The 57,671-nt window shown below is 45.9% G+C and carries 61 protein-coding genes, 4 tRNA genes and 1 pseudogene (2 of these 66 cut by a window edge); 11 read left to right on the top strand and 55 right to left on the bottom strand.

What is annotated here, in order from left to right; all coding sequences use genetic code 11:
• Positions 1-248, bottom strand: the beginning of a protein-coding gene (locus C161_RS30380) for a hypothetical protein (protein WP_235193983.1). 256 nt of this gene lie to the left of the window's left edge; 248 of the gene's 504 nt are visible here — the first part of the coding sequence; the start codon lies at positions 246-248; the stop codon falls past the left edge of the window.
• A gap of 186 nt (positions 249-434) precedes the next feature.
• Here C161_RS30380 and C161_RS30375 point away from each other — a divergent pair, with 186 nt between their 5' ends.
• Positions 435-959, top strand: a complete 525-nt coding sequence (locus tag C161_RS30375) for a type 1 glutamine amidotransferase domain-containing protein (RefSeq protein ID WP_036674874.1) — start codon at positions 435-437, stop codon at positions 957-959.
• Between the two features lie 120 nt (positions 960-1,079).
• On the opposite strand, the gene ptsP is transcribed toward C161_RS30375, so the two are convergent.
• The 4 genes from ptsP to aroA all read right to left on the bottom strand — a co-directional run bounded on the left by ptsP (position 1,080) and on the right by aroA (position 6,705).
• Entirely contained in the window at positions 1,080-2,840 is a 1,761-nt protein-coding gene (gene ptsP, locus C161_RS30370; protein WP_036674873.1) for a phosphoenolpyruvate--protein phosphotransferase, read from the bottom strand.
• Positions 2,837-4,717 carry a glucose PTS transporter subunit IIA gene (locus C161_RS30365; protein WP_036674872.1) on the bottom strand — a complete coding sequence of 627 codons (1,881 nt, stop codon included), beginning with the start codon at positions 4,715-4,717 and terminating at the stop codon, positions 2,837-2,839. The genes ptsP and C161_RS30365 overlap by 4 nt, the downstream gene beginning before the upstream one ends.
• Positions 4,718-4,913: 196 nt before the next feature.
• Entirely contained in the window at positions 4,914-5,348 is a 435-nt protein-coding gene (locus C161_RS30360) for a CoA-binding protein (RefSeq protein ID WP_017687409.1), read from the bottom strand.
• 61 nt (positions 5,349-5,409) lie between these two features.
• Entirely contained in the window at positions 5,410-6,705 is a 1,296-nt protein-coding gene (gene aroA / locus C161_RS30355; RefSeq protein WP_017687408.1) for a 3-phosphoshikimate 1-carboxyvinyltransferase, read from the bottom strand.
• A gap of 105 nt (positions 6,706-6,810) precedes the next feature.
• Between aroA and C161_RS30350 the strand changes: the two genes are divergently transcribed.
• Positions 6,811-7,116, top strand: coding sequence for a rhodanese-like domain-containing protein (locus C161_RS30350; protein ID WP_017687407.1), 306 nt, complete (start codon positions 6,811-6,813; stop codon positions 7,114-7,116).
• 136 nt (positions 7,117-7,252) lie between these two features.
• Here C161_RS30350 and C161_RS30345 read toward each other — a convergent pair whose 3' ends face one another.
• From C161_RS30345 to C161_RS30330, 4 genes are all read right to left on the bottom strand, one after another.
• Positions 7,253-7,762 carry a shikimate kinase gene (locus C161_RS30345; RefSeq protein WP_036614703.1) on the bottom strand — a complete coding sequence of 170 codons (510 nt, stop codon included), beginning with the start codon at positions 7,760-7,762 and terminating at the stop codon, positions 7,253-7,255.
• Between the two features lie 592 nt (positions 7,763-8,354).
• A complete protein-coding gene (gndA, locus tag C161_RS30340; protein ID WP_036614715.1) occupies positions 8,355-9,764 on the bottom strand; it encodes an NADP-dependent phosphogluconate dehydrogenase in 1,410 nt (469 codons plus the stop codon).
• Between the two features lie 172 nt (positions 9,765-9,936).
• Positions 9,937-10,536 (bottom strand): hypothetical protein, encoded by a 600-nt coding sequence (locus C161_RS30335; RefSeq protein WP_036614719.1) that lies wholly within the window; start codon positions 10,534-10,536, stop codon positions 9,937-9,939.
• 253 nt (positions 10,537-10,789) lie between these two features.
• Positions 10,790-12,082: an MFS transporter gene (locus tag C161_RS30330; protein WP_036674871.1), complete on the bottom strand. Its 1,293-nt coding sequence runs from the start codon at positions 12,080-12,082 to the stop codon at positions 10,790-10,792.
• A gap of 176 nt (positions 12,083-12,258) precedes the next feature.
• Between C161_RS30330 and C161_RS30325 the strand changes: the two genes are divergently transcribed.
• Positions 12,259-13,734: an aminotransferase class I/II-fold pyridoxal phosphate-dependent enzyme gene (locus tag C161_RS30325; protein WP_036675042.1), complete on the top strand. Its 1,476-nt coding sequence runs from the start codon at positions 12,259-12,261 to the stop codon at positions 13,732-13,734.
• 207 nt (positions 13,735-13,941) lie between these two features.
• Here the strand turns inward: C161_RS30325 and C161_RS30320 are convergent, their stop codons facing one another.
• From C161_RS30320 to C161_RS33255, 10 genes are all read right to left on the bottom strand, one after another.
• Positions 13,942-14,259, bottom strand: coding sequence for a DUF1292 domain-containing protein (locus tag C161_RS30320; RefSeq protein ID WP_036614722.1), 318 nt, complete (start codon positions 14,257-14,259; stop codon positions 13,942-13,944).
• 97 nt (positions 14,260-14,356) lie between these two features.
• Positions 14,357-14,911 (bottom strand): copper amine oxidase, encoded by a 555-nt coding sequence (locus tag C161_RS30315; RefSeq protein ID WP_036614723.1) that lies wholly within the window; start codon positions 14,909-14,911, stop codon positions 14,357-14,359.
• A 475-nt stretch (positions 14,912-15,386) separates the two neighbouring features.
• Entirely contained in the window at positions 15,387-15,566 is a 180-nt protein-coding gene (locus tag C161_RS30310; RefSeq protein ID WP_036614724.1) for a hypothetical protein, read from the bottom strand.
• Between the two features lie 142 nt (positions 15,567-15,708).
• Complete coding sequence (locus C161_RS30305; RefSeq protein WP_017687397.1) at positions 15,709-16,128, bottom strand: organic hydroperoxide resistance protein; 420 nt, start codon at positions 16,126-16,128, stop codon at positions 15,709-15,711.
• Positions 16,129-16,543: 415 nt separating this feature from the next.
• Positions 16,544-17,230, bottom strand: coding sequence for a hypothetical protein (locus tag C161_RS30300; RefSeq protein WP_036614727.1), 687 nt, complete (start codon positions 17,228-17,230; stop codon positions 16,544-16,546).
• 2 nt (positions 17,231-17,232) lie between these two features.
• Positions 17,233-18,231, bottom strand: a complete 999-nt coding sequence (locus C161_RS30295) for a hypothetical protein (RefSeq protein ID WP_036614730.1) — start codon at positions 18,229-18,231, stop codon at positions 17,233-17,235.
• The gene (locus tag C161_RS30290) at positions 18,218-18,490 is read right to left on the bottom strand and encodes a hypothetical protein (RefSeq protein WP_036614732.1); all 273 of its coding nucleotides are present in this window, start codon (positions 18,488-18,490) and stop codon (positions 18,218-18,220) included. The genes C161_RS30295 and C161_RS30290 overlap by 14 nt, the downstream gene beginning before the upstream one ends.
• 182 nt (positions 18,491-18,672) lie before the next feature.
• A complete protein-coding gene (locus C161_RS30285) occupies positions 18,673-20,883 on the bottom strand; it encodes a M1 family metallopeptidase (RefSeq protein ID WP_036674870.1) in 2,211 nt (736 codons plus the stop codon).
• A 239-nt stretch (positions 20,884-21,122) separates the two neighbouring features.
• Positions 21,123-21,194: transfer RNA gene (locus C161_RS30280), tRNA-Val, on the bottom strand.
• Between the two features lie 298 nt (positions 21,195-21,492).
• Complete coding sequence (locus tag C161_RS33255; protein ID WP_155985130.1) at positions 21,493-21,654, bottom strand: hypothetical protein; 162 nt, start codon at positions 21,652-21,654, stop codon at positions 21,493-21,495.
• Between the two features lie 240 nt (positions 21,655-21,894).
• Between C161_RS33255 and C161_RS30270 the strand changes: the two genes are divergently transcribed.
• The gene (locus tag C161_RS30270) at positions 21,895-22,338 is read left to right on the top strand and encodes a GNAT family N-acetyltransferase (RefSeq protein WP_036614958.1); all 444 of its coding nucleotides are present in this window, start codon (positions 21,895-21,897) and stop codon (positions 22,336-22,338) included.
• 112 nt (positions 22,339-22,450) lie between these two features.
• Complete coding sequence (locus C161_RS30265; protein WP_017687389.1) at positions 22,451-22,687, top strand: DUF3892 domain-containing protein; 237 nt, start codon at positions 22,451-22,453, stop codon at positions 22,685-22,687.
• Positions 22,688-22,762: 75 nt separating this feature from the next.
• Here C161_RS30265 and C161_RS30260 read toward each other — a convergent pair whose 3' ends face one another.
• The 4 genes from C161_RS30260 to C161_RS30245 form a co-directional block, all read right to left on the bottom strand.
• Positions 22,763-23,044, bottom strand: a complete 282-nt coding sequence (locus tag C161_RS30260) for a hypothetical protein (RefSeq protein ID WP_036614741.1) — start codon at positions 23,042-23,044, stop codon at positions 22,763-22,765.
• Complete coding sequence (locus C161_RS30255; protein WP_017687387.1) at positions 23,028-23,249, bottom strand: hypothetical protein; 222 nt, start codon at positions 23,247-23,249, stop codon at positions 23,028-23,030. Before C161_RS30255 ends, C161_RS30260 begins: the two co-directional genes overlap by 17 nt.
• A 146-nt stretch (positions 23,250-23,395) precedes the next feature.
• Entirely contained in the window at positions 23,396-23,716 is a 321-nt protein-coding gene (locus C161_RS30250; protein WP_036614744.1) for a DUF3889 domain-containing protein, read from the bottom strand.
• Between the two features lie 185 nt (positions 23,717-23,901).
• Positions 23,902-24,081 carry a hypothetical protein gene (locus tag C161_RS30245; protein ID WP_036674869.1) on the bottom strand — a complete coding sequence of 60 codons (180 nt, stop codon included), beginning with the start codon at positions 24,079-24,081 and terminating at the stop codon, positions 23,902-23,904.
• 261 nt (positions 24,082-24,342) lie between these two features.
• On the opposite strand from C161_RS30245, the gene C161_RS30240 reads away from it, so the two are divergent.
• Complete coding sequence (locus C161_RS30240; RefSeq protein ID WP_036674868.1) at positions 24,343-25,245, top strand: manganese catalase family protein; 903 nt, start codon at positions 24,343-24,345, stop codon at positions 25,243-25,245.
• Positions 25,246-25,468: 223 nt separating this feature from the next.
• On the opposite strand, the gene C161_RS30235 is transcribed toward C161_RS30240, so the two are convergent.
• The 8 genes and pseudogenes from C161_RS30235 to C161_RS30200 form a co-directional block, all read right to left on the bottom strand.
• On the bottom strand, positions 25,469-25,762 hold the full coding sequence (locus C161_RS30235) for a DUF6809 family protein (RefSeq protein WP_036674867.1): 294 nt from the start codon (positions 25,760-25,762) through the stop codon (positions 25,469-25,471).
• A 142-nt stretch (positions 25,763-25,904) separates the two neighbouring features.
• A complete protein-coding gene (locus tag C161_RS30230) occupies positions 25,905-26,084 on the bottom strand; it encodes a ribbon-helix-helix domain-containing protein (protein WP_017687382.1) in 180 nt (59 codons plus the stop codon).
• 188 nt (positions 26,085-26,272) lie between these two features.
• A pseudogene (locus C161_RS30225) lies at positions 26,273-26,536 on the bottom strand (DUF3626 domain-containing protein); the annotation flags it as partial.
• A gap of 52 nt (positions 26,537-26,588) precedes the next feature.
• Positions 26,589-26,918, bottom strand: coding sequence for a hypothetical protein (locus C161_RS30220; RefSeq protein WP_036674865.1), 330 nt, complete (start codon positions 26,916-26,918; stop codon positions 26,589-26,591).
• Positions 26,919-27,149: 231 nt separating this feature from the next.
• Positions 27,150-28,865, bottom strand: a complete 1,716-nt coding sequence (locus C161_RS30215) for an ABC transporter ATP-binding protein (protein ID WP_036674864.1) — start codon at positions 28,863-28,865, stop codon at positions 27,150-27,152.
• 44 nt (positions 28,866-28,909) lie between these two features.
• Complete coding sequence (locus C161_RS30210) at positions 28,910-29,941, bottom strand: FecCD family ABC transporter permease (RefSeq protein WP_036674863.1); 1,032 nt, start codon at positions 29,939-29,941, stop codon at positions 28,910-28,912.
• A 2-nt stretch (positions 29,942-29,943) separates the two neighbouring features.
• Positions 29,944-30,999: a FecCD family ABC transporter permease gene (locus tag C161_RS30205; RefSeq protein ID WP_036614761.1), complete on the bottom strand. Its 1,056-nt coding sequence runs from the start codon at positions 30,997-30,999 to the stop codon at positions 29,944-29,946.
• Positions 31,000-31,271: 272 nt separating this feature from the next.
• The gene (locus C161_RS30200) at positions 31,272-32,009 is read right to left on the bottom strand and encodes a glycerophosphodiester phosphodiesterase (RefSeq protein WP_036674862.1); all 738 of its coding nucleotides are present in this window, start codon (positions 32,007-32,009) and stop codon (positions 31,272-31,274) included.
• Between the two features lie 231 nt (positions 32,010-32,240).
• Here C161_RS30200 and C161_RS30195 point away from each other — a divergent pair, with 231 nt between their 5' ends.
• Positions 32,241-32,507 carry a hypothetical protein gene (locus C161_RS30195; RefSeq protein ID WP_036674861.1) on the top strand — a complete coding sequence of 89 codons (267 nt, stop codon included), beginning with the start codon at positions 32,241-32,243 and terminating at the stop codon, positions 32,505-32,507.
• Positions 32,508-32,724: 217 nt separating this feature from the next.
• Here C161_RS30195 and C161_RS33400 read toward each other — a convergent pair whose 3' ends face one another.
• The 5 genes from C161_RS33400 to C161_RS30175 all read right to left on the bottom strand — a co-directional run bounded on the left by C161_RS33400 (position 32,725) and on the right by C161_RS30175 (position 36,359).
• Entirely contained in the window at positions 32,725-32,853 is a 129-nt protein-coding gene (locus tag C161_RS33400) for a hypothetical protein (RefSeq protein ID WP_255319930.1), read from the bottom strand.
• Positions 32,854-32,973: 120 nt separating this feature from the next.
• On the bottom strand, positions 32,974-33,558 hold the full coding sequence (locus C161_RS30190; protein ID WP_017687370.1) for a TIGR00730 family Rossman fold protein: 585 nt from the start codon (positions 33,556-33,558) through the stop codon (positions 32,974-32,976).
• 231 nt (positions 33,559-33,789) lie between these two features.
• Complete coding sequence (locus C161_RS30185) at positions 33,790-34,209, bottom strand: hypothetical protein (protein ID WP_017687369.1); 420 nt, start codon at positions 34,207-34,209, stop codon at positions 33,790-33,792.
• 19 nt (positions 34,210-34,228) lie between these two features.
• Positions 34,229-34,897: a uracil-DNA glycosylase gene (ung, locus tag C161_RS30180; RefSeq protein WP_036674860.1), complete on the bottom strand. Its 669-nt coding sequence runs from the start codon at positions 34,895-34,897 to the stop codon at positions 34,229-34,231.
• A 241-nt stretch (positions 34,898-35,138) separates the two neighbouring features.
• A complete protein-coding gene (locus C161_RS30175; RefSeq protein ID WP_036674859.1) occupies positions 35,139-36,359 on the bottom strand; it encodes a MalY/PatB family protein in 1,221 nt (406 codons plus the stop codon).
• 250 nt (positions 36,360-36,609) lie between these two features.
• On the opposite strand from C161_RS30175, the gene C161_RS30170 reads away from it, so the two are divergent.
• Entirely contained in the window at positions 36,610-37,317 is a 708-nt protein-coding gene (locus C161_RS30170; protein WP_017687366.1) for a helix-turn-helix domain-containing protein, read from the top strand.
• 146 nt (positions 37,318-37,463) lie between these two features.
• On the opposite strand, the gene C161_RS30165 is transcribed toward C161_RS30170, so the two are convergent.
• From C161_RS30165 to C161_RS30155, 3 genes are all read right to left on the bottom strand, one after another.
• Complete coding sequence (locus C161_RS30165; protein ID WP_036674858.1) at positions 37,464-40,385, bottom strand: insulinase family protein; 2,922 nt, start codon at positions 40,383-40,385, stop codon at positions 37,464-37,466.
• 371 nt (positions 40,386-40,756) lie between these two features.
• Positions 40,757-40,842, bottom strand: a tRNA-Leu gene (locus C161_RS30160).
• A 464-nt stretch (positions 40,843-41,306) separates the two neighbouring features.
• Complete coding sequence (locus C161_RS30155) at positions 41,307-41,756, bottom strand: general stress protein (RefSeq protein ID WP_036674857.1); 450 nt, start codon at positions 41,754-41,756, stop codon at positions 41,307-41,309.
• Positions 41,757-41,963: 207 nt separating this feature from the next.
• Between C161_RS30155 and C161_RS30150 the strand changes: the two genes are divergently transcribed.
• Positions 41,964-42,188 (top strand): hypothetical protein, encoded by a 225-nt coding sequence (locus C161_RS30150; RefSeq protein WP_036614778.1) that lies wholly within the window; start codon positions 41,964-41,966, stop codon positions 42,186-42,188.
• Positions 42,189-42,382: 194 nt separating this feature from the next.
• Here C161_RS30150 and C161_RS30145 read toward each other — a convergent pair whose 3' ends face one another.
• Positions 42,383-42,865, bottom strand: coding sequence for a NucA/NucB deoxyribonuclease domain-containing protein (locus C161_RS30145; protein WP_051450038.1), 483 nt, complete (start codon positions 42,863-42,865; stop codon positions 42,383-42,385).
• A 109-nt stretch (positions 42,866-42,974) separates the two neighbouring features.
• Entirely contained in the window at positions 42,975-44,123 is a 1,149-nt protein-coding gene (locus C161_RS30140) for a sensor histidine kinase (RefSeq protein ID WP_051450037.1), read from the bottom strand.
• Positions 44,124-44,436: 313 nt separating this feature from the next.
• On the opposite strand from C161_RS30140, the gene C161_RS32685 reads away from it, so the two are divergent.
• Both C161_RS32685 and C161_RS30130 read left to right on the top strand, forming a co-directional pair.
• Positions 44,437-44,625: a DUF6199 family natural product biosynthesis protein gene (locus tag C161_RS32685; RefSeq protein WP_051447369.1), complete on the top strand. Its 189-nt coding sequence runs from the start codon at positions 44,437-44,439 to the stop codon at positions 44,623-44,625.
• Positions 44,626-44,765: 140 nt separating this feature from the next.
• Positions 44,766-45,989: an MFS transporter gene (locus tag C161_RS30130; protein WP_036674856.1), complete on the top strand. Its 1,224-nt coding sequence runs from the start codon at positions 44,766-44,768 to the stop codon at positions 45,987-45,989.
• Positions 45,990-46,030: 41 nt separating this feature from the next.
• Here the strand turns inward: C161_RS30130 and C161_RS30125 are convergent, their stop codons facing one another.
• From C161_RS30125 to C161_RS30070, 14 genes are all read right to left on the bottom strand, one after another.
• Positions 46,031-46,360, bottom strand: a complete 330-nt coding sequence (locus tag C161_RS30125; RefSeq protein WP_036614785.1) for a DUF1904 family protein — start codon at positions 46,358-46,360, stop codon at positions 46,031-46,033.
• A gap of 159 nt (positions 46,361-46,519) precedes the next feature.
• Positions 46,520-46,633 (bottom strand): YjcZ family sporulation protein, encoded by a 114-nt coding sequence (locus C161_RS32235; RefSeq protein ID WP_081746033.1) that lies wholly within the window; start codon positions 46,631-46,633, stop codon positions 46,520-46,522.
• A gap of 91 nt (positions 46,634-46,724) precedes the next feature.
• The gene (locus tag C161_RS30120) at positions 46,725-47,423 is read right to left on the bottom strand and encodes a hypothetical protein (RefSeq protein ID WP_051450036.1); all 699 of its coding nucleotides are present in this window, start codon (positions 47,421-47,423) and stop codon (positions 46,725-46,727) included.
• A 171-nt stretch (positions 47,424-47,594) separates the two neighbouring features.
• Positions 47,595-47,774 carry a hypothetical protein gene (locus C161_RS30115; protein ID WP_036674855.1) on the bottom strand — a complete coding sequence of 60 codons (180 nt, stop codon included), beginning with the start codon at positions 47,772-47,774 and terminating at the stop codon, positions 47,595-47,597.
• A 138-nt stretch (positions 47,775-47,912) separates the two neighbouring features.
• Positions 47,913-49,469: a hypothetical protein gene (locus tag C161_RS30110; RefSeq protein ID WP_036674854.1), complete on the bottom strand. Its 1,557-nt coding sequence runs from the start codon at positions 49,467-49,469 to the stop codon at positions 47,913-47,915.
• 236 nt (positions 49,470-49,705) lie between these two features.
• Positions 49,706-50,128: a hypothetical protein gene (locus C161_RS30105; RefSeq protein WP_036674853.1), complete on the bottom strand. Its 423-nt coding sequence runs from the start codon at positions 50,126-50,128 to the stop codon at positions 49,706-49,708.
• 181 nt (positions 50,129-50,309) lie between these two features.
• Positions 50,310-50,383, bottom strand: a tRNA-Ile gene (locus C161_RS30100).
• Positions 50,384-50,439: 56 nt separating this feature from the next.
• Positions 50,440-50,513, bottom strand: a tRNA-Met gene (locus tag C161_RS30095).
• A gap of 71 nt (positions 50,514-50,584) precedes the next feature.
• On the bottom strand, positions 50,585-50,776 hold the full coding sequence (locus tag C161_RS32550; RefSeq protein WP_047843730.1) for a hypothetical protein: 192 nt from the start codon (positions 50,774-50,776) through the stop codon (positions 50,585-50,587).
• 106 nt (positions 50,777-50,882) lie between these two features.
• A complete protein-coding gene (locus tag C161_RS30090; RefSeq protein ID WP_036674852.1) occupies positions 50,883-52,334 on the bottom strand; it encodes an ABC transporter substrate-binding protein in 1,452 nt (483 codons plus the stop codon).
• 20 nt (positions 52,335-52,354) lie between these two features.
• Positions 52,355-53,218, bottom strand: a complete 864-nt coding sequence (locus C161_RS30085; RefSeq protein ID WP_036614799.1) for an ABC transporter ATP-binding protein — start codon at positions 53,216-53,218, stop codon at positions 52,355-52,357.
• A 2-nt stretch (positions 53,219-53,220) separates the two neighbouring features.
• Positions 53,221-56,097: an ABC transporter permease gene (locus C161_RS30080; RefSeq protein WP_036674851.1), complete on the bottom strand. Its 2,877-nt coding sequence runs from the start codon at positions 56,095-56,097 to the stop codon at positions 53,221-53,223.
• Positions 56,097-57,206 carry an efflux RND transporter periplasmic adaptor subunit gene (locus C161_RS30075; RefSeq protein WP_036614803.1) on the bottom strand — a complete coding sequence of 370 codons (1,110 nt, stop codon included), beginning with the start codon at positions 57,204-57,206 and terminating at the stop codon, positions 56,097-56,099. Before C161_RS30075 ends, C161_RS30080 begins: the two co-directional genes overlap by 1 nt.
• Positions 57,169-57,671 carry the 3' portion of an ABC transporter ATP-binding protein gene (locus C161_RS30070; protein WP_076328075.1) on the bottom strand. 445 nt of this gene lie beyond the right edge of the window, so only the last 503 of its 948 coding nucleotides appear in the window; its start codon lies beyond the right edge, outside the window — the gene reads right to left on this strand; its stop codon occupies positions 57,169-57,171. The genes C161_RS30075 and C161_RS30070 overlap by 38 nt, the downstream gene beginning before the upstream one ends.

Raw genomic sequence — 57,671 nt, 5'->3', positions numbered from 1 at the left:
TTCACGGGCTGTTCACCCAATGTGTTTATGCATTCTGTTAAGTCCGGCTTGACCGGCGGAAGCACTTCATATGATACACAGTCTGTACACGCAAATACGGGTACGTTTCGAATCTCCACTTTTTTGGCGTACACCACTGTTCTTAATTCCAACTCCATTACATGTCCACATCTGCACGACTTGCGCACCACCATCACCTCATTCGTTCTATACTCTATATAAGTACCATTCGACCTATTTCGGCTCAAATCCTGCTATAAACGAAAGGTTGCACAAATTACCACTCCCTCCAGATGAAGGTTGTCGAATGCAGGCAGTTACTGACTTGTAATCGCTTCCTCCAAACTGAATATGCACTTCCATGAAGTCCCTTGGAGAATCTGTTACAATTAAAGACGCAACAGACCTAATCACCACAAAAAGGAGAGATGGACATGAGATTAACCGGCAAAAAAGTCATCGCTCTGGTCGATGAAGAATTCGAGGATTTAGAATTGTGGTACCCTGTACATCGGGTTCGTGAAGAAGGTGCAGAAGTACATCTTGCTGGAGAGAAAAAAGGAAAAACCTATATTGGCAAATATGGTGTGCCTGCTGAAGCCGAATACAGTTTCGATGAACTCGACAGTTCAGATTACGATGGCATTCTCGTGCCAGGCGGCTGGGCACCAGACAAGCTGCGTCGTTATCCCAAAGTACTGGAGCTTGTAAAGGAAATGAATGCAGACCGGAAACCGATTGGACAGATCTGTCATGCCGGCTGGGTGCTGATTTCTGCCAAAATTCTGGACGGAGTTACAGTAACCTCTACACCAGGCATTCGGGATGACATGGAAAATGCAGGTGCCATCTGGAAAGATGAAGCCGTTGTTGTTGATGGACATATCATCTCAGCACGTCGTCCGCCTGACCTTCCCCCTTATGGCAAGGCATTCTGTGATGCACTCGCTGACAAGTAAAAATAACCCCATTGTGCTCTCATGCACAGTGGGGTTATTTTATATAACAAGGTTTCCGACAAATAATTATCACAAATGTAAATATATTAACTTAAAGGTATTTATATCCATTTTCCCTAATTACGATGCGTTCGAACCACTTTGTTCATCTGGACTTCCCGTAGAGTCATTAAAGACTTGTAGTCGCTCCTCAATATCTCCGCTGGTCCGTAAGGCGAAGCACTTTCGCGCTTCTTCTTTGGCGGTCGATGCTGTTGTGTTCAGCACTCTGTGCTTCACACGTAACAAGGATTGTGGAGACATACTCAAGTGGCGAATGCCAAGCTCCAACCAAAGCGGAATGGCACGTTCGTCCCCTGCCATCTCTCCGCACACACTGACATCAATTCCAGCCGTATGAGCCGCATCTGCTGTCGCACGAAGCATCCGCAGAACAGCCGGATGATAGGGGTGATACATATGAGCAATCTGCTCATTCATTCGATCTACTGCAAGTACATATTGAACCAGGTCGTTCGTACCAATACTGAAGAAATCAGCTTCCTCTGCGAGCAGATCAGCAATCATCACCGCTGCAGGAACTTCGATCATAATTCCCACCTGAATGTGAGGGTCGTATGATAATCCCCGCTCGTCCAGATCGGACATCGCCTCACGAAGAATCTCATTGGCCTGCTGAAGTTCTTCCACCGAAGAGATCATAGGGTACATAATTTTGACATTTCCGGCCGCGCTGGCACGCAGAATGGCTGTAAGCTGTGTTTTGAACAGATCCTTGCGGTCGAGACTAATCCGAATGGCACGGTAACCCAGAAACGGATTGTCTTCCTCCGGCAATTCAAAGTAATCGAGTTGCTTGTCACCACCGATATCCAGTGTACGAATAACAACGGATTGTCCTGCTGTTTTCTCTGCCACAAGACGGTACACCTCATACTGTTCTTGCTCACCCGGGAAAGTAGCACGGTCCATATACAAGAATTCTGTTCGGAACAAGCCCACACCTTTGGCACCTTGTTTCAAAGCAAGGTCCAATTCCTTCACCGAACTGATATTGGAAGCCAAGTGCAAAACGGCCCCATCTTTGGTTACGGCATCCACGGTAGCAAGGACTTGAAGTTGTTCCTTTTTCTTCAGTTGTTTGCTGCGAAGCATGGTATACCGTTCAATTGTCTTGCGATCCGGGTCCGTAAATACCAAGCCATTGTCACCATCCACCACAAGCATATCCCCTGTCTCTACTGGCATGCCAAGACTCGCTTCCAGACCGGAAACGAGAGGAATGCCAAGGGCACGAGCCATAATCGCGGAATGTGATGTTTTCCCTCCAATCAAGGTCACAATACCTAGCACATGGGTGGGATTCAGATGCGCCAGTTGAGATGGCGACAGTTCTTTGGCAACAAGTACATACGGCTGGGTATCGGAAGGAAGTGTAATCTCCGGTGCACCGAGCAAATGCTTGAGCAGACGGTTACCCACATCCTTGATGTCAATGGCCCGCTCCTTCATATACTCGTCTTCCAGCAAGTCAAACATCGTGACAAAATGGTCTATGGCTTCTTTGACCGCCACTTCTGCTGCCTTATATTGACGCTCAATAATGCCGCGAATTTCGTTCATGAATACCGGATCTTCTAGGATTGCCAGATGTGCATCAAAGATACTGGACTCCTCTGGACCAACAACTTCCTTGAACTCATTTTTGATATATTCGATCTCATCCTTTGATGTCCGTATGCCCTCATACAGCCGTTCGAACTCTTGGGCGAGATCCACCGAATCCATCTTCTGATCCGGCAGATCCCATTCCCAACTGGGCAGGACAAATGCTTTGCCGATGGCTATGCCTGCAGCTCCGTTGATGCCTTGTATCTTCATTCTACCCCTCCAACGTTCCTGTCATAGAGCACCACGGACATAACGGATGCCTGACCTTTCTTAACTTGCTTAAATGGAGCAAAACTCCATGATTTTACACGATCTGGATTCGTAATTACCATTGGTGTTGTTAGTGACGCCGCTTGCTCGCGGAGTACTGCCAGATCAAACTTGATCAACAACTGCCCCGGCTCCACCGTATCGCCCTCCTGAACAAAAGCTTCAAAATGGCCTTTCAACTGAGAGGTATCGATGCCGATATGCAGTAACACTTCAAGCCCCTCACGGGTAGATATACCCAAGGCATGCATGGTCGGGTACAAGTGCATAATCGTTCCGTACACGGGTGAGACCAGCTCTCCCTTTTCCGGAACAAAGGCTACACCATCACCGACAAGCTTGGCTGCAAAGATCTGATCCGGCACCTCTTCAATCGGGAGCATTTTGCCCTGAACGGGGGCACAGAACAGAACCTGTTGCAGATCTCTTTCCAGCAGCTTCGCGATTTCTTCCCGAATCAATTCCGAGTAGGTACCGAATACCACCTGTACGTTACCGCCACCCAGCTTGATCAGTCCAGCAGACCCCATACTCTTCATGGCACCCGTGTCGATCAGGCGGTCATCATGCACAGTCAGGCGAAGACGTGTAATACATGCTTCAACCTGTACAATGTTACTCTTCCCACCCAATGCCTCGAGGATTAAAGGTGCCTGATAAGGAATGTTACCTACCCAATCTTCCAGCATGGAGCCCTCTTCACGTCCTGGTGTTGGAATCTTGAACGTACGAATCGCCCATCGGAACAGGAAGTAGTAAACCAGCCCATATAGTATGCCAATCGGAATGAGCTTCCAAGCATTCTCCGATAGATGGAAATTGAGTATGTAATCAATAATACCTGCGGAGTAAGAAAATCCATGCCGGATATCAAGCCAGTAACTAATCCACATGGCAACGCCGGACATCACTGCATGCACGATGAACAGATAAGGTGCTGCGAACAAAAAAGCAAACTCAATCTGTTCCGATACCCCGGTTAGAAAACAAACGAGTGCCGATGTCAGAAAAGTTTTCTTGATTTTTGGTTTCAGATCTTCCCTGGCTTCCTGAATAATAGCAAAGGCTATTGCCGGAATGGCAAACATCATGATGGGAAACAAACCCGCCATAAAGAATCCTGCTGTTGGATCACCTGCAAAAAATCGGGGCAAATCCCCTTGCACAATGTTACCATCAGGCGTTTCAAACGTCCCTAACTGGAACCAAAACACATTGTTAAGCAGGTGATGAAGCCCAAAAGCAACCAGCACCCTGTATAACACTCCGTAGATGAATAGTCCAAAACCCCCGAGACTGTATTCCCAGGTAGCAATGCCGTTCAGTCCATGCTGTAGGATCGGAGCGAGCCATAACATAAAACAGGAGAACAATGCCGAACAGAGTCCGACAATGAGCAAAACAAACCTTGAACCTCCAAAAAATTGTAAAATTTCAGGCAGTTTAATGCTTTTAAACCGATTATGCATCCCACCGGCAAGCGCGCCGAGTATGATTCCGATTAAGGAAGCGGGCTGAACGGTGCCATCCCCGAAGTTCCGAGTCACCTGATCATATATCACGATACCAGCCAGAGCAGCAAGTCCCGCTTGTCCGGCCTGGTTGGAGAGTCCCAGTGCTACACCGACAGCGAACAGATACGGTAAGAAATAAAAAATACCGTGTCCGGCCACGGTAGACACTTCACCGACAATATCCAATCCCCAGGCGTCCCAAGGCAGACTGCCAACACTGAGCAAAATTGCGGCGGCGGGCAGGACCATTGTAGGCAGCATTACCGCTCGTCCGAGCTGCTGCAAGGATCCGAGCCAATTCATGGCGACCTCTCCTTTCTATCCTAGATGGTAAGCTTTACGCAACGTTTTGTCAAAGCAAAACAGTAACCAATTGGTAATTAATACGTCAAAAATAGAACAGAAAAAATCCCGTCAACTTCAAGTTAACGGGATTCATCCTATGTTCATTCAATTGGGACAGATCAGGAGATCATCCGATCACAGGTGAACGAGCCTCTCAGCCGCGTCCAGCGCCGCGCAGAACGATGGAATCCTCTACCTTGATACAACGATTCGTTACCGCTGTCATGCCGTTCTCTGCAGCAATCTGGACCGCTTCATCACTATGGATGCCAAGCTGCAACCATAGAACATTTGCTTTGATGGCAGCGGCGTCACGAGCGACATCCGCGCAAAACTCTTCGCGACGAAACACATTGACAATGTCTACCGGCTCTGGGATATCCGCGAGTGTAGCATATACCGTCTCTCCCAGGATTTCACCTTGCACCTGTGGATTAACCGGGATGATGCGATAACCTCTGCTCTGCATGGCTTCTGCCACCATATAGGAAGTGCGATCTGATTTGTCTGATAAGCCGACGACTGCGATGTTGCCTGCCTTGCGCAAAAGTTGTCCAATTTCTTCACGAGTAGGGTTGTTAAATTCCATGTTCAAGCACCATCCTTTTCTGATTAAAGTGCGTGTTCAAAAAAAACAGGTTTTCAGTTATTTACTCTTTTACCCATTGAACCGAGGCGCCAAGCGCCTGCAAATGATCGAAATATTGCGGATAAGACTTGGCTACATGGTGTGCATCCCGAATACGAAGCGGCTCCTTGGAACGCAGACCAACAACAGTGAGCGCCATAATTACGCGATGATCGTAGTGAGCGTTAATCTCAACGCCGCCTTCAACGCCTTCTGGACGTCCATGAACGATAATCTCAGCTTGACGCTCTTCAACGTTCGCTCCTGCCTTCCGCAGTTCGTTCAAATAATCGGTGATTCGGTCACATTCCTTGTAACGCAGGTTCTCTACATTATAGAACCGTGACGTGCCTTCCGCAAACACAGCTGCGGCTACCATAGCCAAAACGGCATCCGTCGCGGCATCCCCGTCGAATTCGATCGCTTTCAGTCTGCCATTACCTTGAACATGTACAACATCGTTCTCATGTGTCAATGGCACTTCCATCATGCGCAGCACGTCAACGATGGCACGTTCACCCTGTTTGCTCTGCTCCATCAGGCGCAGAATTTTCACATCGGACTGTGTAACCGCTGCTGCGGCAAGAACCGCTGCTGAGCCGGGATAATCCCCTTGAACTGTGTAGGTCGTTGGTTGGTAAGCCTGTCCACCTGGTACACGGAAGGACATATAATCATCACTTGCATGGATAACGATACCTGCCTGCTCCAGCACTTCCAGCGTCTGTCCGATAACGACCTTGGACTTCAGGTCATTCAGTACTTCAATGGTGCTGTCTTCTGCAAGCAACGGAGTTACAAACAACAACGCACTCAGATATTGGGAGCTGACGGAGCCGGATACACGAATGTGTCCACCCTTGGCATTGCCACCCTTGATTGTAATCGGCAGGCGTCCTTGTTCATGCTGTACATCTACACCCAATTGACCAAGCGCATCGATCAGGTCATCATGTGGACGTTTGCCCAGCGAATCCGGGTACGTATTCACAAAAGTAACTTCAGGGCAGAGCGCTGTAACGCCCATCAGGAAACGAAGTACAGCACCCGCATTCCCAACATTTAATTCACGCACATCACGGGGATGACTGCCAAAACCCTGGATCACAATCTTGCTGTCGTCTTCTTCAAGTACTGCCCCCAGATCGCGAATACATCTGCGCATGGCGTCACTGTCTTCACTGTGTGCCGGGAAATGAATAGTACTTGTGCCTTCTGCCAGCGCAGCAGCCAGCAAATAGCGAGTCGTGTAGTTTTTAGAGGACAGAGCCCCGATTTCCCCGTTCAGAGTGGGGGTTGGTTTAACAATAACGTCCATGGATGAAATTCTCCTTCATTGATTATATTGTGGCCAAATTGACATTCCGTGCATCGCTTGGGTATCATTATAGCGTTAAGTCCATACAGAAAAGAGGACCTGAATATGACACAAATAGCTGAAATTGAAACGTCTGAGCTGCGCCGCCGTTTACAGGCGGGAGAGAAGCTGCAGATGATAGACGTCCGCGAGGACGATGAAGTCGCGCAAGGCATGATCGAAGGAGCCAAGCATATTCCGCTTGGACAGATTCCGGACCGACTGTCTGAGATTGAGAAATCAGGCGAGATCGTGATCATCTGTCGTAGCGGTTACCGCAGTGAGCGTGCATGTGAATATCTGCAGCAACTGGGATATGAAGGCTGTACAAACATGGTCGGCGGTATGCTTCAGTGGCAACAGGAAGACTAGAGAAACCCGGAGCGAAGTGAAGTCATTTGTAACCTTGTGACCTCTGCTCTGCTCCACTCCTAGAAACGGGCCTATATGGCCCGTTTTGTTATATCCGCCACCACCTATCAACCATCAAACTTCGATGATAACAAGCTTAGACGCGGTAATGCGCTAAAATTAAACGAGTCACTTCAGCAGCGGATAACTCCGTTGTATCCACCGTATAATGTGCGAACCGGTATGCGTCTTTCCGTTCTTCCATAATTGCCTGAATGCGTTCCTCTGCATTACCCGCGAGGAGTGGGCGATTGTCACAGCCACTAACACGCTCTACAATCACTGCCGGATCAGCAGTCAAGGCAACAACCCAACCATTTTTCAACATCACGTCACAATTATCCGAACGCAGCACCACGCCACCTCCGGTCGCTATGACCTGTGACTTCTTCTCCAGCACCGAGCATAACATGCGGCTCTCGGCATCACGGAAATACGTCTCTCCCTTGCCAGTGAACAATTCCGGAATCGTACAGCCTTCCTCTTTTTCCACCGCGGCGTCTACATCAATCAATCGATAACCAAGCTCGCGTGCAAGCATGTCAGCGACGGTTGATTTGCCGGTTCCCATCATACCAATGAGAATAATATTGTTAGACTTGCTCAAGGTGTACACTCCTTTAATTCAAGCAATTCGTGAGCACTTTTGTCCTATCATAACACAGCCCTGCGGACTGGGAAAGACCATCTCCTTACCGACTTCCTTTCGACCATCCGCAAGTACTTCCAAGACAGATTAAGTAACTCCCGGCGTCTGAGCCTACGTCAGATCACCCTCAAGCAGTTTTGAGCACCCAAACGTCTAAAATAGTAACCATCCAGCAACCTAACGAACTCCTATGAGCTTTTTTACCTAAAATAGGAGCAGTTAAACTTCTAACGAATCTCAGTAAACTTATTTCAAAAAATCACCGTCAAAACCTCGACATCTCGCTACGAATTATCTGAATAGGCCTTCTGAGTTCGTTAAAAAATAGAACCGGCTCATTTTGCCAAAATAGAGTGTCTCCTGTTCATTAGGTCTAGAACCAGCTACATATCTTCTCCATAAACACTATTACTGTATAACACAGTAAAAAAGAGGCCTAGCGTTAACCGGCAATCACCGGAACGCCAAACCTCTTTTGAGCCCCTTAGCAGGCCAAACCTGCCACTTAAAGGGGCACTAGCCAAATCATAATAGAATTGTATATGTGGTACTACTCCATCCAATTGTGGTGGAAGCTGCCTTCTTTGTCCACACGTTTGAACGTGTGAGCACCGAAGTAGTCACGTTGAGCTTGCAGCAAGTTTGCTGGCAAACGCTCTGTACGGTAGCTGTCGTAGTAAGAAAGAGCGCTGGAGAAGCCAGGTACCGGAACACCTTGTTTTACAGCAGCCGCTACAACTTCACGCCATGCGCCTTGATAAGACTCAACGATGTTTTGGAAGTAAGGATCCAAGAGCAGGTTTTTCAGAGCTGCATCTTTATCATAAGCTTCTTTAATGTTTTGCAGGAACTGCGAACGGATGATGCAGCCACCGCGGAAGATCATGGCAATGTTGCCGTATTTCAGATCCCAGCCATACTCGTCGGAAGCTGCACGCATTTGTGCAAATCCTTGTGCGTAGGATACGATTTTACTTGCAAACAATGCTTTACGAACGCTCTCGATGAACGCTTTTTTGTCGCCGGAGAACGCTTCAGTCGCTGGTCCATTCAGGATTTTGCTAGCTGCTACACGCTCGTCCTTCATGGCAGACAGGAAACGGGAGAATACGGATTCTGTAATCATGGACAATGGAACGCCGAGATCCAGCGCACTTTGGCTTGTCCATTTACCTGTTCCTTTTTGTCCAGCAGCGTCCAGAATAACGTCAACCATTGGTTTGCCGGTTTCCGGATCGTATTTAGAGAAGATATCTGCCGTGATTTCGATCAGGTAGCTATCCAGCTCTCCTTGATTCCATTCCGTAAAGATCGCATGCAGCTCTTCAACGGAAACGTTCAATACGGATTTGAGCAAGTGGTACGCTTCACCAATCAACTGCATATCTCCGTACTCGATACCGTTATGCACCATTTTCACATAGTGTCCGGCACCGTCTGGTCCAATATATGTACAACATGGATCGTCACCGACTTTGGCCGAGATTGCCGTCAGGATCGGTTCAACCAGTTTATAAGCACTTTCCTGTCCACCTGGCATGATGGAAGGGCCTTTCAGTGCGCCTTCTTCACCACCGGATACACCTGTACCGATGAAACGAATGCCTTTGTCTTCCAACTCTTTGCTGCGACGTTGCGTGTCAGGGAAGTATGCGTTCCCTCCATCAATGATGATGTCGCCCTCATCCAGGTGAGGAAGCAGTTGTTCAATGGTAGCGTCGGTCGCTTTACCAGCTTGTACCATGATCAAAATTTTGCGCGGGGATTCCAGGGATGCTACGAACTCTTCAATGGAGAATGAGCCTGTCAGGTTTTTACCTTCAGCTTCTTTCAGAAGATCATTGGTTTTCTCGGGGGAACGGTTAAATACCGATACTGAGAAACCTTTGCTTTCAATGTTAAGGGCCAAATTTTTGCCCATGACAGCCAGGCCAATTACGCCAATTTGTTGTTTTGTCATCTGGTCCTCCATCCTTTGCTCCAATTAATTTTATTGAAATAAATTCTCAACAATACTCCCATTTTAACGGTTTTATGTATAGAAGTGAACCCCGTGGCACAGCTACGCAACGAGAAAACACCCCAATCTGCTGAGGTGTTCATCGTATTTTCATAAATACGGCCGTATCTTGTCATCCTTCCAACATTAACAGATGTCCAGACAACTGTTTTAAGACTTGACGGCAAGCATTTGCTTTTTCGATATTATCCATCTGCATGGCCGTGTAGAGGCGCTCCAGTTCATCGTCTACTTCCATGCGCAACAACATGAGCCTTTCCTCGCCTTCACGCGAGAGGAACATTTCTTCCATCTCTTCCGCCGTCGGCGCAGGTTCCTTTTGAAAAATGACACGCTGTTTGAACCCAGACACTTCCACGAGCCGAATGACTTCACCGAATAAAATGTTCTCCACAGTCATCTGCTGATCCTTAAACCGCTTCACAACTGCATGCCCGCGTGTATCTCCAATCAGCTTCTCCAGCCACTCTGCAAGTTTTGCATCCTTAATGATATAATCCCCAGTCATCTTGTAGTTCCCCGTGCGTGTCTGTTGAAAGCGGAGCTTTACCAGCTTGCGGCCGGTCCGGACTGACAGGATAAAAAAGGATTCGTCCTCGCTCCAATATAGTGAATATCCCTCACGAATAAGGTCTCTGATCAAATTTTGGATATGCCGACGGTTGAACCGCAGCTCCAGATTGCAATATTCAACTTCATAACTCTTATTCACGGCACTCCCTCCATCTGTACCGGATCAACTCCGGCCCTCGTCTTCAATCGCTTCTACTCAATCGGCTTACCCTATTTTATACTTCATTTTATGTAAGGGTACTTGGTTATTTGACTATTTTTCACCGAAAGGACCGCCGGATTGCAGCTTTCCGCAGACGCACAGGGGCAAGCCCCCGATTATCGTGATATATTGGACGCGAAAAAGGGAGCCCCACAACCAAGACGGTTGGTGGGACTCCCTTTTCTTTTGCTTATTTGGCCGGAGCAGTGCGAAACGGATTGCGGGATAACACAAAGTGCACAACGGCAAGTCCTGCCATGACGATGGCACTGCCGATGAATGGAGCCGGATGGCTCACGTGGTCCCACAGCAGTCCAGAAACAATAGGTCCTACAACCATGCCTGATCCCTGCAATGTAAGGAAAAATCCCCAGATCGCTCCCCGCTCTCCTTTGGGAATCAGTGTGGCTACAAAAGCATTCCAGGCGGGCAAAATCATGGCATAACTGATGCCCACCAGCATGACAACACCAAACACCACCGGAATGGATGTTATGGAGGAGAATGCAAACAGACTGGCCGCCGCCATCAAAAAACCAATGTTCAGGAACGGTTTCGTGCCAAACCTGTCTACCATTTTACCTACAGGCAGTAAGGCAATAACAGTTATTCCACCACCCGCAATCAGCAACAAACTGTAAAGGTTCGGCGAGATGTGCAGATCTGTGCGTGTATATAGCGTGATTACTGGACTGAGCAGCCCGATGACAAACGACTGCATAAACAGTGCAGGATACACCAGTGGATTGACATTAAGCGTGCTGCGCACTCGTTGCAGTGTACCCTTCACACTCTTTTGCAGCCGGATGAACGGTGTGAGCAAATTCGGTTTGGCTGGATATTTCACATCACTATTCTTCGCTGCTTGCTCGGCATGCTCGCCTTCAACAATGACACGTCCAGGAAGAATCATGGCCACCAGAATAACGAGAATGGCACACCCCATTAATACAAGAAAAATGGTGCGATAATCATGATGCGTGCGCTCCAGCAGCCAGTTCATGCCTATAGGTCCAAGCCCCGTTCCGCCGAGAGCAGCCATCTCCAGCGCCCCCATTGCTGTACCATTCTTGTTCTGTGGGCCTGACATCGCCGTCACCCCTGTCATGGCGCAAGGCCAGAGCGGTGACGTACCAATGCCAAGAATCAGACAGGCCATGGCCAGTCCAACGGCACTTTTGAGAAAAAGGATCATAATAACAGCGATTAAGGTACAGATTAATGCTGTAACCATCGTTGCGCGGAACCCGATCCGTTCTGCTGCCCAGCCGGAAGGCGCCCGAAACAGATTATCTCCCAAATATTGAAGAGCAAATGCCACACCAATGACGCCTGCAGACAGACCCAGTATATTGTCCATATACACCGGCAGAACTGCTACCAACAGGGCCCCTTTGATAATTTCAACTAGAAAAAGTGTCAGCCACATCGCGATAAAAAATGGTGATCGCAAAATTTTGGCTGGTTTTGTATCGGTTTGCATTCTTTTTCCCCTTTCGGCGTTCATTTGCCTATTCCCTATCCTTAGTGTAACCGTGGGGAATGTGTCCAAATCTCGGCAATTCAAAAAATTGTCGATTATACTGTTGCATTCGGTTCTTAATTTGCTATACTCATCTTTGTTTACCAATTTTATTAGGAAGGGTTGTGACAGCACTGATGAATCACCACCGTACGCCGCTGTTTACCGCTTTAAAAAATCATGCGGCACTCAATCCGGTACAGTTTCATATTCCGGGCCATAAAAAAGGATTGGGAGCGGATACCGAATTCCGTGAATTTATTGGCGATAATGCCTTCTCCATAGATTTGATTAACATCGCACCGTTGGATGACCTGCATCAGCCAACCGGTGTCATTCAGGAAGCACAGATTTTGGCAGCAGATGCCTTCGGAGCCGATTATACCTATTTTAGTGTACAAGGCACAAGCAGTGCCATTATGACCATGATTCTGTCTGTATGCTCACCGGGTGACAAAATTATTGTGCCCCGTAATGTGCATAAATCGGTTCTGTCCGCGATTATTTTCTCAGGCGCCAAACCCGTATTTGTTTCTCCTTCACAAGATCCCAATCTGGGCATTGACCACGGAGTGACCACACAGTCTATCCGTCGCGCACTGGAGCGTCATCCGGATGCCAAGGCATTGCTTGTAATTAACCCGACTTATTACGGCGTGGTTACCGATCTGAAAGAGATTGTTGAGCTGGCACACAGTTATCAAGTCCCTGTGCTTGTTGATGAAGCCCATGGCGTACTCATTCATTTCCATGAGGATCTGCCACTGTCTGCGATGGCAGCAGGTGCCGATATGGCTGCAACCAGTGTTCACAAGCTTGGTGGCTCCATGACACAGAGTTCCGTACTCAACCTGAATACCAAGAATGGGTTCGTAAATCCACAGCGTGTACAGACGATCCTGAGTCTGCTCACCTCAACATCAACTTCATACATTTTGCTTGCTTCACTCGATACATCAAGACGTAACCTGGCACTCCACGGTCGTGAGATTGCACAGAAGGCGATTGAACTAGCTGAGTTTGCCAGACGTTCGATTAACGATATGGATGGCCTGTATTGCTTCGGTAGAGAGCTGCTGGGTACAGAAGCGACCTTCAACTATGATCCAACCAAGGTAACGATCCATGTTCGCCATCTGGGTATTACAGGGTATGAGACAGAGAACTGGCTGCGTGAACATTACAACATTGAGGTCGAACTTAGTGATATGTACAATATTCTGTGTCTCATTACGCCAGGAGATACGGATAATAGTGTGGATATCTTGCTGAACGCTTTGCAGGATCTCTCCCGTACCTATTATCAAGTGAACCCGGCCCATGAACTGGTCGTAAAAGTTCCGGATATTCCACAGTTGATGCTGACTCCACGTGATGCATTCTACGGTGATACCGAAGTGATTCCGTTTAAGGAATCCGCAGGACGTATTATCTCGGAATTCATCTATGTCTATCCGCCAGGAATTCCGATCCTGTTACCGGGTGAGGTTATCACCCAGGAAAACATCGACTACATCATCGATCATGTCGAAGTTGGATTACCCGTCAAAGGACCCGAAGATCGCAGCGTAACCAACGTTAAAGTGATCGTGGAAGCCGATGCCATTTTCTAGAACAACCTCCTTGCGCTGTGCAGGGGATAAACTTAAAGGACCAAGCCCTAGCTTGGTCCGTTTTTATTTTATGGGACAAGCGAGTTTGCATTTTCCCGTCTATTTCGTAGTTCAAACCGGTGGTGTAAATGCTCGTATACCTCTTGAAAAACAAACAAAAGGCCCCCTGAGATCAAGGAGCCTTCATGTTATGTTCCAAAAGAATGACTATTCTTGTGATGCAACGAGTTCGTTGTAAGCCGCTTCAACGCGGTTCCACTCTTCTTCGTCTTCAATATTGTAGAGCACCATTTCCTCGTCTTCTTCTTCCATACGCAGGATGATGCCGTCAGCTTCAGGATTGTTACGTTCCAGCAGGAGCGCATAAACATGCTTCTCCACGTCAAACGTCTCCACCAAAACCATCTCCACGTCTTGGCCGTTCTCGTCTGTTAATGTGAGAAGGACTTCTTCATGCTCGTGGTCGTGGTCGTGGTCTTGCCCGCATCCGCAGCCATCGCCGTGTTCATGTGTGTGATCGCTCATTGAAATACCTCGCTTTATAAATAGAAATTGTGTAACCTTGCATATCGTAACATGTTCAATGACACAGGTCAATTTAACTCACAGGGTTATTTTCGCTTCAATCGTTCAGCGCTGTAATGATTTTCTCCGCTACCAGGACGTAGCTGCTGTTTGCATTTTCTTTAATATGAAAGCCGACCTGATACTTGCCGGCACGACTGAAATCATACGTAAAATCATATGTGCGGAACCAGAAGTTATCCTTCTGGGTCGTAAGCTCCTGTGACTGGATATCCTTCACCTGACCGCTTGGATTGGTAATCGTTACTTTCACCGCAGCTACATCTGCTGTCAGACTGTCCACTTGTGAAAATACATTGAATTTCAGCTTACCTACGTTAACGTTGCCAAATACAGTGTCTCCCTTGAAGAGAAAAATATGTACATTCGGTTTGATCACCGTTACTCTCTTGTTACTGCTGTCCCATTTGACGACGCCTCCGGCTTCCCTGACAGGTACATAGGTCGTTCCATCAATGAGATAACCTCCATCAGCTGCTTCCTTGCCGTTAATGAGAACACGAATCTTCTCGTTCACCGAATCTGCAAACAATAAAGACCCGCCGAGCAAGGAGAATACCGTGACACAAAGCAATATTCGTTTCCATTTCATCCCGTCAATATTCCCTCCCCTGCTGCTAGCTGTTGTACATTTATACTGCAGATTCATCCACAAAGTTGCGCTGTTTTTCATCATTTTTCATTTTTTATCCAGAATTTTTTCCACCCCTTGGAATGCACAAAAAGAGGCGATCCTCATTAAAGGATGCCCCTGATCTATAATTGTTATATATACGGGATTATACGAAGAGTTTATGAAGAAGTATGGCGGGTCAATATACAGGGAACGCCCTTGCCTAAAGCCCCTTCAATTCTCATACGTGCAGCGTAATCCATACCTCGTGTACATGGTGTCTTACATCTCTCGCATACATCCGATGTGACCAACTTCATGGATACACGTATTTTATCACTCTTTAATGCGGGAGCTTTCTTACCTTTTGCCTTTGCCATCCCGGATTCCCCATTTCCCCAAGTGCTTACTGATGTAATGCATCATATGGGGATTCGCCCGGTTGTGTGTCTATTTAGAAAACGTATTTAAATAATAAAAATATGACAAGGAGGATACCTCCGAGAATGAGCCAGTTGCTGATTTCATACCAAATACCCTTGCCTCCGGACAGGTATTTCTGTTCATTCTCCTGATGACGCTGACGGTGGGTATCGGTCTCAGAGCCATGGGGTGGTTTGCTAAAATCCATCATAAGTACATTCCCCTTTCAGCAGTTTTGTGTAAACTTACTACCATTATAACCCACAATTGAGTGCGAAATTGATTTTTATGCATAAAAAACCAAAAAACCTCCGATTTCTCGGAGGCTTCTTATCAACAAATAGTATCAGTGATTACGCGAGTTCCACGTTAACATTCACGTTCCCTTTGATTCCTTTGGAATATGGGCAGTAGTCATGGGCAAGTTTCACAAACTTCTGTGCTGTTTCTTCATCTAGACCAAGGATTTTAACTTCCAAATCGACTTGAAGCTTCACGCCGTTATCCTCAGAGTCCGTCACCAACATTACGGTTGCAGCTACCGTACTTCTTTCAATCTCAACTTTGTGTTTCTTCAATTGAAACTCCAGTGCGGAGTTAAAACAAGCACTATATCCTGCTGCAAACAACTGCTCCGGATTGGTAGCTGTCGTCACTTGTCCTCCGAGTTCAGGCGGTGCAGCAACATCCAACATAAACACGTTATCTGGGGATTGTACGATGCCTTGACGTCCACCTGTATTGATTACTGTAGTTTCATATAATGTTTTCATGTGTAAGACTCCTTTAGTTGATTAGATTTATTTTGACTAAATTTTGATCTCTCTTGTATCGCTAACAATTACATTGTACACAATTAAATTGTGTATGTAAATAGTTAATATAAAAAATAATATAGTTTAAAACACGTTTGGAGAATAATTCTTTTCTAACCCCGGACAAGCCCAAGCCTAAAGTCAGTGCACTTTCTGAGTTGTTCGCTGTATCCACCAAACTTGGCCTGACTTCATTCTCTAAATAAAAATGGTACCCAAACACTGCACTTCATTTTCAAAGCGTCCGTGTTTAGGTACCAAATTACTGCACGTATATCTTTTTACCGATCCATACAGATAATCTATTTATTCTCATAGTCATTCCAATTCAAATCATGCACCTTGTTCATCTTCAGATGTCTTCCCAGTTTGATTAATTACTCCAGATATCCACTTTCATCTGTGCACATTTGAAATACTTGGCCTCGGCCTTACTTGTAGTCAGCTTCAAAAGACATTGCAGTTCTCCATGTTGGAACAACCCACCTCTAAGGTCAGCAGCAACACCACCATATTGATCATCCGCACCAAGCCATACCGACGGTCTCTCGAACCCAGCTGAGAACTGTAATCCGGTACAGAGCAACACAGTGAGATTCTTACGGTTCTGTGCTTCATCTCCTGCTACGCCATGTGTGGTGAAGAACACCATGTTTTGATTAAAATCCGTGTACGTTCCATCTGCTTTATAGGCACGGACCATACCATATTTCTGATTTACGTTTTGAAAAAAAGTGATTCCGGCCTTGCTATCCTTCGATTTAATGCCAACCTGAACTGAGATTCCAATGTTCCCGTTTAATTGTAGCGCTTCCAAAGTGATTGCAATTGCTGTTACTTTCGAGCTGTCAATCAGATGTTTCATTTTTAACTCTGCCGTGGCTCCTGCCGTTGTCGGAGTTGTAACAGTAATGGTCCCTCTGTCGGGCAAAGGCTCAAACGTAGGGGTGCCCACCACCTCCACCCAATCCGGTAACGTTCCGTAAAGAAAATCAGCCACAAGCTGTTTGTGAACCTTTCCAAAGGGCACAATCTGACCCGCTGCATCACGTATAACCATCTCTACACCCCCACCGAATAGGCTACACCGATATTATGATCGGTATTGTAATACACGTACACTACACCGTCCATAACGGACACCATCAAGGACTGCATGTTGGTCGTTTCCCAATCCAATGCCGGAAAATATATATCTGTAGGTTTGTCCAGCAGTTGACGAAAGTCTGCACTGATCTTGGCAATGGCAGGCCGAGCTACCGTCGTAACCCCACCGGAAGCATAAGCTGATAACATACCCAGCCACCACATGCTCCCTTTGTACATAAATACACCAGCATTGGGTCTCGAAATGTTTTCTCCTGCACTTAAAGTGGCATCATTCCCACCCATTAATGGTCTTGGATCAGCTAACCAGCTACGTCCGTCATGTGAATGCCAGATACATTTACGACCAAAGTCCCCACCGCCCATCACTGAGAAACCGATCCATTTGCCACCATTTCTGAAACACGAGAAATATCCGGTATGACCATCACCTGGGAACCCGGGAGGTTTGTCCAAAATCAAACCCACTCTTGTCCAGTTGATCATGTCTACAGAGGTCGCAAGTGCCGTTGATTGATTGATCCCCAGTCCGTTTTGTTGATAATACATAAAGAACAATTGTTCTTCATCGTTCCAGATCACAAATGGAGTTTCCGTCGAATTCCCAACCACAGTATCGAGATACACCTGTCCGTGTTTGGTCCATGGCCCTGTAGGGCTGTTCGAGTAGGCTAGTCCAATTCCTCCGATGTGATTATGGTTGGTAGAATACGTAGCATAATAATCTGCTTTTGCATCAGGGATAAGCCCCTTTACCTTGATCGCCCGAAACCAATAGATCGATTGAAGACCCGCCATTGCAGCGGTATACATAGGATTGTCCATTTTTTTATCAAATTGAGGCGTGTACATCCGTCTGGTTTCTGCATCGCAATAATCATAAGGCGCAACGGCCCTGTTTGCCTTCATCGCTGCATCGAGTGCTGCCTGAGCAATATTTTCAGTCATAGACATGGGAACTCAACTCCTTCGTGAGCAGGGTATTACCATGTACCGGTCGCGAATATAAAACATCCGAAGTGTCCTTTAATAGGATTGAAAAATCAACAACATTACCCTCATTCGCAGCGGGCTCCAGAGTAATACAAATGATAGGACAAATTCTAGCATTATATGAATACGCTTTCATATTGTTCATTCCTTTATTTCCTTTACAGTTGTAATCAGCAACTGTCCCTTTCATTGGTACGCCCGGATAATGTTGATCCTTCATATTAATCCCTCCTATTGTTTTCTCCCGATAAGTATATTCATGAAGTTGCCTTTGTGTTAAAGCATTATGCCCATCTTGCAGCCTATTATTCTAAGACTGGTTCTCATATAAAACATAAACAGGCTAACCAATACAAATTGGCTAACCTGTTTGAACGAAAAAACTGCAAAACCAACTCCTTATTACTCTGCAAAAAGTGAAGATATGGGATTCGCAACTTTTTTATTGGATTTCTCCTTGCCTTGGTTATCCAATACATAGTACTGGTAAAAGTCGTTAGCGAATCCGATAGACTCCTGTATTTTCAGCTTAAAAGCTTCAAATGCCACATCACTCAGATGATCGTCATTCCAGAAATAATGAAGCATCAATCGATTCTGGTTATAGGGATGTTTGATAACATATGCACCCGCGGCGAGAGGTTGATTCATGGTATTTTTCCAAGTAAAACCCGTCTGTTTCGTTCGATCAATAATGTTAAGTTTTAAAGCCTGCACCAATCCGTTTGACTTGGCATTGCCAATGACAATAAGGTTGCTGTTGCCGATCTCTTTTTTCATCTTTTGCTTCAGTTCCTTGCGATCCCGTATAACGTCGTATTTCACACCAGTCATATCAAGGAATCCGGTCAACTGATTAACCATATCTTCCTGCTGTTTAGTTGCAAGCTTACTTACCTGATCGCTGAGCACAATGGTTAATTCCTCGCCTTGAAGGGCTTTGTACATCAATCGATTCATCACTTCATAAGGCAGATTAGGAACCATACCCATGACAGCCTGATATTGCACTTGTAAGACATCATGCACATAGGCGGCGGTCTCTTCTTGTGATAGTTGGTATTCCGGGTTTAAGACAAAATCAGGCTGATATAGGGCCATCTGCATTTCTGAACGTATTTCTTTACCAAGCACATCTTCAATGGTTTGAAGCAGCCCCTCTACCGTTGCATTTTGGTACACGTAGCGTTTGAAATATGTCCTCATCAACTCGTCAAATTTCTCTTCACCGACGGAACGGTAAAGCTGATAGATCGCTTGTCGCCCCTTCTGATAATATACCAAACTTGCCAAATCCCCAGCTTCATCGTTTGTTGACGCAATCGCCATATCTACGGGCGCAGTATCAAACTGTATGGATCTGAATCCATTTAGCTTGTCTCCCTGTTTCTCGGCAAAATACACCATGGAGAAATCAGCAAAGCCTTCATCCAGGAAGGATTCTGTCTCCGAATTATTACCGATCAATGCATGGAACCACTGATGCGCTATTTCATGAACAAATGTTGTGTCTTCTTCTGGAACCGCACCATTTTGAATCTGTCCCATCTGAATGAGCCTCGCATACTCCACGGCAACGCCTTGTACATACGTCTCGACAATTCGGAACTCTGGATAGGGATACTTGCCATATTTCTCACTATAGAAATCGATGACCTTGAATGCCTGATTAATGTACCGGTCAACTATCTTTTTCTTGTATGGATCATCGTTGTAATAATAGTATTCCACCGTCAGACCGTTACGAGTAGCGCGTTCCACTTGAAGATTAGGACTTGCAAAGAAAACAAACTCCCTTGTATTCTCGGCCACAGCAGAAACAACTTTACGACCATGTTCTGTACTGTTTTGAGTAGTGATCGTACCCGGCATAGCTACCTGATACTCATCGGGAACATTGAATTGAACTTCAAAGTCCGATGAGGTGTAATAATCGCTCTCAAATGTTCGACTATACGGTGCCTTGTTCCATTGATGCTTAACCTCGTCGTATACAGACATCACCGGGAACCAGTGTGCACCATTGATCATGTCCTTGTAGTAGGAAACTCGCTGTGAGCCATAGGGTATATTCAACTGAAACTCCAGTTGGAATGATACCGATTCACCTGGTTGTACGGGCTTCTTCAACTGTACGGTCAACGCCTGGTTTTCCTTATGGAAATCCAACGATTGGCTATCTGCGCTTACAGCCTGAATATCGATGCCACCCAGAAAGTCCGCCGCTGTCTTCTCCGGATGATCTTCACTAATCTTTTCATTATGCTGTTGGTACATGCTCGCCTGTGTAGACTTGGAGAGGTTTGCGTCAGCATATGTATGAAGGACCAGCTGCTGGAGGGTATCCTTGCTTGTGTTGTGATACGTTACCTTCTCGCTCCCCTGGATCGTCATGTCCTTCTCATTTAATCGAGCCTGAATCTGGTATTGAATCGGGGTCTGCTCTAAAGAGTCTTTCTGTGTGTTATATATCTTCGTAGATACAGATGCTGGGCCTGCTTCCGCGGCAACAACCCCCATGTTGGCAAGTGGGCTTGTTGCCAGTATTAAAGCCAGTGTACCCGCGATCCCTACTCTGGCTAACTTTGATGTAAATGGACTTGAATAATTCATTAGTTCTCTCCTTCTCCTGTTCTATGTTGACCTCATGACCAAGTATAGAAGACGAACCTTACGCTGAATTTATGTTTTATTTAAGTTTTGTTTAAAAAGAGGAAGAGAAACTGTGCCATTAAATTTATTATCAACAAAAACCACCTACACATATTATTGGAGGTAGCCATATTATTATATAAAAAAAACAACTCCTCTTGAGATATAATTCTCAAAAGAAGTTGTTTTAATTTTTCATATAGGACGAGTGGGGATCGAACCCACGACCCTTACCCTGTCAAGATAATGCTCTCCCGCTGAGCTATCGCCCTGTAATAATTATGATGTATCAATCACGGTCGTACTACTAAATTTAACTGAGCTAACAGATCATGATATATAATTGTTTCCCAATCAAGTAACAGTATCATATCAAGTAACCGTGTTCATTGTCAATGATTTATTTGGTTATAATTCACCCGAAATGGTGCACAATAAAGGAAAGATTACCATTTCTATAGCGAGGTGAATTCTCTATGAGAAACATAACAAAACGGTCAAAATCCAATAAACATACATTCGCCAAATGCTTCTTTCTCTTTGCTGGGCTTATGATTCTCATTACAACCGTTACTGGTTGCGGCTTAGAGAGGGATGAACATACAGTTCAATTCCAACAATTACAACAGCCCAATGAAAATGGTGAATCTCTGCCCGTTTGGCTGGACGTATACTCCAAATCTGTAATTCAAGATGTGTATTCTCCGCGAGGAAGCAGTGAAGTCTTGCCATGAAGGTTAACAGGTGAATTACTCATCTTCATCCCACTTGCGTGAGTATGCTTTCTTCGTAACGTAATACAACAGAGTAATCATTCCCGCCGACATTAGCAATGTAATTACCATGATGCCTGTCATGCCCATCACTACCCCCTCCTCTCCCAATATGTGTCAGACTTCACTATACAGGAAAAACATTTTTTTGTATAATTCAGTCTGATATGTCGCGCAAGAGCAGAAAGAAGGAATGGAATTGGCAGCTGAGATTAGTTATGTATCGACAGAAGAACAACTGGAGCAAGCCCTGGGAATTCGCCATCACGTTTTTGTGATCGAGCAACAGGTGCCTGCCGAGATTGAGATTGATCAATATGATGTCATCAGTCCGGATGTGCATCATGTATTGTTAAGTACGGATGGCCAAGCTGTAGCCACAGGACGTCTGATCTATTACAGCAAGGATACGGCCAAAATGCAGCGGATCGCAGTGCTTGAATCTCATCGTTCATTTGGTTATGGACGTGTGCTTCTGCTCGCGATGGAGGAGCTGGCACGTGAACTCGGCTTATCCTATTCTGTACTGGATGCGCAATGTCAGGCACAGAAATTCTATGAAAAACTGGGTTATGAAGTGATTTCGGAAGAACCTTTTTATGATGCAGATATTCTGCATGTTCGTATGAGAAAGAGCTTGTAAAACCTCGTCGTTGGAAGGTCTCATCAGCATATGGTGCATACTTCCGATGATTTCGGATAGGCTAATCAGGTAAGCAGATTCCTATCTCGTCATATAAGGAGAGTGTGACATCATGGATCAAACGACACGCGAGAGTTTCACAGCAGTACAGAAAAATGGTGACGGTGACCTGACAGCTTTTCAGACTTCAGCAGGACGCGTACTGGATTATCAGCAGGCACTTGCAGAAGTAAAAGCTGGCGCTATTGCCGGTGTGAATGTATTTAAAGGCAAGGATGGCGAAATGTACATTCGCGGCGATGCCGACGGTGACCCAACCAACAACCTGGACCAACTCCCCCATTTCTAAAATAGATGCACATGTCGTACATGTGACACAATAAGCGCCGATCCGGTTACCCGGGTTGGCGTTTTCTTATTATGATTAGTAGTCCGTAAAATATTTTACGGAATCACCGGAAGGTTGGCTTTTGCGAATCGGCTGTTGTACCTGTTCCCATGCCTGCAAAATCTGTATCCCTTCGAGAGTAGACCGATTCTCCCACGCGATGTGCCCGGTTCGTTCCAGCTCCTGCAGTGACTCATGAATGTATGCTCTGCTTCGTCCCGTCTTGTTCTCCAGTTCATCCATACGCGGCAGCCTGCGCCGTTGTCCTGCATAGTTCACCATAATACGCAAAATCTTGCGTTCAAAGTCGTTCAGCATACTTTACCTCCCCATTCAGATCGGTAACAGGACGCCATGCCAGAATACCTTGCTCCAGAAATGTTCGGGGTGAGCCTTCTTTTCCCGCTGATGCTCTAATCATCCCACCACGTACACTGTTAATTCGAATCTGTCGCTGCGTAATCTGCCCTGCACGATCCATGTAGACAAGCTCCACCATCTGGCCAATATATTTCCCTAGCATAATCATCCCTCCGATAAGAACGTTTGTTTGTATTTCATATTATATGCGAACATAAGTTCTTTATTCAATAGTAAAAAAAGGATTTTGTAAAATAAAAAAAACCAGACTTTCACCTTAATGATTAAGGCAGTCTGGTTCATAACGGATCAGTGTCGATCCGATTCGGAAAATTGTACTTTCTTCAACTGCTGTGTAGATGGATTAAAATCAACATTTACATAGACTGCGAATTGCTTGCCGTCTTTCGCACGAACCCACAGCTTGAACTGTTCCCGTGATTGATCCGCTGTTAGAGAGGTGCGACCGATATGCTTATAGTCCAAAATATCCACATTATACTTGGTCTGTGTTTCTTTGACCGCAATAATTCCCCACTTCGCATAATCAGGGATGGCGGCGCCTGTGCCTGATGTAATTCCGGCTAAACTCAGGACTACCGACATGACGGTAACGATGAGCATTCTCATTTCACTCACTCCTTGGGACAATATGTTTCTGTTATATTGCCCGTCCGGGTTTCATTTTACACGAATAAACGAAAGATCCAGGCCAGTGGCCGTAGGGAAAAAGGAACCACATGAACAAGTCGGTCAAACGAATCAGGAGGCTCTGTCCGGAAACTTATCCCCCAGTCACCCGAGAAAAAGTGTTGTTATGTCTTCGGCTCCTCAGGACGTTCCAACCCGTATTTCTTTTCAAGCCTTTGCCTCGTTTGTTCATCCACCTGAACCTCATTCGTAACGACATATGCTGTGGCAGGCTCGCTGCTTATGTACATCTGAATCATTAGAAACATCACAATCCCAACTATTTGTATCCAACGCTTGTTCATCTCTTACTCCTTTATGGATTCATGACTCTCTTCTCTTGTACGTGAAGACTCGTTTGAATGTTTGATTATACATAAATTTGACCGTATTGGAAATAACAAATGGGAGAAGAGTAGGGGCATGCGTTATGCGATGATTAAGTCCCATTTGGTTGATTTTTTGTTTAAAAAACCCAATAGACGTGTAATAGGCCATGACAGAGTGACTCCACGATCTGAAACCCTACACGATCTGCAATACCAATATGAGGAGGTTACACCCGAATGTTCAAACGCTTGGATGAAATCCTGATTGAGATTCCCAATGTCGAGAAGCCAGATCCGAATGCTGCGGCAGCTATACAAGAATTACTCGGCGGCAAATTCGGAGAAATGTCAACGTTGAACAACTACCTCTATCAATCGTTTAATTTTCGATCCAAAGAAAAGCTGAAGCCCTTCTATGACCTCGTCATGAGCATTACGGCCGAAGAATTGGGTCATGTTGAGCTCGTGTCTCATGGCATTAACAAGTGCCTCCGAGGTTCAACCGAGTACAAAGAACCGGACGATACACCGCTAGGTTCCGTGAAAGATGCTCGTCTGTCGTATCACTACCTGGCAGGTGCACAAGGCGCAATGCCTTTTGACTCTATGGGTAATCCATGGACGGGAGCAAACGTCTTCAACAGTGGTAACCTGGTCGAGGACCTGCTGCATAACTTCTTCCTAGAATGTGGCGCTCGTACCCATAAGATGAAAGTATATGAGATGACGGATCACCCGGCAGCCCGGGAAGTGGTTGGTTTCCTGCTGGTACGTGGCGGCGTGCATGTTGTCGCATATGCCAAAGCACTCGAGATTGCAACTGGCGTAAATGTGACCAAGCTGGTTCCTATTCCCTCACTGAACAACAAAGCCTTCAACGAGGCTCGCAAATATGAAGAAAAAGGGGTACACACCAAGCTGTATACCTATAGTGATAAAGATTTCAATACGATTGGACAGATCTGGAAAGGAACTCACCCCGAAGATGGACAACCTCTTGAAGTCATCCAAGGGATACCTGAAGGATTCCCGATTCCAGAAGCTCCTGCGGCCGAGGAAGAATTTGCACCGGGCATATCGCAAGAAGACTTCAAGGAAATTGCACGTCGTCTGAAGATGGCAGGGAATATTGCGGATTAAGAAACAATTTGTTTAACAATTTCTTTCCCTATATATAGATTTTTTAACTCTATGTTTAAGTGAAGCCCTCGAACCCTGCTGCTGAATGCAGAGAGGATTTGAGGGCTTTGTTCTAATCAATTTTTGATACCATTTTATGATGCAAAATAAGTATTTTGTATGCCGTCATTTTCTGAGAATTTAGCTGTAAAAGTAAACCGGATCTCTGCTCACATCGTTAAACTTAGTTAAACTCCAACACCGATTCCTCCCGCTGACTCATGACTTCAATTAACATGTTGGCACCCAGACGAAAACCTTGTGCAAACGCTGCTTCCGTATGCATGCCCTCAGATCTGCCACACAAGTCAAATAACTGTTCAAGCTCACGGAATTCTTCCTCGCTCAATCGATTCTTCCATTGCTCTGTCAGAGCTGCAATCTGCCGCCCCAACGCTTGGTATTCAGGATGTGTCGGCATCATCATCTCATCCGGTCGAAGTCGTCCATTATATAATGCTTCTAATATCGAATTCATGTGCATCCTCCTGTATATCAATTCGCACCTCACTTGAATGAACGTTCTGCACATGGTAGGATATTTATGCAGTCGCTCATTTAAGTGATTGCGGGATAGGAAGCAGCGGTGTTCTTCGTGGGACTTACGCTGCTTCCTTTTTTCATTTTTGGAGTTCGTCGTAAATCTTCTCTATCCCTTTGCGAACGATGTCTGATCGGTTCGTATTCAGCTTCTCAGCCGAAATATCGAGCTTGTTCATAATTTCCTCGTCAACACGTATCTCAATCGTTCTGCTTTTGGGTTTGTCAGATTTAGGCCGCCCCATCTTTTTGGCGGACATTTGCTTCACCTCTTTTTTTGTCCTGACAATAATATATTATTGTCAGGACAAAAAGTCAATGCATTTGTAAAACATACGTTCGTTTTTGTGACAGCAGATTCATAGATAAATGTATAGTCTGTAATCCGTTTGAATGATAAAAAAACAACCTTGAACGGCTAGGCGCTCAAGGTCGTTAGAGTACTATTTCACTCTTCCATTGGCTTTCCATATCTCACTAAGACATGCCAGAGTAATTTTAACTCTTGTAGAACTTCTGTGTAGGTTCCTCTATCGCTCCAATGGCTTGGGTTTCGTTTCAAGTCCATAGCTGCAGAACCAATGATATCTGCATCAATCAAATCACTTTTTGCAATTCTTTTGGCTAGTGAAGGCATTGAAGGACCTCGAAAATCCATAGGAACGTCATTAACTAATAGTGTAAAGCCCATGTGCCAATGGAGATCAACAGCTGTCAGCTCACCCTTAACTTTCTGACGGGCTCAACACGATCAACCCAAATATTCACTTCTTCATATCCCTTTTGTACACGTACCTTCCCCATACCACCAACGCCGCACACAACAAGATCACACAATAAGCCCATACAAAAAACATGGCAAGCCCCAACCCGATGTTGGCATCCAGGCGCTTATCAAAGATCTCTGTGTATAGCGAAAAACCGAGTGGCACGGCGCCAACAACGAAAAGTCCAATGGACCATCCACCCCCTAGTCGGAAACCGGACCCTGCACGAGTACTGGAAAGTTTGCGAATCCCTTGAGTCAGTAGCCACCAAATCAGAATAAATAATAGACAGGTTATAAGAATTTTCAGCATATCGTTCAACTGCATATCGTGTACCTCCTATATCTTGCAAGATGATGAACATATCTTACACGTTAAGTGTTCTCTTTACTATATTACCCGTTTCCATATCCATGATCACAGGCAGATATGAGCACAGTACCCCTGACCCACAATTGATTATGAAAAAGAAAAAAACGCCGCCGTCCTGACCCCTTCCAAGTCAAGAACGATGGCGTTACTTCTCGTATTTACATTGTTACATCCACATCGAATAGGTTACGCGCCAAACTGCGCATAGTGAAGGCGGCTGTACACCCCACCTGCTGCGAGTAATTCTTCATGACGCCCCTGCTCCGTAATGCCTTGTTCAGCAACGACAACAATGCGGTCTGCATTTTTGATCGTAGCCAATCGGTGAGCAATAACCAGTGTGGTCCGGCCCTCGGACAGCTCAGCAAGGGATTGCTGAATGGCTGCTTCCGTTTCTGTATCCAGCGCGGATGTGGCTTCGTCCAGGATCAGAATTGGTGGGTTTTTCAGGAACATACGGGCAATAGACAAACGCTGTTTCTGTCCACCGGACAGCTTCACGCCGCGTTCACCAATTAACGTATCCAGCCCTTCCGGCATGGACTGAATCAAAGGTTCCATCTGTGCACGTCTGGCGGCCATCCAGATTTCTTCTTCGGATGCATCCAGCTTGCCGTAGGCAATATTCTCCCGAATGCTTCCATCGAAGAGGAACACGTCCTGTTGTACAATTCCGATATGACTACGCAAGGAGTCCAGTGTCATATCCTGTATCTCCTGCCCATCGATCGTGATGCGACCTTCCAACACATCATAGAATCGTGGCAGCAGACTGCACAACGTTGTTTTTCCTGCACCCGATGGACCGACAAGCGCTACGGTTTCACCTGCACGTACGTTTAGATCAATACCTTTGAGCACAGGCTCCTGATCTGAATAACCAAAGGTCACTTGCTCATAACGGATATCTCCACGCAAATGGGATACCGTAACGGCTCCTGGACGATCTTCCACATCCGGTTCCATATCAAGCAACTCCGTATAACGTTTGAAGCCTGCAATCCCTTTTGGATACGTCTCAATAACCGAGTTGATCTTCTGGATCGGTGTCAAGAACACATTGGATAACATAATAAATGCAATGAACTGACCGTAGGTCATACTGCCTTGAATGACAAACCACGTTCCACATACCAGGACAAAGAGGGATACCAGCTTCATCAGCATATAACTGACAGAGGAGTTCCAGGCCATGATTTTGTATGCGATTAGTTTGGTCTGACGGAAACGACCGTTGTTCACAGCGAATTGTGCTTTTTCATGCTCTTCATTAGCAAAAGCCTGAACAACACGGATACCTGTAATATTGTTCTCTACACGAGCGTTGAAGTCCGCGATATCACCGAACATTCGGCTGAATGCCTTGGACATTTTGCTACCAAAGTAGAGCGACAGATAAATAATCAGCGGTACGATGATAAAGGTTAACACCGCCAGATTCCCGTTAATGCTCATCATGATGCTAAATGCACCAATCAGTGTCATCACCGCAATAAATACATCCTCTGGACCATGATGGGCAATCTCACCGATATCCATCAGATCGTTAGTCATACGGGACACGAGGTGTCCTGTTTTTGTATTATCGAAGAAACGGAACGATAACTTCTGCACATGATTGAACAGACTTTTACGCATATCCGTCTCAATGTTAATACCCAGCTTGTGTCCCCAATAGGTAACCACGAAGTTCAAAAATGAATTCAATAAGTAGATACCCAGCAATGCCAGACACGCCCATAGAATCCAGTCCCAGCGGCCGCCTGGCAGCAGATCATCGACTACCCGGTTGACTGCCAGTGGAAATGCCAGCTCCAGCAGAGCGACTAAAATCGCACAACTGAAGTCAAGAATAAAGAGCTTTTTGTAAGGCCTATAATAGGCAAAGAAACGGCGAAGCATGGACTGAAGTCCTCCTTATGCAATCACACAATGGTGATTACGTTCTATTTCGTCTTGCTTAAGAGGTACAGGAAGTATGGCGCACCAATAATGGCAACCAGGATCCCCGCAGGAATCTCCGAAGGCTGCAGGATGACACGACCCAGCGTATCTGCAACCAGTACAAGCAATGAACCGATCAGTGCAGATGCGGGTAACAGGAATTGATGTTTTGGACCCACCAGACGACGTGCCAAATGCGGTCCGATTAGACCAACAAAACCGATCCCCCCACTCACAGATACACATGAGCCGGCAAGTCCTACAGCAGCCGCAAGCAAAATCAGTCGCTCACGCTCAACCGGAGTCCCGAGTCCACTTGCAGTCTGGTCACCCAGATTCAACACGTTCAGTACACGCGCCTTATACAGGACAAGCGGTACAAGAATGATCAGAAACGGTAGCAATGCCGTTACAAATTTCCAGTTCGAACCCCAGATGCTGCCTGCCATCCAGGTAGCTACAAATTGATACTTTTCCGGACTAAGCCGTAACGTAAGCACGATCATGGCAGAACTGATTCCCGCCGCTACCCCGATCCCCGTAAGTAACATACGAGTAGGCATAATGCCCTCTCCTTTTTTGTAAGAGAGAACGTAGATCAGAAATGCAGCAAAACCCGAACCGATCAGGGCCAGAATTGGCAAAAGAAATACCGGCGCTGCTGTCGTTGTCGGGAAAAAGGAAACAAATAACATGACGACCAGACCAGCACCTGCATTAATCCCCAGGATCCCCGGATCTGCCAACGCATTCCGAGATACTCCCTGCAAAATACAACCAGATAACGCAAGTCCGGCCCCGACCAGCACCGAAATCACAATACGTGGCAGACGGAATTCAAACAGGATCAATTCCTGTTTCGCCGTGCCTCCACCAAACAGGGTTCGCAACACCTCAAGCGGCGAAAGCTTGGTAAAACCTGTGTTCATGCTCACCACAAAAGCCGTAATAATTAATAGGGCAAGCACAATGAGGACAATCGTACTCTTGGTTCTCTTCTTGCGCTCTGCTCCAACTATTGTTGAGGATTCCATCGTTACAGAGTCCTCCTTTCTTTACGCGCCAGATACAGGAAGAATGGTACCCCGATGAGGGCAACCAAAGCGCCAATTGGCGTCTCGTACGGCGGGTTAATCATACGTGCAGCCAGATCCGCAAATACAAGCAACAGACTGCCCATCACAGCGGAACATGGAATAATCCAGCGATAATCGACCCCAACCAGCTTCCGCGTGAGATGGGGAATAATGAGTCCGACAAAACCGACCGCACCCACCACGGACACAGCTGTACCCGCGAGAATCAGTACAACAATCAGGCCTATGAGCTTGATCAGCCCAGTACGTTGCCCCAAGCCCACCGCAATATCTTCTCCGAGACTAAGCAGAGTAATGGAACGGGAGATGAGAAGACCTGCAATCAGTGCCGCGAGTACCCAGGGGAACATGACCTCAAGTTGAGACCACTTCGTTCCGGCTACACCACCAGCTGTCCAGAAAGCCAAATCTTGTCCAATCCTGAAATACAATGCAATCCCTTCACTGAGTGCCGACAACATCGCTGATACAGCCGCACCTGCAAGAACAAGGCGTAGTGGCGTAAGACCCGATTTGGAAGCTGCACCAAAACCATACACCAACAGGACACCAAGCCCTGCACCAAGGAAGGAATACATGATGATATACATAAATGGCAAGCCAGGGAAGAAGGCAAAACAAACTGCAAGCGCAAATCCAGCTCCCGCATTTAACCCAAGCAGACCTGAATCGGCCAGCGGGTTACGAGTCATGCCCTGCATGATCGCACCAGCTACAGCGAAACATGCACCTACCATCGCTCCTCCAAGGATACGTGGTAACCGAATCTCCCATATGATCTGATGTGGAGTCAGCTCAGGATTGAAATCAAAGATGGCCTTCCAGACTACACTAAGCTTAATATCAGCAGCGCCAAAAGAAATGGACAACGCCATACCCAGAGCGAGTAGCAAAACTCCCCCTGTAAGAATAAGTGTTGCCGCCCACGGACGAGTGTGTATCTTCGCTGTGGGTGAATCCGGATTATGTTTTTCTGGTGAAGCTTGTGAACTCATACGCTCCCACCCTCGTTATGAGTAGAGCTGCTCAAACCTATGTACATAACAATCACCTCTCTATAAATACCGAACTTTAATGATATTGATTCTCATTCCCATAGACCATTGTAAGTGAATCCACCGGCTCTGGCAATGGACAAATAGGACATGTTTATTGCATATATGAAGATTTGCACACAATTTTACCCGCAAAAAGGCTGCGCAAGAGCCAAAAAGCTCGAACACAGCCTTATCATTGCATATGTAGAACATGTAAAATACAGACTCGATTAACGGGCATGTACCGTAAGTAAGGATGCCAAGACATCTGGAACATCGGTAATGATCCCTTGCACACCCATATCAATCATGGCCTGCATCTCGGCAGGATCATTCACCGTAAATGGATAGGTAACAACGCCATGTGCCAGTGCAGCAGCAACATCTTCTTGTGTGACTGCCAGCTTGTAGGGATGAAGGCCTGAAGCTTCGAGTTTGGCGGCATAATCATAGGGACGATATAACTTTTCCATATATAGAAGTGCTGTACGAATCTCCGGGGCAAGACGTTTACATCTCACGAGCGAAGCATGATTGAAGCTCGACAGCACAACCTGTTGCTCCAGATTCCAGTCCCGGATCGCCTGTATAACCTTCTCTTCCATCCCTTTATAACTCACAATACCATTTTTCAATTCCAGATTAAGCAGTGTTCCTTTCCCCTGTACCAGCTTGAATAACTCCTCCAGAGAAGGAATACGTTCCCCGGTAAAATCAGCATGGAACCAAGACCCGGCATCCCGTGTGCGCAATTGATCGTAAGTCGTATCTTTAACCCAGCCTTCTGCGCCGCCAGTTCGGCTTAACGTCTCATCATGAATCAGTACCAGTCTGCCATCACTCGTCATCTGCACGTCGGTTTCAATGCCTGTCGCTCCAAGCTCCAGACTCCGTTCAAAAGCGCTCATCGTATTCTCCGGGCATACGGCAGATGCACCGCGGTGGGCAATAATCTCCAAGTTCCTCATTCCAGCGCCTCCTGTGTTCAAGCTTCACTCTATGATCCTTACTATAAACACCGTTTGTTAGACCTGTATTAACAGAGCGTATAATGGGTTACCTGCTTCGCTGATACTAGCGAACGGGTTCAACATCTAACGGGCTGGGGATTCACTCATTTTTGCGAACTCAATCTGAAAATCGACATAACATAGTATGAACGATGGAAGCACTGAACTCCGTTATAAGGAGGTTGACTATTGAATCCCTCAAAGAAAAAATCGATACCTACGCGTCCTCACACATCCCAGTTACAGTCGGCTTCCAGGCTTTCCAGAACATCTGTCCATATCAAAAACAAATCCGGTAAGACGGCTAATCAGCGTTCTCTTAACTCCAGTTCACCCAACACACTGGATCAGCTGGCTATTGTTGCAGCAATACTCTCCTTAATTGCAGCCGCCATCGGGCTATATATCGCCTGGAAATCGTTAAGTAATCCGGATCAAACTGCTGTTGTGGTGTAAGCTGCTTGTTGTGCAGCTAATGGCTCAGGAGGCTCTCTCCTGCTTCTGACCTTATTCAGGGGCAGGTTTTTGCTTTTTCAATTACTCAACGTATGCTGGAAACGTCAAAAAACCGTTCCCCTGAAACGCCGGCATATACCGGCGTCTCTTTGGAAAGGTCATTTTTTATTCGGGCGCTGCCTCTGCAGCATGATCCCCGTCCCGGGATTTGACCGAATTACAGAATGAATGTGCGAGAGATAATAACCAACAGAATGAACAATACCAGAATTGCACCTGTTGATGTCCATGCTCCACCACCGAAGCCTCCGCAATATCCGTAACCTGTACCTTTGAGTTCGCTCATCAGTGACACTCCCCTCTTCATCGAAGTACACTATAGACTATGTCCGATAGCGCAACTTGCTTGGGCAGATCAAAAATTCTCCCGAGGAACGAGTAGGTTCAGGCCCGTCTTCTTATGCACTCATTTCCCGTTGAGTTGTGACCACTTCTGAGTCAGCTCTGCAGGAATATAGGATGACATTTGTTTGATCAGCTCAGCCGGATCAGCTTCCAGACTCCATAGACTGAGATGCGAAGTGTTGGAGAATCCTTCCTGTACGCTATGTTCTACCATCTTCATTAACGGTCCATAATATCCGTTGACATTTAATAAGCCAACAGGCTTACGATGAATACCGATCTGTGCCCAGCATAGTACCTCGAATAGTTCTTCAAATGTACCCATACCTCCGGGAAGTGCAATGAATCCATCGGATAATTCAGCCATCGTAGCCTTCCGTTCATGCATGGTTCCCACTTCAATCAGTTGTGTGAGTCCTCCATGAACAACCTCGCCTCGGAACAATCCGGTAGGCATAACCCCGATTACCTCTCCCCCTTGCTCAAGAGCAGCATCGGCTACTGCACCCATCAAGCCCATGCAAGAACCACCATAGACCAGTGCATAACCACTATCAGCAATCTGTTTGCCCAGTTGAACAGCCTTCTCTGTATAATCGGGGTGATTTCCCGGATTGGAGCCTGCAAAAACAGCTATACGTTTCATTGGGTCTCACTCCTTCTCATGATCTATTTTAATAATATATAACATGAATGTTATGGGTATGTACAACAGGTTAACAGAACCAATGGACAAAAAAAACCCGACCGTTTGCAGCCGGTCAGGCTCCCATTTCAATACACATCAATTTAGAAGGGGTTGTTATTACCTAATATACAGACCAAATATTAAATCCGTATGATCTTTGCATGAAATGATTATTAAATCTTCGTATAACTAACGTATGCCACGGCGTGAACGTACGACAAACATATGCTTGTCTTTACGAAGAACCCGACCATCTGCAAGTTCAACCTGATCCTCGTCATGACGCAGAATCGTCGTGGATAACGCTACAATTTTGGCCCGGCGCCAGATCATCACCTGTGACTTGAAATAGATCGCATTTTCGAACTGAATCGCCTTTTTCATCACATATCCAACCTTGTGCACTTCAGAACGTGCTTTCTTTAAGGGAAGACTCTCTTCGGGAAGAGGTCTGATCATTGCGATGTTGTCAAACGATACCTTAATCCGTTTCGGTCCGATCCGTACACATTCCGCTTCTTCATCCCACTCGACCAGCGTTCCCTTTAATGGCTCCCGTATGCCTGTTGCACGATATACCGCTACTTTTCGTCCTATCCAATGTCGCAATGTTCTCACCTCCATCTGTCTAGTTTTCAGGTATCTTCCAATCGATCGGTTCAATACCTTTGGAGGTCAAGAAATCATTGGCTTTGGAAAAGGGACGACTGCCGAGGAATCCGCGATGCGCAGCCAGCGGACTGGGATGTGTAGACTCCAGTACCAGGTGCTTGTCCCTGTTAATAAAAGCACCTTTCTTCTGGGCATGACTGCCCCATAGCATATATACCATTGGCTCTGAACGTTCATTCAGCGCACGAATGACAGCATCCGTAAACGTCTGCCAGCCCAATGCCTGATGGGAGTTCGGCTGACCTTCACGGACCGTCAGAACGGCATTTAATAGCAAGACTCCCTGCTGCGCCCAATGAACTAGAGATCCATGATTCGGAATGGGCAGCTCCAGATCGGCCTGAAGTTCCTTATATATATTTTTCAGAGAAGGCGGTACACGTACCCCCGGTCTAACCGAAAAACTTAATCCATGAGCTTGTCCCGCTCCGTGATAAGGGTCCTGTCCAATAATAACGGCCTTAACCTGATGATATGGCGTCAGCTTCAGTGCGGAGAACAAGTCTTCTTTGGGCGGAAAGACCGTCTGCGTTTTGTACTCGGCGGCGAGAGTGTAACGAATCTTGTTAAAATATTCGGCTTCCGTCTCTTCCTGAAGCACCTTGTCCCAATCGTTTCCAAACATATGTATAGGCTCCTTTCCCCTGATGAATACAGTTTCGTTCAGCCCAACTACTGGGCTCTTCCTTCTGAGAGCCGCATGTCATGCAACTCATAGACTATCCACCATTTTAACATAACCGGGGACAGCAGACCAGAATTGCACATCAGGGTATACGTTCACCTCAAAATAAATCGTATTCTCGCTACATTCCGTATACTCATCCAAAAAAGTCACCTCGCTATTGCGTGGTGACTTGATGACTTTATACTTGAACGGGCACCTCTTCGACTTCTTTCACAAGCACACTGCTGATTCTCCGTAATCCTTCCTGAAGAACAGAACGCGGACAAGCCAGATTCAACCGAATACAACCCTCGCCATTCGCTACAAACATATGTCCATCTTCGAGTAGCACACCCGCTTGCTCCGCGAAGAATAAAGGTAGACTTACATTCTTGGGAGCATATGCCGAGATATCAATCCAGGCCAGATACGTGGCATCCGGAATGTGAAAGACAGCCAGTGGCAGATGCTGCTTCACATACTGTTCTACGCAGGCGAAATTGGCGTCGAGATAACCTTTTAATTGTTCCAGCCATTCATCACCCGTTTCGTAAGCCGCTTGAGTGGCAGCGATGCTCAGTGGATTTTTGAAACCATAATGGCGTGCCTGCCAGATGTCTCGAAGTGCCTTATTCGGAATGATGACATTGGAGAACATCAGACCAGCCATGTTGAATGTTTTGCTCGGAGACATGCATGTAATGATTCGATCCGTATCCGGGAACAGCTTTGCAAGTGGCGTATGTCTTTTGCCTGTCCGCAGCAGATCACAGTGAATTTCATCTGAAATGACCCATACATTGTTCCTCAGGCAGATTTCACCCACACGCTGTAACTCTTCGGTTGTCCAGACACGTCCAGACGGATTATGGGGGTTACAGAAAATACATACCCTTACCTTCTCATCCTTGGCCTTGGCTTGAAAATCCTCAAAATCAATCGAGTAACGCCCCTGCTCGTTGATCATATCCGAACACACCAGTTCAAGATTGTTATGCTCCGCTGCTGACTTGAAGAAACCATAAGACGGGGTCACGATCAGTACTTTCTCATCCGATTGACAGATATATTCCACCAATTCATACAAAGCGGGGATGATCCCGTTCGAGGTCTCCAAATGCTCCTTGGGGAAGGACCAATCATAGTATCTCTTCATCCAATTCGAGACAGCTTCATAGTATGCCGGATCAAATACCTGAGAGTAACCCATGATTCTACGGTCCAGACGCTCCTTAACTGCATCCAGAATCTCGGGAGGTGTGGCAAATTCCATATCTGCAATCCACATGCGAATAAATTCTTCATCTTTGAATGGAAAAGTCATGTCTTCAGTGGCGTTAAAAATATATTGACGGAAACCATCCGTATTCATCGCATTTGTTCCTGTGCGGTCGATAATCTCATCAAAGTTATATTTCATAGCTTCTGCTCCTCTATCTGCTTTACTTTTTCATTGTCGTTTCATGTCGTATTACATCTATTATTTCATGACGCAGGAATTGCATCAAATGCAATACAATCTATTCTGAAGAAACAAATGAAGTTTATTGTTTCTCCAAAATAGGTATTTCCGTGAAAAAGTGATATATTTCTCATATAACATCATTTTTATGAATGAATTTCATCATTTTCACGTACTCTCAAGAAACATTGCATAAGGAGAACCGGTTATGAACAATATCAATCAGGAAGTTGGCAAAAAAATACGAAACTTTCGGAAGTGGCGGGGACTGACCATTCAACAGCTTGCGGATCAGATCTTCAAAAGCAAGGGTACGCTGTCCAAATATGAGAGCGGAGATATTACACTTGATCTGGTCACGTTACATCATATTGCGAACGCGCTCAACATTCAGGTGGAGCAACTCTTGTACCAAGAACCAAGGCATGCATCTCCCCTGATGAATGCGGTCCCGTCCAGCTTTTTCAAGAACTCCACCCGTTTCTATTCTTACTTCTATGACGGGCGTAACAACAGTCTCATTCGTTGTGTCATTGACATGATGGCTCAATCGGATGCCAACCGTTATCGCACCGTGATGTATATGAATGTGAAGGATTTTGAGAACTACCAGGAGTGCGAGAATATGTATTGGGGCCACACCGAGCATTATGATACACTCACCACGCTGATTTTGAAAAATCAGGCCACGCCGCTGGAGAACCTATATATTAATATTTTGGCGTCTTTTCAGGAATCGGAGAAAAAATGGGGACTGATGGCTGGTGTCTCCTTCAGACCTTTCATGCCTATCGCGCTCAAAATGTTATTCTCCAGAACCCCGCTGCCCGAGAATCAGGAGTTATATAATGAATTAAAAATCTCAAAGGAAGATCTGCGGACCCTGAAAATATACAACATGCTCGCTGTCACCTGAACAACGCAGCGTGTCACACATTCTCATATGGGATGGAGACAGTCCCTCCCCATTAGAAAAGGCACTTCTATAAGCTGTTGAAACCAGCTCATAAAAGTGCCTTTCGCTTTGCTGCCTATTCGATCGGAGATAAGTGTGACTAGCGCTTAGTTTTTAATTAAATCCAGCGTTTCGTCAAACATTTGTTTCTGTTCCTCAATCTTGTTCTCATTACCGATCACGCAGCGCTGTTGCTGTTCAAGTATGGCCGATAAAAGCTCAGCAAAACCGATAATGTCGCTTTCCTTCGTGCTTAACACTTCGTCACGTTCCTGTTGCAGATCCGCTTCAGTCACATTCGACAGATAACACTCCAAAGAGAAAGCTCCTTCGCCATAAGGCGTTCTCGGCGTATCGAGATCCTGAATGGCACCAATGATATAACGCGTCATTTCCCGCTCGTCTGCCCGGAAATCTTTCAAATATTGCGGTATTTCTTCATATACTTTGTACGTTTTATCGAGGTTCGGATCACGATACGATGCAACGTAGCTGTCTCCGTTTCGTCTGAAGCCTGACATACAGCCATAGGCTCCGCCTTTGGCGCGGATATTGGTCCACAAGTAATCCAGAGACAGGATTCCCTGCAAGACCCGTAGTGAGCCGGTGTATTGATATCCTTTGTCGATATAATTGCCCGTTTGCACCACGTACTGCACCTCCGAAGGAGAACGGAATCCTTCCTTATGAATAGCCGGTGTGAATGTAAATTCTTCCTTGGCAACTTCATGTGTGAACAGCTTCGCTTTCAGGTCGGATACCTGTTGTTCCAGTCCTTCATATCCCTGCTCATCGGCAGTGTAACTAACAAGCAAATTCTCCGGTCTGAAAATATACCCCGTCAACTCTTGCAGACTGGAAGATAACTCTTCTTTTCTCGCCTCAAAGTTCGCCTGAAGATCCTCAAGCCACTGGTAAAAGGCAATGCCACTTACAGCTTCTCTGTAATCCGCGACCGCTGAATGTTTGGACGAAGACCGACCAATTCCCGCAGAGTGTCCGCTATTGATCAGATTACGTTGCAGGTTACCTTTCATCTGAGAGATGATCTCATATAACCGCTTCGAATTATCAAATTGGGAAGTGAACACGATTTCTTTGATCATATCAAAGGCAAATCCAAGCTTGTCATACAACACTTTTGCGTTGAACTCATAGGTCGCCTTGAATTCATTGTGCTTATGCGCGTTAGCATAAGATCCTATCCCGCTATGAATACCACCCGAATGGATATGGATTTCATTGGACAGTTCATTGAACGAGTAGTTTTGAGTATCCACGTAACCCAGTACATTTTTCAGCAACCCTGCATACGGCAGGAGATGACGTGGCACTTCTTTGATATCAAACAACAGTCTCAGATAACCAATTCCATTGGTATAAAGGTTATGATGGAGAATGGTTGTGCCGTCGACCTGTTTCACCGTTTGATACAACGTAGAGGCCTTTGGTTCAATATCTTCAATCGATAACGTTGGAATGACCTGCTGCTGCTCTTTAGTTGAAGGTGTATTCTGATACTCGGCGAGTGCCTCCGTTTTCTGAATCAACGTCTGAACTTCTTCCTCACTAAGACCAGCCTGAATAGTTTTCAGACGTTCTTTCAACGCTTCTTCTTTGCGTGAGTTCAGCCCCTTATCCGGGGTAAGCGCCACAAAGGAAGTATGTGTGTTTTGCAAAATATATTTCTCAATCAGTTGCTCGAAGTAACCTTCGTTCATTTTTGTCCGCAGTTCAGCAAATACGTCATTGGCTTCCAAATGAGTGAAAGGTGCATCTTCATCGTACAACCAGCTTTGCAGGGAGGAGAATCCGTAGATCAGACCCTTCGGCATTCTGCCATAGTCCGCTTCTCTATGATTGAACTCATACGAGTTAATTCCAGCAAGCAGCGCTTTTGGATCAAAACCTTCTTTTACCACACGCTCAAGCACTTCTTTGACCGTTCCCAGGAAATCCTCTTTGCTCTCCAGGTTGCTCTTCTTCAGTCCAACGGTGAATACAGGCTGATATAGACTATCATCATACGAACCGTAGACGTCCTTCGCAATGCCTTTATCCAGCAAAGCCTGTTTCAATACCGCTCCCGGAGCGTTCAGCAGTGCGTATAACAAAATTTGGAACGAAATGTTCAGTTCCTTGTCCAGACTTGTGCCGATCACCGCATTGTAGGTCAAGAAGCTGTTATCCACTTCCGATTCCGTACTTCCCGCAGAGTAAGTCTTAACTGTGTCTACCCGTTCTGCAAAAGCAGGTTGAAGTTGAATGGCCGAATCAATCTCGATTCGATCATATGCACTCAGATAGTTTTCATCCAGCCATTGCAGCTTCTCTTCCATATCCATATCCCCGTAGAGATAGATGTAACTGTTGGAAGGATGGTAGTATCTCGTGTGGAAATCCAGCAGCCCCTGATACGTTAGATCCAGAATAGCTTCCGGGAATCCACCAGACTCGGAGGAGTATGTGGTATCCGGGAAAAGGGAGTTCAGCACTTCTCTACGCACCATTCGTTCCGGTGAAGAAAAGGCACCCTTCATCTCGTTATATACAACTCCGTTGTAGGTTAACTCATCGTCAGCAGAGGTCAGGTTGTAGTTCCAGCCCTCTTGTAGAAATATCTTTTCATTCTCATAAATATTTGTATTCAATACTGCATCCAGGTAAATATCCATCAGGTTATGGAAGTCATGATCATTACGACTCGCGATCGGATAGATCGTCTTATCGGGATACGTCATGGCGTTAAGGAATGTATTTAATGAACCTTTCAGCAACTCAACAAAAGAATCCTTGGCCGGAAATTTCTTGGACCCACAGAGCACGGAGTGTTCGAGAATATGGGCTACCCCTGTATCATCTTCCGGAGGTGTGCGGAAACCGATACTGAATACTTTGTTATCATCCTGATTGGATAAGAGTACAATTTTGGCTCCGGATTTCTGATGTTCCAACAGATACGCATCCGATTTCAGTTCTTCGATTCTGCGCTCCTGTAACACCTTGTATGGCTTAAGCTGTTTCAACATAAACTTGAGTCCTCCGTCCATAAGATTGTTTTATTGGTTTTGTGACTCTACATAAGTTCAAATATGTTTATTTACACGGGCACTCCGATGACAGAACAACATCTGTCCTCTCCGTTATCGTGTACATGTGTAGTTGAACCTATATCGTTCAGCAAGGTAAAGGTAATATATGCCTACGGATAGTATACACCATTGTTCTCTCTCTTCATAAAAGTCAGGTAAATGTCCCTTCTGATATGTATTATGCAGGGTTTATGTTTATGAGCTGCATGGTGATGTGGTCTGCAATGAAGTGACGATCATATTAAAGAACACAAAAAAAGATCGCATGCAGCTTGGTTAACAAGCGTCATACGATCTTCTTTTTAAGATGCCGAGGACCGGGATCGAACCGGTACGGTAGTCACCTACCGCAGGATTTTAAGTCCTGTGCGTCTGCCAATTCCGCCACCCCGGCAGGATTATGTATTTCTTGGCGACAAGAAATATCTTACCATGAACTAATTAACTTTGCAACACTTTTTTATAAAATAATCTAACTATATAAGTTTAACTAATGATTTACACGATAACGGAGAGGACAGAAAAAACTGAAAAAGCGAAGCGTTCGCCTAAAAGCTTTCTGAAAGAAAGCTACATCGGAAGCATACGCTATCACCAGATTTTCCCTTGAGAAGAGGGAATCGAAAAAATCTGGGGATAACAGCGATTAGAAGGTTATTCTGTCATCGGAGTGTCAGTGTAAATAATCTTTAGTTCAACTTATATAAATGAAACAGGCACTGCAAGCGTCAGCTCACAGTGCCTAGAAAGTCCGAGTTGCGGTCCCGGACTTCCGGTAAACCAATCTATATTAAGGGAGGTGTGAGATAAGAATACCTCCCCAACATTAAAGAAACCTAAAATCAGCCTTAAATTAAACTAAAAAAGTAAAATAGGTCGAACACGAGCCGCTTCTTCCTCACTGCACTCCACGATAACCAAGATATGGTCCTTTAAGAGCCACTCTTCGTAATACCGCGCATCCTCCTCCGAGATTCCCGCTTCAGTCAGTGTAAGCACCAAATCATCGGTCTCACTCCCAATCTCATTACCAGCGAGTCTACGCACTGCATTTCCGATCGACATCGTCTGATCCATTCGCTTCCCCAGACCAGCCAATATGCCTTTCAGAGCGCCAAAGGCACCATCTGTTCCGGCACCCTTCAAAGGTTTGGGCAGCCCCGTCTTTTCGCTCACCAGCTCCAGATTAAGCTGCTCCTTCGCCACCGCTCCCAAATATTTATCCTTGATGCCTTCCTCTTTGACCTTATTCAGCATAATTATAGCCTCGTTCTCGGTACGGGCCAGCCCAATAATCAATTGTGTCATTCCGTTCCCCTCCTTTTACCCTAATATAACCCCGTAATCCCCATTCAAAAACGGATCGTCCACAGCTAAGACAAATCACCTAGAAGAATGTTGATTTCTCTTCTGGAAATCTATACCTAGTTCTGATAGACTAGATAAAGAAGACAAATTAACCATTGAAAACATTGACATATGGATTTAACATCTCATAATCAGGAGCAATGACTTATGAAAAAAGAGGTAGAAATTGCCATCCGGCGCAAGCAACAGATCATGGTTCGTAATACAAGCGGTCAGACGGTAACCGGATTTCCCGAGCGTACCGCTGATTCATCCATTCTCTCCTTACGTACGGTTCACGGCAGTCTGTGGATACCGTTTGATGAGGTTGAACATGTTACGCGTCTGTTAAGCATCCGGTCTCATCATTTAAGCGGAATGCAACTCGTTTAGTCGGCTCTGCAATCCTTGAAACTCCAGTTCCCGTATAGATACGTTAACTAGATCTATTTATGCCAGCACTTTACACCAAAAAACCAGACGCATGCACGTCTGGTTTTTCTCTTCTACTTATCCTGTACCACGCTGCCACTAACCTCACAACAAAGGCCTTACTATCCTTGTTTCTGCCCAACCATATGCTGTTGTTACTTCACTACAAACTTCACTCGTGTTCCATCCGGATATGTACTTAACTGATTCCCTACCCATGAACCTGCACCACGATTATCTTTCGGGGTGATGTACTGGATATCTGCACCTGTTCCTCCCTCAGCGCACATCGCCATGGGCCACTCGTCACGATCCTTACCTTTTTTGACCGGAACACCCTTAAGTGATAAATCCCGATTGCCTTCCGCTCCATTACGATCAATGGTGCATACATCCGAATGCCCTGCCTTGATAGCAGCTTTAATATGGTTGGCTGTTTCGGGGTAACGCTCTGAAGGGAACGTAATGGTATGGTCTACACTCTTATTAGTCCCACCGAATGGATTAGGTATCTCCTCGGGCCATTCTCCCCCAGCCCAGGCGTAGAGGGCTACCAGCAGCATTGCTACCAGCGTCAGTACCTGCTTTTTGAAACCTTGTTTGCCTTTCCGCTTTCTTCTTGTGCGTCTCTTACTCATGCTGTGTCTCCCCCATTCAACACTTGCATTATAACAGAACGCCCGTTCGTAAAACAATCCAATACAATAAAAAAACAGCCGAGACCGCCCGGCTGTCCTGCTTGATTGATTATCCTACATTGGGAATGGCCTGTTGGCGCAGCAAGGGCAGTGTCACCTCAAACTGTGTACCTTTCCCCTCTGTACTCTCCACCGAAATCTGACCATTCATCAGTTCCAGCAGTTCTTTGCAGATGGTCAGACCAAGACCGCTTCCGCCAAATCGGCGCGCATGGGAGATGTCGGTCTGGGTAAATGCATCAAACAATTGTTCGATCTGATGCTGAGGAATGCCAATCCCCGTATCGCGCACAGAGAATACCAATACAACGGTATCCATCAGTTGTTGCCTCACATCCACCTGTAACTGCACTTCACCTTGTTCCGTGAACTTGATCGCATTACTAAGCAAATTATCCAGTACCTGCCGGAGTCTTAGCGGATCACCGATAAGCACATCAGGAACATTCAGATCAGCATGACAGAGCAGACGTATTTGTTTATTCCGTGCCGCAGGCTCATGTGTCTTCACAATCTGTTGAATCAGCTTCAGAGGTTGAAACTCAATGTTTTCAACCTCCATTTTGCCTCTGCCCAGTTTCGCCATATCTAGGCTATTGTTAATGATGTTCAGCAGCGCCTCCCCTGATTGACGTGCAAGCTCCAGATATTCTGTCTGCTCATCCGTAGTTTCACCCATACTGGCAAGTTCGATCATACCCATAATGCCGTTAAGCGGGGTACGAAGCTCGTGATTCAGCTTGCCGATGAATTCCAATTGCCCTCTACTGTTCATCTCAGCCATGGAAGTTGCAAACTTCAACTGCTGTTCGGCATACTTCCGTTCTGAAATATCGTATTGAATGCCTACAAAATATAAACACTCTCCGGATTCATTAAAGATCGGATCAATATTCAATTCGTTCCAGAACTTCTGACCACTTTTTGTATAATTTAAAATATCAATCTTAATGGATTGTTGTTTCTTTAATGCATCACGAATCTGCATTACCGTTTCGGGGTCTGTATCCTGCCCTTGCAAAAATCGGCAATTGTGTCCGACAGACTCTTCATACGTGTATCCTGTCAGTTGGGTAAAGTGTTCGTTTACATACATGAGCGGAAGCTCAGGCAAGGTAGCATCGACCACCGTCACGGAGGATTTCACTTTCGAGATGATAAATTCCCATTGTAATGAGAGTTGATTATGTTGGCTCATGCCTTCCTCCTTCATCTCACACACATTAATGTTTATATATTCTGCAATCGTACATTATAAGGAGAGAAAACTAACCAGTCGGAATGTGTTGATATTAAATCAATATATTTTAATTGTAACATAGTTATTCAAGTCATGTGGTTTATGGGTAATAGTTGATAACTAACATTCCACAATAACCTAACTACTCACCAGGAGGAACATACATGAAATTTCTGTTAATTATCATCATTATTATTTTGATTGTAGTCTTTTTTACCAGACGCAAACGTTAAGATAAGATCCGTTATGTAAGTGAGAAAGGAAGATGGGTATGAGAACCCTCTTTTTTATATTCATGGTACTCTGTATCATTAATCTCTGTTTTCCAAAATTCGGCTGGTATCTGCGCTATGGCTGGATTTCCCGGGGCGAAGCCGAACCCAGCAGGCCATATATGACTATGGTCAGAACGACCAGCCTGCTGATGTTGCTCATCGCCTTCACACTTGCTATGGCATGAACTATAGGCATTAGAAGATGACTGCCCTGTTGGGCAGTTTTTTTGTGGTGAAATGACGGGAAAATGATAACTTTGTTTGTGGTGCAATGATGACAATGCCCGTAATATAGATATATCGTTTCGGAAAGGACATCATTGGCATGAACATCGCATTTTATCCGTACTGGGCCGCCAAAACGCTGCTCTCGCTTATTAATGTCATATATATCATGGTCATTACTACATTCATATACGGTCTCACTGGATCGGTACTCTCTGCTGCAATGTTTCCACTGATTCAGATCATTGCACGCATAATAGCCGGTCTCACTTTGCCATTACTTGTGAACCGTTTTCCATTCTCCAGACTATTGATCAGCATTTCCATAGCCAAAACATTCATCATGACCTGTATAGCCATTTCGTTGAATCACTTGATTTCACAACTGCCGCTTCTATTGCTCGGAGTGATTGTATTATCCTTCTTGGACGGATGGGAAACTCCGTTACTGAAGACTTTAACGCCACGATTGGTTCAAGGTGAAGACCTTATAAAAGCAAATAGCCTACTATCTTTCTCCAATCAGACTGTAACCATTGTCGGTTACGCCATGACGGGATTCGCCGTGATAAACTGGGGGGCGTCACAGACCTTCTGGGCAGCTACAAGCCTGTCCTGGGCCGTTCTGATCTTCATGATTGCCATGGGCTCGCTCACACGGAATGTAGAACAACCTCAGAAATCTGCTGTATCGCGGAATGTATTGAGGGAAGGTTGGAGTATACTTTGGAAGAATCCAACCTTACGACTGATTACGCTTATGGACATTGCCCAAGCACTTGCGGGTTCCATCTGGATCGGAGCTGTTACGCTGGCCTTTGCAAAAGAAGCTCTGGGACGAGGAGAAGGTTGGTGGGGACTCATGAACTCGAGTTACGCTGCTGGAACCATGCTTGGAGGTATTCTGGCTCTTGCACTAGCCAAACGTATTCAGAAGCATCTAATCGCTAGTATGACCATGGGTTCTCTTCTCTTCAGCCTTCTGACCGTCGTTTATGGTCTAAATAACCTGCCATGGCTCGCTCTGGTGTTATGCATACTGATGGGTCCAGTTCATCAGATTCGTGATGTGGCTCAGCAGACAGCGCTTCAGAACAGTGTACCTGTCGAATCCCTAACCAAGGTATACGCCACCCATGGCGTCCTGATATCCACGGTTATGAGTGTATCCATAGTTATCTTTGGTCTAGTCGCCGATCAACTGGGCGTTCGGTGGGTATACCTTATCGGTGGAGCCATGTTTATTGTATCTGCGATATGCTCATTATCGTTGAGCAGAGTTCACAGAAACCATCCCATTGCTAAACATACGAAAAATATGTAAATCAAAAGAGACGAGCAACATTCTGCTCGTCCCTCACAATCTCAATCCAATCGATAATCTGTAAGCGGCTTGCCTTTTTTATAATACAAAGTAGGTGACAATATATTGAAGAAAATGTGCACATCCGGCATATATGCTTCTTCCAAAATAGCTTGCACCGACGATGCAATCCGATTATGAATCTCCTGGTCACGTTGAAACATGAGAATCTCTATAGAAGCCGGAGAAGGTGTTAGCGCTTGTACATCATGACGCTCTGCCTTCATTCTCTCCCTTGGAATATGAGTAATTAGGGCCATCTGCTCTGTAATTTGGGGTACAACTTCCTCTAGCTGAGGACCTGTGAATCCTTTAAAGCGAATAAACGGCATTGCTATCCCTTCAATCTCTGTTAATAGTCTCTTATGTGATTTTAAGCACATTGTTTTCAGTTGTCAAATGTCATGGATGGCATATGTTGTTTCTTATAAACAGGAAAAGCCCCGCTGAAGTCTCAGCGGAGCCACTGTTTGCACGTTTCTACACGTGACTTACAGCCAGAAAGATTTTGTGATGATCACGAGCAGGATAAAAAGCACAAGAATTGCACTTGTAGAAGTCCATCCGCCACCAGTATTACAACAACCGTATCCAACTTGACTCATTTGATTGGCCTCCTTTGAATTTCAAGGTATGCCATAACATATGCGTATTCCGTGCAAGTGACCGGGCGAATCGGCAAGTTCAACAGCCCATTCATCCGGGATTCATACCCGTTGATTTAACCGGATGGGCGATGGAGATTTTCAGTTGTTTTTCTTGTGACTCCTGAGGTGAAGGGTCTGTATTTCCTCTGTCCAGAAGGATTGTAAGAGTACGTGTATCACTTCGGGATGCCAGAACAACCTCTCCATCAGGTGTTATACAATACGCGATTGGAATGGATATCTCGCTATCACGGTACGAACCATCCGCATGGCTTGTCCCCATGACAATACATTGATGCTTCAGTGCGATCTGCCGAGCCTCTTCGACCCACTCACTGTACTGTTCTTCACTGAACATGCCCACACCAATGGAATGCATCACAATGTCCACATTCCCTATATTCTCATTGCGAAATCCTTGCAGGACCAGCTCATCACACAACAAAGTGCTTATTACCCAACCCTGTTCCTGAGCCGTCTCAGCAGGTGTATATTTAGCTTTCTCCAATACAATCTCTCCAGCCTTACTGATGATAATTGATCGGTCCTTTGGACGTTCGTCCAGTCTGCGATGACCTGAGACAATCATGGTCCCATATTCAGCCGCCAACCTGCAAGCTTCCTCAACACTCTGGTTCAGATAACCTTCAGGAAAAAACAATATATCCGCATCAGGGTGTTGCTTGAGTTCGGCTTCAAGCTGCAGCAAATCCTGTTCCAGCCTCGGTTGTCCAATAATAATCTTCATCTGGTATCCCCCATTCATAAATAAAAGCCGGTTCATACCTGAATAAGGTACGAAACCGGCTTAAAGGTTGTACGGACAGAACTCCTGCTCATCGTACATCACTTCAAGAGTAATTGTTTCTCATGTTATTGCTCGACGACACAATTACCTTTACAGTTGAATGATATGTAGTTAGGCATTTCTACGTTCAATACTATCATATATAGCCTGCCCATCATAGCTTCGATCTGTAGCGATATCTTTCACAAAGAGGGCGCTGCCTGCAGCACTGTTTGCATTAACAGACAGAACGCTAAATGCACCCACAACCCACATTAATGGATATAATGCAATGGATAAGGCTTTTTTCATGTTTTTGTCTCCTTTGCTGTTGAAATAGATGATTGGTTGAATATCCCATTAATACGATTACAACCCAATTAGGTTTCAATTTTATATACAACCATCACTATTTCTAGACATACAGGAGATAAACTAAAATTGTTCCGTTCAGATCAACTCGAAACTCTGGAGCAAGGCTGCCGCCTCTTCATGATCAGGTTCCAGAGCCAATACTTTATGGGTATATGACAGGGTTTCTTCTTCCAGTTCAAGTTCATAACAGCACACAGCCAAATCGTATAAGACCGCTGGATTATGGTTACTCGGATCTGCAACCAACGATATCTCCAGAAACCGTTTTGCATCCTCATACATATACATCTCATATAACAGCTGCCCTGCCAGAAATGCGAGACCTCCTTGCTGCTCCATCACGTAGTAGGACGACCACATCGTATGAATACCAGACTGAATATCAAGCATTTCCTCATCACTTGCATCAGGAAGAAGACTGGAAATGTGGGTAGCACTGTGAATCAAGAACTCCGCATCATATCCACCCAGACGCCAAAACGGTAAAATATGCTTTAACTCCATACTCTCTATTCGAGAGTCTACCCATTGTTTCATGCTGAAAAAGTCATCCGGTCCAAAACGTTCAACAAATCGATGGTAGGCCAGACGTGTGTTCACATAACTGATGGGTTCGTCCACCATCAACATGCACCCAACATTCAGATCTTTATAATGATGTGTTGTGAATCCTGTATGGGCACCCTGTTGTTCCAAGACATATTGAATGGCATGGTAGTTAGCCGTTAGAGAAAAACTCCCGTGAAGAACAAATTCAGGTGGCTCTGCGAACTTCCAGTTATCCAGGCGATGATCCCCTTTATCAGCGGTAATCAACACATAACCTGACTGTGACAGCTTGTTCAACCGTTCGAGACAGGACAACCCGATTGCAGGGAAAAGAATGTGCGAATCCTCCAGTTCCTCTTTGTACAATGTAATAAGCTCCTGATATGGATAGTTATCCGCACTGTATTCCGGCGCTCGGCGATACTCATAACTCAGCGTCATATTCTTCAACATCTCAGCGGGCTCAAGATCAAGACGACGATCTGGAGACTGAACAAGCAGATCGCACTCATAGATCTCGCCATCCCCAATGTAGATTAATTCCTGTGGAATGCTGTCAAAAAAGTAATTAGCAATCAACAACAACGGTTGTTTCAGATCACCGGGCCGAATAACCGTGCCTGCAACGGCCAGATTCAATTCCGTATCCGCTACAGCATCAAAACGAGCAAAATCCACTATACCTTGTTCAATAAAGGATTGCATGGATGGATGCTCCTGCCAACCCAGCACATTCTCCGCTACGAGATCCGTCATCACATATCTGAAAGGCGGTAACTGTATTCCAGCAAATTCCTTTAACTCAAGCAATTTCAGGAGAACTTGATGTGCCAAACGCCCTACACCCGCTCCAAGTTCAAGAATGGTTACGGTCTCGTTGATCTTTCCTTTGTTCGAGAGGTCCTGAAGAAAGCCAAAGATCATCTCTGCATACGCCGTGGCAATCAACGGATTACTCGTAATATATTGAGGGACTTGGTTCTCTGTCCAAGCTTGTAGCCCCTTCTGCTCATAATAAGCTCTTTGCCAATCCCATACCGGAGCTTCACTGTAACGAAAACGTTGACCTTCATTTGACGTCATTAAACGGAAACCTGCTTTCTATCACTAATTTCATACGTTTCTCAGATGTTCACGTATTATTTGATGTCCAATACCATTCAATCTCTGTAATGCATTATATCATAGAACCCTACCTACTCGATGAAGTTCAGTTTTCCCCTTCAACAGGAAAAAAACCTGCTTTTGAGGGCAGGTCCTTGAGGCCTTTCAATTAAGAAGACTATTGATCTAGTTTACTTAGGCAAGGACACTCAACATTAGTCGGAATACACGGCTCCATCAAAGTTCTCAGGGCCTACACGGATCGTACCGAGCAAGTTGGAACTGATAAATGCAGTGTAAGTCAATTGAGGCGTGATAGGCGGGTTGAAGTCATCTGCAGAGAACGTAATAATCTGAGGTGCAAGGACACTTAAGCTAAACGTAGACGTTGCGGAATAAATTACAGGGTCCGTAGCCAAAGTCCCCCTAACAATTGTGATGGTTATACCAACGAGTGCCAAAGGAAGTTGCACAGACACCGTTCCTTTGAATTGTACCCGTGGGTTTGCCCCTGCTCCTGCTGTTTGCAGACCAATCTGACCGAATAATTGTGGTGTATTAATAACCAGGATTGGTATTGCAATAGAGTTAGCCAAACTCGCATTCTGAGATGTTCTTGCATCAAGAAATTGACTCATGAAATCTACCTCCTATGGGTTGGGATAAGGTAGTATATGCGAGATTTGAGATATGGCATGGACATACATCGTGATTCAAAAAAAAGGGCATACTAGAAAGACACCATTAAAAAGATACCTTTACTTCAGAGCTTACATGCAGACAGAAAAAAACCCTTGCTAGGCAAGGGTTTTAAGAGTATGGGCCCTACAGGACTCGAACCTGTGACCAATCGGTTATGAGCCGACCGCTCTAACCAACTGAGCTAAGGGCCCTAGACATAATGTATAACGTGCAGATGATGGCTGTGAATCATCCAAGTGAAACTAAATTGCGGGGGCAGGATTTGAACCTGCGGCCTTCGGGTTATGAGCCCGACGAGCTACCGGGCTGCTCCACCCCGCGTCAGTAATAAATATTAAAACAGCGACTTAATTAATATACACCATTCTATCCCAATAAGTCAAGGGGTAATGTCAGGGAATAAAACGTACACCGTAACGTCCTTTACGTGATCGATAAACTTCCACTTCCGCTGGTTCATTATGACCGTAAATCCACCCATCCTGCTCCATACGTTTGGCCAGACATCCTGCCTGAAATTTGGTTGCATACAACTTGCTGAAATATACCCAGTGCATACCGCTCGTCCTTTCCGGAGTCGTCATTTATTCCTGCTTTTTGTAGAATACCCCATTTTCATAAAAATAGCCGCCAAAGATTAAAATCTTCAGCGGCTATCCTTAAATTATGATATGACTACTTCATCAAATCTCATTGAAACGTAGCTTTAGGATCCTTTTTCAATTTCTCCAGCATCTCGTTTCCTTTAGCTGCCCACTCACCAAGTGCTTCTTTTGGTGTCTTTTTGTTCTCTAGTACTTGGTTGAAATATTCCATACCTTTTTCATTGACTTGCCATAAGCCTGGGGATTTTTGATACATTTTATCCAGATTGGTATTTGTTGGCGGAATCGGCTTCAGCGAATAGAATGCTTGAATGTTATAATCCAGGCCGTCTTTGGGCTTGATGAAGCTCTTCCGTGATACCATCTCATAGCTGCTGCGTGCTTTAATCTTAGCCCAGTCCTCACTGTTCATGTACTTGATCAGTTCCCACGCATCATCCGGGTTCTGAGCCGCACTATTAATCGCCATGAGGTTGCTCAAGTAGATGCTGCCTCCAATTTCAGGAGCTTCCGGGTGAACTGGAGGTGTTACCACATCCCAATCCACTTTCGTAAAGTCTTTCATTTTATCCGCATTTTTATTAGCATCAATTAATTGATTAATATAGCTGTAATCACCAATAACCATGGCTGACTTGCCACTCAGGAATAGGTCACCCTGTACCGGATCATAACGCCCACTCGGATTCTGATCCTGTGGCTCGTCGCCTTTAGGAATAACTTTGTCAATCGCAAGTTTGCTGATGGTGCTCCACACTTTCTCCCATTGAGGAGAATCTACTGTCATCTTCTCTGCTTTGTCATCAAACGTCTTCAGCTGCAACGAGCTGTAGTACTGCTGCATGGAGTAGTACGGCGGACCACCCTGATATGTCGTGAAGGAGAAACCAAATACATGATCTTTACCTTCACCTTTCGTTAGACGGGTACCCAGATTGAAAATATCATCCCAAGTCATATTGTCCGTTGGTGGTTCCACGCCTGCTTTTTCAAACATACCCTTGTTATAGAACAAAGCGGAGGAGGAAAACGTTGGTGTCAATGCATAGATGCTCTGGTCCCCAAGGTCCTTAATTCCCTCCAGCACACTAGGCACAATATCACTGGTATCAAACTTGTCTTCCTGCATCAATGGGTCCAGCTGTTTCACCAGATTCTCCTGAATTAATGATTTGACTGTAGAGGTATCAGCCACGATGACGTCAACCGGATTATCCCCAGTCATAATCTTCTTCAGACTTTCCATCGTATCCGGAGCTTCCTGCTGTTCTTCTGTGTTACCGTACCCATACATGCTGCTCTGATCAACGGCAGCCACAATCTCGATCGTTACATTGGGGTGTGTAAGTTCAAAAGCATCGGTAAATTGCTGACGGAAGTAACTGTCATCCTGTCCGCCCCACATCGTAGCCACACGCAATACACGCTGCTCCGTATCCTTCGCCTCACTTGCCGTACAGCCGGCAATCAGCGGCAGTGCTAGCGTCGCAGTAGCGATGACAGCCAGCACACGTTTTCCCCACATACTATTCTTCATTTCCCAGTTCCCCCTCTTAATTATCTTGGCGGTGTAATGACAATACGTTCACCGTCAAATTCCAATGTCGCCCGGTTATCAATGGATAAGGCCTCCAGATACTCTTTTGGCACCTGAAGTCGTCCTGCACGGTCTATAATGACAAATGCTTCATGGATGTCTGGCATACCCGCCTCGGACAAGTTATGCTCATCATCCAGATTCGGGTTGCGCTTCACAAACTCGGTACTGGTCAAGCCGTCCCGAATCGCAACGATCCGGTCCACCTTGCCAGCAAGCGTCAAGTCATGGGTAACGATGACAATCGTAACGCCAAGTTCCTTGTTCATTCTTCGAAAAATGCCCATGATTGTATCACATGTCTCGGAATCGACCGAACCGGTAGGTTCATCTGCAAGCAGAATTTTGGGACGATTGGATAATGAGATCGCAATCGCTACCCGTTGTTGCTCTCCTCCTGACAATTGATGCAATTTGTTATGCATCCGATCCTTAAGGCCTACCCATTCGAGCAACTGTTTCGCGTAAGCACGATCACGCTTGCCTCCCAGTATCATGGGAGTCTCCACATTTTCCAGTGCAGTGAGATAAGGCAGCAAGTTACGACCGTTATTTTGCCAAATAAAACCTACCGTATGACGTTTGTATTCGACCAATTGAGCATCTGTCATCTTGAGCAAATCCCAGTCTCCCACAACAGCCGTACCAGCCGTAGGACGATCAAGTCCGCCTAGAATATTCAGCAGCGTGGATTTACCGCTACCGCTGTTACCGATGATCGCCATCATTTCACCTTGATTGACAGTCAGGTTGAGACCCTGAAGGGCAACGACTTCCACATCGCTGGATTTAAAAATTTTGACAAGTCCTTCGCATTGGATCACGTTTACCTCTCCTCTCCCATTTTGACTGCCTGGTGAACTCGCAATCTGCGAATCTGCCAGAGCAACATCGTTGCACCAATGACCAGCATCACTACGGTGACCCCATACAGTTGCAACATATCTTGCTGTTCAAACACAATCCGGAACGGAGGTACCTGAGCAGATACATTATCCGTCGTTTGCAGGAATGGCAGGAATAAACGACTGGAAACCTGACCAATCCCAATACCTAGCAGGATCGATAGACCTGCTGTGAACACCTGTTCCAGCAGCAGCATGCCGCTTAGTTGTGCCCGGGATAACCCCATGGCCCGTAATACACCAAACTGCACAACACGCCCGGACAAATTGAAGAACCAGTACAGCACGTATCCGATCAACGAAATAATAACCGATACCAGGAATCCAAGGCTCAGTATCCCGAATACGCCACCTCGAGACGGATGTTTAGCCTGAGATACCAATTCTGTGCGGACGTCACGTACAGATGATAACTCAATGCCTTCTGCTGCAAGTTTCTCCATTAGTGGAGCCACTTTGGCATCCGGTTCCATTTTCAGCCACACCTCATAAGGAATCAGAGGCACCTGATCATAGATATAATCCAGATTCGCCACGAAAAATGGCATCTGATCCGGATACTGGGCTGGCCAGTAAGGTATGATCCCAAACACGACGAATTCAATCGCCTGTCCCTGTACACCCATGGAGACGAGGTCTCCAGTTTTGAGTTTGAACTTGTCAGCAAATTTGGAAGAGATCAATACAGCCCCTTCATATTTACCAAGCAAGTCAAGGTACTTGTAGGGATGTGCCGGGAACAGATCATTGCGGAACCAAGCCACTTGAGCAAAGTCCACATTATCAATTCCGACCAGCATTCCCTGTCCACCCGATTTACCAGAGACGATAATATTGCCTTTGGTCTGTAGCACGCGTGCTGCATGTTCAACCCCGTCTAATCTGCGGAACACTTCAAATGGAGGTTCGGAGTAAATGACTTTGGATGGCTGCGAAGAACCGCCACCACCACCTGGAGCACCTCCTCCATTGCCACCACCTTGTTGACCTCCACCCGTACCGCCATTCTGTCCGGAACCACCGGGTTTAACCTCAGGTGTTCCTTCCCACACAGTCTGCATAATCACATCAGAACCATAACGGTACAAGGTACGCTCAGTGGAATTCAGATCAATTGTCCGAGCCGCAGCCGAGTTGTACACCCCAAGTCCCAGTGTCAGTACAAGGAGGATCATCAGCGGATAATAGGAAGAAGATGAACGCGATAACTGTGTTAATGTCAGATACAACGGGACCGGGAGAAACTTGCGACCGATCAACTGAATGAGCTTTAATATCCACGGGAACAAGCGCAGGAAGAATAGTCCAAGCGCAAAGATCGCGAGTGCGGGTACAAAAAACAGAAACGGCTGTACCTGCAACTGATCCGTTGTCATTCCGGTCTGGAAGGTCAACATCTGACGTTCATAGAACAGGTAGTATCCATATCCAGCCAGACCCAGCAACACAACGTCCAGGAACCAGCGTTGCCATACTGGAGCGCGGTCTGTACGTGCTTGTCGCCGCTTGGCTGATACAATGGTTGCCCGTGCATAGGTTATCGCAGGGATAAGTGATGCGATGATCGCAACAAGGACCGCTGCTACGCCCAGGAGAATAGCTTCTTTTGATACACCGATCGGAATAGACTTCCGATCTACGAACGAGAGAAAGCCACTTGCAGAGCCAATACTCTTGGCCATAAACCAACCGAGAAACGGTCCAATAATCAACGCAATAACGCCCAGGAATATACCTTCAAGCAGGTAAAGAGAGAAGATCTGCCGAGCTGAAGCTCCACGGCTGCGCAATACCGCAATATCACTCTCTTGCTTCTGTAATGACTGTCTGGCGTTCATCGCAATAAAATAAAAGACCATCGCAATCATCGGTGCTGCCAAGGTAAACAACATGGTCTGCAGTTGCAGACTCTGACTGCGGAACTGCTTAAGCAGATCACCAAAGGTGATGTCCACTTTTGTATCTTTCAGCCGCTGGTACAGATCGATATCCAGCCTTTCCAGCATGGAAGTCAGACCTGATAACTGGCTGGTTTGAATTTCTTTCAGATCAAAGGCATAATACCAACGTGAATTTTGAAGTGGAATCCCTTTTTCCTTCAGTAAAACATCATTAAAAACCGATTCATCCACATATAGTCCATTCATCATGCCGTCAAATCCTTGTACCCAGTAAGGACTGTTCGGATCATCTGCCTTGAAGGACCCCGTAATCTTTACACGTAACGTGATATCAAGACCGCTATACACCGGATATTCCAGAATATCGCCGATATGCAGGTCGTTACGGTACATACCCTCTTCCAACATGACTGCCTCGATCGTGTCATCTTTGACCTGGTTTCCAGGTTTCACCCCGGCAGAGTAATTCACCTGTGCATCCAGTCCACTCATCGTGCCCAGACTCATACTGCGCGCCCTGCTGGCATCCACTTTGGTTGGATCTTCCGGGCTCACTTCTGTGCTGCGAATGGATCTCGAATTCACATAAGTATGAAAAGGAAACCCTATGTCGCGAGGGACATCCTCACGAATATAACGATCTACTTCATCCAGACCCCGTGTGTCTGTCTTCACGCCACCAGGTGCCTGATAACTCATCAGCAACGAACCGGCTGGCAACCCTTCACTGTTATCCTGCAGCGTTTGCGCGACGACCCGTTTCAACGCACCATCGGCATACATTGGAATACTGACGGTGAACGCTACCGCCACAATCAATCCGATCAGTGTGCTGAAGGTCATCCAGCGCGTGTTCCACATTTTGCGGAACAGCAGCCGAAGCAATGGCAGCCCCATTAGCGTCCCACTACTTTCTGACCTACGGTCAGACCTTTCAGAATCTCGACATCTGTCGATGTCTGCTGTCCAACTTCAACGTCCACTTCACGCTTGCTGCCATCACTCTCCACCACTTGTACATACGTTCTTGAACCGATGGAGCGTAAAGCGGATACAGGAATCACAATTGCGTTCTCGGTACGCTGCGTTACAATCGAGACCGATAGTGGTGTGCCACGTTCGACGCCTTTTGGCATTTTTGCAAGTGTAACGATGACATACTTATCCAGCGTTTCCTTGGTTGGAGGCGTACCTCCTTCACCCGTCCCTTCGCCACTGCCGCTTCCCGATGCTTCCGCGATAGGCATAACTTTAATTTTGCCAGCGACTTTACCAGCTCCATTAATATCTACTTCTGCCTTCATACCGGCCGAGAACTTCTCCAGATCTTCCTTGGCAAAGGTAGCTGCCACAACCAGATTCGATGTATCCGCAATCGTAGCAATCGGATCATACGCTTTCACGGTTGCACCCTTCTCTACCTGCACTGCAATAACGGTGCCGCCAAACGGAGCGGTCAACGTGGCTTTGCCCAGTTGTTCCTCCAGATCAGCGAGTTCCTGGCGTAGTTCTTCAAACGCAATCGTTGATTCTTCGAACTCTACCGGGTCCATCTCATCCTTCTTGCGGAGTGTTTCCTTCATTTGAACTTCGGATTTGCGAATAGCCAGTTTCTTGCCACGGATCTCCTTTTCTACACTCTCCACATCGAGGACAGCAAGAAGTTGACCCTTTTTCACTTTATCCCCTGGTTTAACATTTAACTCTTTGACATGCATGCCATCAAGCGTGAAGTACACCTTCTCTTCCCGCTGACTCATCATCTTGCCGCTGCCACTTACTTTTTTCTCCAACGTTTCCGTCCGGACTTCATATTCCGGTTTCTTGGAGATCGTTGGTGGTGTAATAGGCGGAAGCACTTCTTCCTCTGTTTCTGACGGCAGCAATGAGCAGCCGGACATCGTTGCAACCATTATCGCACCGAGTACAATAATCGCTGCGCGTTTCCCCCTCTTCGGAGCGGCCCCTTTACTTGATAAATCTGCCGTCCGCCATTTCATAAACATGGTCCGCAACCTCCAAAATTGTAGGATCGTGTGTAGTCATACATATTGTTACTTGTTCTACTTCAATAATATTGCGGAATACGGCCATGACCTGAGCGCCCATCTTGGAATCCAGTTCAGCTGTAGGTTCATCCGCAAGCAACAATCTGGGTCTATGGGCAATCGCCTTGGCTATAGCCACCCGCTGCTGCTCTCCCCCGGACATCTCGAAAGGTCGGTGCTTCACCCGTTTGGATAGTCCAACCAGATCCAGACAGTGACCAACCCTGTCCTTCCACTCCGCTCGCGGAACGTCCGCCATGCGCAGCGACAGTTCTACATTTTCCCAAGCAGATAATAAGGGCATGAGTGCATACGCCTGAAAAATAAAACCGATCTCTTTGCGCCGCAAAGCGGTCCGCCGCCGGTCTCCCCAATCCTGAAGAGGCTGGCCAGAGAACAGAATGTCTCCACTTGAAGGCTGAT

The sequence above is a fragment of the Paenibacillus sp. FSL R5-192 genome, from assembly GCF_000517845.1.
In the GTDB taxonomy this organism is placed as follows: domain Bacteria; phylum Bacillota; class Bacilli; order Paenibacillales; family Paenibacillaceae; genus Paenibacillus; species Paenibacillus amylolyticus.
This window is presented reverse-complemented; position numbering and strand designations above follow the sequence as displayed.

Excerpts from the sequence above, each read along its gene's own strand:
- C161_RS30375 (WP_036674874.1), top strand. The coding sequence starts at position 435 with ATGAGATTAACCGGCAAAAAAGTCATCGCTCTGGTCGATGAAGAATTC.
- ptsP (WP_036674873.1), bottom strand. The coding sequence starts at position 2,840 with ATGAAGATACAAGGCATCAACGGAGCTGCAGGCATAGCCATCGGCAAA.
- C161_RS30365 (WP_036674872.1), bottom strand. The coding sequence starts at position 4,717 with ATGAATTGGCTCGGATCCTTGCAGCAGCTCGGACGAGCGGTAATGCTG.
- C161_RS30360 (WP_017687409.1), bottom strand. The coding sequence starts at position 5,348 with ATGGAATTTAACAACCCTACTCGTGAAGAAATTGGACAACTTTTGCGC.
- aroA (WP_017687408.1), bottom strand. The coding sequence starts at position 6,705 with ATGGACGTTATTGTTAAACCAACCCCCACTCTGAACGGGGAAATCGGG.
- C161_RS30350 (WP_017687407.1), top strand. The coding sequence starts at position 6,811 with ATGACACAAATAGCTGAAATTGAAACGTCTGAGCTGCGCCGCCGTTTA.
- gndA (WP_036614715.1), bottom strand. The coding sequence starts at position 9,764 with ATGACAAAACAACAAATTGGCGTAATTGGCCTGGCTGTCATGGGCAAA.
- C161_RS30330 (WP_036674871.1), bottom strand. The coding sequence starts at position 12,082 with ATGCAAACCGATACAAAACCAGCCAAAATTTTGCGATCACCATTTTTT.
- C161_RS30325 (WP_036675042.1), top strand. The coding sequence starts at position 12,259 with ATGAATCACCACCGTACGCCGCTGTTTACCGCTTTAAAAAATCATGCG.
- C161_RS30320 (WP_036614722.1), bottom strand. The coding sequence starts at position 14,259 with ATGAGCGATCACACACATGAACACGGCGATGGCTGCGGATGCGGGCAA.
- C161_RS30315 (WP_036614723.1), bottom strand. The coding sequence starts at position 14,911 with ATGAAATGGAAACGAATATTGCTTTGTGTCACGGTATTCTCCTTGCTC.
- C161_RS30310 (WP_036614724.1), bottom strand. The coding sequence starts at position 15,566 with ATGATGGATTTTAGCAAACCACCCCATGGCTCTGAGACCGATACCCAC.
- C161_RS30305 (WP_017687397.1), bottom strand. The coding sequence starts at position 16,128 with ATGAAAACATTATATGAAACTACAGTAATCAATACAGGTGGACGTCAA.
- C161_RS30300 (WP_036614727.1), bottom strand. The coding sequence starts at position 17,230 with ATGGTTATACGTGATGCAGCGGGTCAGATTGTGCCCTTTGGAAAGGTT.
- C161_RS30295 (WP_036614730.1), bottom strand. The coding sequence starts at position 18,231 with ATGTCTATGACTGAAAATATTGCTCAGGCAGCACTCGATGCAGCGATG.
- C161_RS30290 (WP_036614732.1), bottom strand. The coding sequence starts at position 18,490 with ATGAAGGATCAACATTATCCGGGCGTACCAATGAAAGGGACAGTTGCT.
- C161_RS30285 (WP_036674870.1), bottom strand. The coding sequence starts at position 20,883 with ATGAATTATTCAAGTCCATTTACATCAAAGTTAGCCAGAGTAGGGATC.
- C161_RS33255 (WP_155985130.1), bottom strand. The coding sequence starts at position 21,654 with ATGGCAAGACTTCACTGCTTCCTCGCGGAGAATACACATCTTGAATTA.
- C161_RS30265 (WP_017687389.1), top strand. The coding sequence starts at position 22,451 with ATGGATCAAACGACACGCGAGAGTTTCACAGCAGTACAGAAAAATGGT.
- C161_RS30260 (WP_036614741.1), bottom strand. The coding sequence starts at position 23,044 with ATGCTGAACGACTTTGAACGCAAGATTTTGCGTATTATGGTGAACTAT.
- C161_RS30255 (WP_017687387.1), bottom strand. The coding sequence starts at position 23,249 with ATGCTAGGGAAATATATTGGCCAGATGGTGGAGCTTGTCTACATGGAT.
- C161_RS30250 (WP_036614744.1), bottom strand. The coding sequence starts at position 23,716 with ATGAGAATGCTCATCGTTACCGTCATGTCGGTAGTCCTGAGTTTAGCC.
- C161_RS30245 (WP_036674869.1), bottom strand. The coding sequence starts at position 24,081 with ATGAACAAGCGTTGGATACAAATAGTTGGGATTGTGATGTTTCTAATG.
- C161_RS30240 (WP_036674868.1), top strand. The coding sequence starts at position 24,343 with ATGTTCAAACGCTTGGATGAAATCCTGATTGAGATTCCCAATGTCGAG.
- C161_RS30235 (WP_036674867.1), bottom strand. The coding sequence starts at position 25,762 with ATGAATTCGATATTAGAAGCATTATATAATGGACGACTTCGACCGGAT.
- C161_RS30230 (WP_017687382.1), bottom strand. The coding sequence starts at position 26,084 with ATGTCCGCCAAAAAGATGGGGCGGCCTAAATCTGACAAACCCAAAAGC.
- C161_RS30220 (WP_036674865.1), bottom strand. The coding sequence starts at position 26,918 with ATGCAGTTGAACGATATGCTGAAAATTCTTATAACCTGTCTATTATTT.
- C161_RS30215 (WP_036674864.1), bottom strand. The coding sequence starts at position 28,865 with ATGCTTCGCCGTTTCTTTGCCTATTATAGGCCTTACAAAAAGCTCTTT.
- C161_RS30210 (WP_036674863.1), bottom strand. The coding sequence starts at position 29,941 with ATGGAATCCTCAACAATAGTTGGAGCAGAGCGCAAGAAGAGAACCAAG.
- C161_RS30205 (WP_036614761.1), bottom strand. The coding sequence starts at position 30,999 with ATGAGTTCACAAGCTTCACCAGAAAAACATAATCCGGATTCACCCACA.
- C161_RS30200 (WP_036674862.1), bottom strand. The coding sequence starts at position 32,009 with ATGAGGAACTTGGAGATTATTGCCCACCGCGGTGCATCTGCCGTATGC.
- C161_RS33400 (WP_255319930.1), bottom strand. The coding sequence starts at position 32,853 with ATGAGCGAACTCAAAGGTACAGGTTACGGATATTGCGGAGGCTTCGGT.
- C161_RS30190 (WP_017687370.1), bottom strand. The coding sequence starts at position 33,558 with ATGAAACGTATAGCTGTTTTTGCAGGCTCCAATCCGGGAAATCACCCC.
- ung (WP_036674860.1), bottom strand. The coding sequence starts at position 34,897 with ATGTTTGGAAACGATTGGGACAAGGTGCTTCAGGAAGAGACGGAAGCC.
- C161_RS30175 (WP_036674859.1), bottom strand. The coding sequence starts at position 36,359 with ATGAAATATAACTTTGATGAGATTATCGACCGCACAGGAACAAATGCG.
- C161_RS30170 (WP_017687366.1), top strand. The coding sequence starts at position 36,610 with ATGAACAATATCAATCAGGAAGTTGGCAAAAAAATACGAAACTTTCGG.
- C161_RS30165 (WP_036674858.1), bottom strand. The coding sequence starts at position 40,385 with ATGTTGAAACAGCTTAAGCCATACAAGGTGTTACAGGAGCGCAGAATC.
- C161_RS30155 (WP_036674857.1), bottom strand. The coding sequence starts at position 41,756 with ATGACACAATTGATTATTGGGCTGGCCCGTACCGAGAACGAGGCTATA.
- C161_RS30150 (WP_036614778.1), top strand. The coding sequence starts at position 41,964 with ATGAAAAAAGAGGTAGAAATTGCCATCCGGCGCAAGCAACAGATCATG.
- C161_RS30145 (WP_051450038.1), bottom strand. The coding sequence starts at position 42,865 with ATGAGTAAGAGACGCACAAGAAGAAAGCGGAAAGGCAAACAAGGTTTC.
- C161_RS30140 (WP_051450037.1), bottom strand. The coding sequence starts at position 44,123 with ATGAGCCAACATAATCAACTCTCATTACAATGGGAATTTATCATCTCG.
- C161_RS32685 (WP_051447369.1), top strand. The coding sequence starts at position 44,437 with ATGAGAACCCTCTTTTTTATATTCATGGTACTCTGTATCATTAATCTC.
- C161_RS30130 (WP_036674856.1), top strand. The coding sequence starts at position 44,766 with ATGAACATCGCATTTTATCCGTACTGGGCCGCCAAAACGCTGCTCTCG.
- C161_RS30125 (WP_036614785.1), bottom strand. The coding sequence starts at position 46,360 with ATGCCGTTTATTCGCTTTAAAGGATTCACAGGTCCTCAGCTAGAGGAA.
- C161_RS32235 (WP_081746033.1), bottom strand. The coding sequence starts at position 46,633 with ATGAGTCAAGTTGGATACGGTTGTTGTAATACTGGTGGCGGATGGACT.
- C161_RS30120 (WP_051450036.1), bottom strand. The coding sequence starts at position 47,423 with ATGAAGATTATTATTGGACAACCGAGGCTGGAACAGGATTTGCTGCAG.
- C161_RS30115 (WP_036674855.1), bottom strand. The coding sequence starts at position 47,774 with ATGAAAAAAGCCTTATCCATTGCATTATATCCATTAATGTGGGTTGTG.
- C161_RS30110 (WP_036674854.1), bottom strand. The coding sequence starts at position 49,469 with ATGACGTCAAATGAAGGTCAACGTTTTCGTTACAGTGAAGCTCCGGTA.
- C161_RS30105 (WP_036674853.1), bottom strand. The coding sequence starts at position 50,128 with ATGAGTCAATTTCTTGATGCAAGAACATCTCAGAATGCGAGTTTGGCT.
- C161_RS32550 (WP_047843730.1), bottom strand. The coding sequence starts at position 50,776 with ATGACGACTCCGGAAAGGACGAGCGGTATGCACTGGGTATATTTCAGC.
- C161_RS30090 (WP_036674852.1), bottom strand. The coding sequence starts at position 52,334 with ATGAAGAATAGTATGTGGGGAAAACGTGTGCTGGCTGTCATCGCTACT.
- C161_RS30080 (WP_036674851.1), bottom strand. The coding sequence starts at position 56,097 with ATGGGGCTGCCATTGCTTCGGCTGCTGTTCCGCAAAATGTGGAACACG.
- C161_RS30075 (WP_036614803.1), bottom strand. The coding sequence starts at position 57,206 with ATGTTTATGAAATGGCGGACGGCAGATTTATCAAGTAAAGGGGCCGCT.